Annotated in this window: 44 protein-coding genes and 5 tRNA genes (2 of these 49 cut by a window edge); 38 read left to right on the top strand and 11 right to left on the bottom strand. The window is 46.5% G+C overall.

Annotated elements, in window-relative coordinates; genetic code table 11:
- The 9 genes from JUB15_RS23500 to nusG form a co-directional block, all read left to right on the top strand.
- A protein-coding gene (locus tag JUB15_RS23500; RefSeq protein WP_207515106.1) for an HPF/RaiA family ribosome-associated protein crosses the window boundary here: on the top strand, positions 1 to 215 show its 3' portion. 85 nt of this gene lie to the left of the window's left edge; 215 of the gene's 300 nt are visible here — the last part of the coding sequence; the start codon falls outside the window, past its left edge; its stop codon occupies positions 213 to 215.
- 587 nt (positions 216 to 802) lie between these two features.
- Positions 803 to 875: transfer RNA gene (locus JUB15_RS23505), tRNA-Thr, on the top strand.
- 47 nt (positions 876 to 922) lie between these two features.
- Positions 923 to 1005 (top strand) — tRNA-Tyr (locus JUB15_RS23510).
- Between the two features lie 100 nt (positions 1006 to 1105).
- Positions 1106 to 1178: transfer RNA gene (locus tag JUB15_RS23515), tRNA-Gly, on the top strand.
- A 102-nt stretch (positions 1179 to 1280) separates the two neighbouring features.
- Positions 1281 to 1352: transfer RNA gene (locus tag JUB15_RS23520), tRNA-Thr, on the top strand.
- A 215-nt stretch (positions 1353 to 1567) separates the two neighbouring features.
- A complete protein-coding gene (gene tuf / locus JUB15_RS23525; protein ID WP_207515107.1) occupies positions 1568 to 2755 on the top strand; it encodes an elongation factor Tu in 1188 nt (395 codons plus the stop codon).
- Positions 2756 to 2928: 173 nt separating this feature from the next.
- Positions 2929 to 2999, top strand: a tRNA-Trp gene (locus JUB15_RS23530).
- Positions 3000 to 3050: 51 nt separating this feature from the next.
- Entirely contained in the window at positions 3051 to 3245 is a 195-nt protein-coding gene (secE, locus tag JUB15_RS23535) for a preprotein translocase subunit SecE (RefSeq protein WP_207515108.1), read from the top strand.
- Positions 3245 to 3811: a transcription termination/antitermination protein NusG gene (gene nusG, locus JUB15_RS23540; protein ID WP_081150214.1), complete on the top strand. Its 567-nt coding sequence runs from the start codon at positions 3245 to 3247 to the stop codon at positions 3809 to 3811. Before secE ends, nusG begins: the two co-directional genes overlap by 1 nt.
- A 134-nt stretch (positions 3812 to 3945) precedes the next feature.
- Here the strand turns inward: nusG and JUB15_RS23545 are convergent, their stop codons facing one another.
- Entirely contained in the window at positions 3946 to 4599 is a 654-nt protein-coding gene (locus JUB15_RS23545; protein ID WP_207515109.1) for a hypothetical protein, read from the bottom strand.
- 511 nt (positions 4600 to 5110) lie between these two features.
- Complete coding sequence (locus JUB15_RS23550) at positions 5111 to 5587, bottom strand: hypothetical protein (RefSeq protein ID WP_207515110.1); 477 nt, start codon at positions 5585 to 5587, stop codon at positions 5111 to 5113.
- Positions 5588 to 5809: 222 nt separating this feature from the next.
- On the opposite strand from JUB15_RS23550, the gene rplK reads away from it, so the two are divergent.
- The 14 genes from rplK (at position 5810) to JUB15_RS23620 (ending at position 29065) form a co-directional block, all read left to right on the top strand.
- Positions 5810 to 6253, top strand: coding sequence for a 50S ribosomal protein L11 (gene rplK, locus JUB15_RS23555; protein WP_014221090.1), 444 nt, complete (start codon positions 5810 to 5812; stop codon positions 6251 to 6253).
- 45 nt (positions 6254 to 6298) lie between these two features.
- The gene (gene rplA / locus JUB15_RS23560) at positions 6299 to 6994 is read left to right on the top strand and encodes a 50S ribosomal protein L1 (protein ID WP_205513316.1); all 696 of its coding nucleotides are present in this window, start codon (positions 6299 to 6301) and stop codon (positions 6992 to 6994) included.
- A 71-nt stretch (positions 6995 to 7065) separates the two neighbouring features.
- Positions 7066 to 7599 carry a 50S ribosomal protein L10 gene (rplJ, locus tag JUB15_RS23565; RefSeq protein ID WP_207515111.1) on the top strand — a complete coding sequence of 178 codons (534 nt, stop codon included), beginning with the start codon at positions 7066 to 7068 and terminating at the stop codon, positions 7597 to 7599.
- A gap of 205 nt (positions 7600 to 7804) precedes the next feature.
- The gene (rplL, locus tag JUB15_RS23570; RefSeq protein ID WP_207515112.1) at positions 7805 to 8185 is read left to right on the top strand and encodes a 50S ribosomal protein L7/L12; all 381 of its coding nucleotides are present in this window, start codon (positions 7805 to 7807) and stop codon (positions 8183 to 8185) included.
- 129 nt (positions 8186 to 8314) lie between these two features.
- On the top strand, positions 8315 to 9349 hold the full coding sequence (locus JUB15_RS23575; RefSeq protein WP_207515113.1) for a LacI family DNA-binding transcriptional regulator: 1035 nt from the start codon (positions 8315 to 8317) through the stop codon (positions 9347 to 9349).
- A gap of 651 nt (positions 9350 to 10000) precedes the next feature.
- The gene (locus JUB15_RS23580; RefSeq protein WP_242696491.1) at positions 10001 to 13150 is read left to right on the top strand and encodes a SusC/RagA family TonB-linked outer membrane protein; all 3150 of its coding nucleotides are present in this window, start codon (positions 10001 to 10003) and stop codon (positions 13148 to 13150) included.
- 24 nt (positions 13151 to 13174) lie between these two features.
- Entirely contained in the window at positions 13175 to 14731 is a 1557-nt protein-coding gene (locus JUB15_RS23585; RefSeq protein WP_207515115.1) for a RagB/SusD family nutrient uptake outer membrane protein, read from the top strand.
- 381 nt (positions 14732 to 15112) lie between these two features.
- Positions 15113 to 18916 (top strand): DNA-directed RNA polymerase subunit beta, encoded by a 3804-nt coding sequence (gene rpoB / locus JUB15_RS23590; RefSeq protein ID WP_207515116.1) that lies wholly within the window; start codon positions 15113 to 15115, stop codon positions 18914 to 18916.
- A 126-nt stretch (positions 18917 to 19042) separates the two neighbouring features.
- The gene (rpoC, locus tag JUB15_RS23595; protein WP_207515117.1) at positions 19043 to 23335 is read left to right on the top strand and encodes a DNA-directed RNA polymerase subunit beta'; all 4293 of its coding nucleotides are present in this window, start codon (positions 19043 to 19045) and stop codon (positions 23333 to 23335) included.
- Between the two features lie 135 nt (positions 23336 to 23470).
- Entirely contained in the window at positions 23471 to 24064 is a 594-nt protein-coding gene (locus tag JUB15_RS23600; RefSeq protein ID WP_207515118.1) for an OmpH/Skp family outer membrane protein, read from the top strand.
- 255 nt (positions 24065 to 24319) lie between these two features.
- Positions 24320 to 25786 carry an APC family permease gene (locus tag JUB15_RS23605; protein WP_207515119.1) on the top strand — a complete coding sequence of 489 codons (1467 nt, stop codon included), beginning with the start codon at positions 24320 to 24322 and terminating at the stop codon, positions 25784 to 25786.
- Between the two features lie 55 nt (positions 25787 to 25841).
- A complete protein-coding gene (locus tag JUB15_RS23610) occupies positions 25842 to 26837 on the top strand; it encodes a bifunctional heptose 7-phosphate kinase/heptose 1-phosphate adenyltransferase (protein ID WP_207515120.1) in 996 nt (331 codons plus the stop codon).
- 194 nt (positions 26838 to 27031) lie between these two features.
- Entirely contained in the window at positions 27032 to 27895 is an 864-nt protein-coding gene (locus JUB15_RS23615) for a fructosamine kinase family protein (RefSeq protein WP_207515121.1), read from the top strand.
- 258 nt (positions 27896 to 28153) lie between these two features.
- Complete coding sequence (locus tag JUB15_RS23620; protein ID WP_207515122.1) at positions 28154 to 29065, top strand: ribonuclease Z; 912 nt, start codon at positions 28154 to 28156, stop codon at positions 29063 to 29065.
- A gap of 356 nt (positions 29066 to 29421) precedes the next feature.
- Here JUB15_RS23620 and dapA read toward each other — a convergent pair whose 3' ends face one another.
- Together dapA and JUB15_RS23630 are read right to left on the bottom strand one after the other, a co-directional pair.
- Complete coding sequence (dapA, locus tag JUB15_RS23625) at positions 29422 to 30306, bottom strand: 4-hydroxy-tetrahydrodipicolinate synthase (protein WP_207515123.1); 885 nt, start codon at positions 30304 to 30306, stop codon at positions 29422 to 29424.
- 188 nt (positions 30307 to 30494) lie between these two features.
- Positions 30495 to 31472 carry an acetyl-CoA carboxylase carboxyltransferase subunit alpha gene (locus JUB15_RS23630; RefSeq protein WP_207515124.1) on the bottom strand — a complete coding sequence of 326 codons (978 nt, stop codon included), beginning with the start codon at positions 31470 to 31472 and terminating at the stop codon, positions 30495 to 30497.
- Positions 31473 to 32060: 588 nt separating this feature from the next.
- On the opposite strand from JUB15_RS23630, the gene JUB15_RS28660 reads away from it, so the two are divergent.
- Positions 32061 to 32183 carry a hypothetical protein gene (locus JUB15_RS28660; protein ID WP_255539669.1) on the top strand — a complete coding sequence of 41 codons (123 nt, stop codon included), beginning with the start codon at positions 32061 to 32063 and terminating at the stop codon, positions 32181 to 32183.
- Positions 32184 to 32256: 73 nt separating this feature from the next.
- Positions 32257 to 32715 (top strand): Hsp20/alpha crystallin family protein, encoded by a 459-nt coding sequence (locus JUB15_RS23635; RefSeq protein ID WP_207515125.1) that lies wholly within the window; start codon positions 32257 to 32259, stop codon positions 32713 to 32715.
- Positions 32716 to 32849: 134 nt separating this feature from the next.
- On the opposite strand, the gene JUB15_RS23640 is transcribed toward JUB15_RS23635, so the two are convergent.
- Positions 32850 to 33092, bottom strand: a complete 243-nt coding sequence (locus JUB15_RS23640; protein ID WP_207515126.1) for a hypothetical protein — start codon at positions 33090 to 33092, stop codon at positions 32850 to 32852.
- On the opposite strand from JUB15_RS23640, the gene JUB15_RS23645 reads away from it, so the two are divergent.
- The 6 genes from JUB15_RS23645 to JUB15_RS23670 all read left to right on the top strand — a co-directional run bounded on the left by JUB15_RS23645 (position 33091) and on the right by JUB15_RS23670 (position 41683).
- Positions 33091 to 33273 (top strand): T9SS type A sorting domain-containing protein, encoded by a 183-nt coding sequence (locus JUB15_RS23645; protein WP_207515246.1) that lies wholly within the window; start codon positions 33091 to 33093, stop codon positions 33271 to 33273. The genes JUB15_RS23640 and JUB15_RS23645 overlap by 2 nt on opposite strands.
- A 264-nt stretch (positions 33274 to 33537) precedes the next feature.
- Positions 33538 to 34338, top strand: a complete 801-nt coding sequence (locus tag JUB15_RS23650; protein WP_207515127.1) for an SDR family NAD(P)-dependent oxidoreductase — start codon at positions 33538 to 33540, stop codon at positions 34336 to 34338.
- Positions 34339 to 34404: 66 nt separating this feature from the next.
- On the top strand, positions 34405 to 36234 hold the full coding sequence (gene treZ / locus JUB15_RS23655; RefSeq protein ID WP_207515128.1) for a malto-oligosyltrehalose trehalohydrolase: 1830 nt from the start codon (positions 34405 to 34407) through the stop codon (positions 36232 to 36234).
- A gap of 32 nt (positions 36235 to 36266) precedes the next feature.
- Entirely contained in the window at positions 36267 to 38969 is a 2703-nt protein-coding gene (gene treY, locus JUB15_RS23660; protein ID WP_207515129.1) for a malto-oligosyltrehalose synthase, read from the top strand.
- Between the two features lie 8 nt (positions 38970 to 38977).
- A complete protein-coding gene (gene glgX / locus JUB15_RS23665) occupies positions 38978 to 41146 on the top strand; it encodes a glycogen debranching protein GlgX (RefSeq protein WP_207515130.1) in 2169 nt (722 codons plus the stop codon).
- 51 nt (positions 41147 to 41197) lie between these two features.
- The gene (locus JUB15_RS23670) at positions 41198 to 41683 is read left to right on the top strand and encodes a CinA family protein (RefSeq protein WP_207515131.1); all 486 of its coding nucleotides are present in this window, start codon (positions 41198 to 41200) and stop codon (positions 41681 to 41683) included.
- Here JUB15_RS23670 and JUB15_RS23675 read toward each other — a convergent pair whose 3' ends face one another.
- The 3 genes from JUB15_RS23675 to ligD form a co-directional block, all read right to left on the bottom strand.
- Entirely contained in the window at positions 41684 to 41929 is a 246-nt protein-coding gene (locus JUB15_RS23675; protein WP_207515132.1) for a hypothetical protein, read from the bottom strand.
- A gap of 98 nt (positions 41930 to 42027) precedes the next feature.
- Positions 42028 to 45075 carry a glycoside hydrolase family 2 protein gene (locus JUB15_RS23680; RefSeq protein WP_207515133.1) on the bottom strand — a complete coding sequence of 1016 codons (3048 nt, stop codon included), beginning with the start codon at positions 45073 to 45075 and terminating at the stop codon, positions 42028 to 42030.
- 514 nt (positions 45076 to 45589) lie between these two features.
- Complete coding sequence (gene ligD, locus JUB15_RS23685) at positions 45590 to 47647, bottom strand: DNA ligase D (RefSeq protein WP_207515134.1); 2058 nt, start codon at positions 47645 to 47647, stop codon at positions 45590 to 45592.
- 57 nt (positions 47648 to 47704) lie between these two features.
- Here ligD and JUB15_RS23690 point away from each other — a divergent pair, with 57 nt between their 5' ends.
- Positions 47705 to 47902, top strand: coding sequence for a KTSC domain-containing protein (locus tag JUB15_RS23690; RefSeq protein ID WP_207515135.1), 198 nt, complete (start codon positions 47705 to 47707; stop codon positions 47900 to 47902).
- A gap of 96 nt (positions 47903 to 47998) precedes the next feature.
- Here the strand turns inward: JUB15_RS23690 and JUB15_RS23695 are convergent, their stop codons facing one another.
- Complete coding sequence (locus JUB15_RS23695; protein WP_207515136.1) at positions 47999 to 49612, bottom strand: Na+/H+ antiporter; 1614 nt, start codon at positions 49610 to 49612, stop codon at positions 47999 to 48001.
- A 127-nt stretch (positions 49613 to 49739) separates the two neighbouring features.
- Complete coding sequence (locus JUB15_RS23700; RefSeq protein WP_207515137.1) at positions 49740 to 49910, bottom strand: hypothetical protein; 171 nt, start codon at positions 49908 to 49910, stop codon at positions 49740 to 49742.
- A gap of 359 nt (positions 49911 to 50269) precedes the next feature.
- Here JUB15_RS23700 and JUB15_RS23705 point away from each other — a divergent pair, with 359 nt between their 5' ends.
- The 3 genes from JUB15_RS23705 to JUB15_RS23715 all read left to right on the top strand — a co-directional run bounded on the left by JUB15_RS23705 (position 50270) and on the right by JUB15_RS23715 (position 54258).
- On the top strand, positions 50270 to 51028 hold the full coding sequence (locus tag JUB15_RS23705; RefSeq protein ID WP_207515138.1) for a TerC family protein: 759 nt from the start codon (positions 50270 to 50272) through the stop codon (positions 51026 to 51028).
- A 489-nt stretch (positions 51029 to 51517) separates the two neighbouring features.
- Positions 51518 to 52024 carry a hypothetical protein gene (locus JUB15_RS23710; protein ID WP_207515139.1) on the top strand — a complete coding sequence of 169 codons (507 nt, stop codon included), beginning with the start codon at positions 51518 to 51520 and terminating at the stop codon, positions 52022 to 52024.
- 14 nt (positions 52025 to 52038) lie between these two features.
- Positions 52039 to 54258, top strand: coding sequence for a monovalent cation:proton antiporter family protein (locus tag JUB15_RS23715; protein ID WP_207515140.1), 2220 nt, complete (start codon positions 52039 to 52041; stop codon positions 54256 to 54258).
- A 101-nt stretch (positions 54259 to 54359) separates the two neighbouring features.
- Here JUB15_RS23715 and JUB15_RS23720 read toward each other — a convergent pair whose 3' ends face one another.
- On the bottom strand, positions 54360 to 54827 hold the full coding sequence (locus JUB15_RS23720) for an Lrp/AsnC family transcriptional regulator (protein WP_207515141.1): 468 nt from the start codon (positions 54825 to 54827) through the stop codon (positions 54360 to 54362).
- A gap of 151 nt (positions 54828 to 54978) precedes the next feature.
- Here JUB15_RS23720 and JUB15_RS23725 point away from each other — a divergent pair, with 151 nt between their 5' ends.
- The 3 genes in view from JUB15_RS23725 to JUB15_RS23735 are tightly spaced (at most 31 nt apart) and all read left to right on the top strand, a layout consistent with a single transcriptional unit that may run on beyond the window.
- The gene (locus JUB15_RS23725) at positions 54979 to 56025 is read left to right on the top strand and encodes a PLP-dependent cysteine synthase family protein (RefSeq protein ID WP_207515142.1); all 1047 of its coding nucleotides are present in this window, start codon (positions 54979 to 54981) and stop codon (positions 56023 to 56025) included.
- A 31-nt stretch (positions 56026 to 56056) separates the two neighbouring features.
- Complete coding sequence (locus JUB15_RS23730) at positions 56057 to 56512, top strand: protein-disulfide reductase DsbD domain-containing protein (protein WP_207515143.1); 456 nt, start codon at positions 56057 to 56059, stop codon at positions 56510 to 56512.
- Between the two features lie 18 nt (positions 56513 to 56530).
- Positions 56531 to 57671, top strand: the 5' portion of a protein-coding gene (locus tag JUB15_RS23735; protein WP_207515144.1) for a protein-disulfide reductase DsbD family protein. Its footprint extends 524 nt past the window's final position; the window shows 1141 of its 1665 coding nt (coding positions 1-1141); it begins with the start codon at positions 56531 to 56533; the stop codon falls past the right edge of the window.

A 57671-nucleotide genomic window follows, 5' to 3' on the forward strand; every position in this document is an offset into this window, starting at 1 on the left:
CCTTTCACGACCGCATTATTAAGGTTGACGTCTACCTGAAATTGGATAATGTGGTACACACTATAAAGGATAAGATCGCAGAAATTAGAGTGCAGGTCCCACGCCACCAGTTCTTTGTTAAATGCAGTTCCAAATCATTTGAAGAGTCATTCGACAATGCTTTGGAGTCTCTGGTAAACCAGGTGAAAAGAAAGAAGGAAAAACAAGCTGCCTGAATTGTATAATCCTGAATTATTGTTTCAGATAAAATTATTTCACGTTATAAAACCTCCCCCTGCGGGAGGTTTTTTTTATGCAGATAAGGGAAGGGGCGGGGGTGAAGTAACAGTAAGCAAAAAAAATTTAAAAGAACTGCAGGATAGTGATTTTTGATGAAAACCGCATGGGAAGCAGGTTCGTTGGCAAAGAGATGACTGTATCGGCGAAGAGAAATTGCAAAACGTTGAAAACAAGCAAAAAAAAAACGGATCAAAATTTTTGAATTACACAAATTCATTTACCTTTGCCTTCCTCAAAAAATAGCAGGGTAAGAAAAAGAGGCGCGGGAAGTTCTTTACAGGCTTGACTTTCAATTAATTTGCTGGTACAAAAAAGGCAACAAGTGAGGATAAATTGAATAATGGTAACCGGGAAATAATTTTGCTGGAAACAGCGGTGAAGGTGAAAGCGATTGGTGGATTAACTTGTAAGTTTTTTGATATAATAAGCCACTTTAGCTCAGCTGGTAGAGCATCCCGACTTGCAGTCGGGAAGGTCGAAGGTTGAGCCGACAAGTAGATAGCTAAGTTTTTTGATATAATAAGCCACTTTAGCTCAGCTGGTAGAGCAACTGATTTGTAATCAGTAGGTCGTTGGTTCGATTCCGACAAGTGGCTCAGCAAGTTTTACATTGCGTGTGTAAATTTTACTTTCGTTTTTAAAAGGGCAGATTCCAGAGCGGCCAAATGGGGCGGACTGTAAATCCGCTGTCTTTCGACTTCAGAGGTTCGAATCCTCTTCTGCCCACTTCGCCCGCCGAACCGCCAACCGGCGGAAAATGGCGGGCACATTCGTGTTAAGTTCTTTTCATTTGAATTAGCTTTGGCTAATTGGCTTAATAAAAAATGCGGAAGTAGCTCAGTTGGTAGAGCGACAGCCTTCCAAGCTGTAGGTCGCGGGTTCGAACCTCGTCTTCCGCTCATTTTTTAAGGGACGACAGCCTTCCGGGCTCGTCTTTCGATCAATAGGTTTGAGGAATTGGGTATAATCCTTTTGGTGACCAGGAACTCACAACTCTATCAGCCGTTGTAGCTCAGTGGTAGAGCACTTCCTTGGTAGGGAAGAGGTCGTGAGTTCGATTCTCACTAACGGCTCATAAGATTTTTGAACATTCCGCTGTATCAGCTGCCGACCGGATGGTTTACCGGAAAGACAACATCAGCCTGGTATAGATCTAAAGATGAAGTGTGCGACGCAACAGAAGTTTCATAGGCTTTCTGGTGCCGGTTACATAAATCCTTTTTTCCTGAAAAGGATATAAAGGAGGCGTTTTAATAATTTGTAAAACCACAACTAAAAACAGATAACGATGTCAAAAGAGACTTTTAAGAGGGATAAACCTCACGTTAACGTTGGTACCATCGGTCACATTGACCACGGTAAAACCACTTTAACTGCCGCCATCACCACCATTTTGGCTAAATCGGGTTTGGCGCAGGCAAAAAAATATGACGAGATCGACGCAGCTCCTGAAGAAAAAGAGCGTGGTATCACAATTAACACCGCGCACGTGGAGTATCAGACTGCCAATCGTCACTATGCACACGTGGATTGCCCCGGTCACGCTGACTATGTGAAGAACATGATCACCGGTGCTGCCCAGATGGATGGTGCTATTCTGGTTGTGGCTGCTACAGATGGTCCTATGCCCCAGACAAAAGAACACATCCTGCTTGCTCGTCAGGTAGGCGTTCCCCGTATGGTGGTTTTCATGAATAAAGTTGACCTGGTTGATGACCCAGAGTTACTGGAGCTGGTTGAAATGGAAATCCGCGAGCTGTTAAGCTTCTACGGTTTCGACGGCGACAACACTCCTATCATCAAAGGTTCTGCAACCGGCGCTCTGGCTGGTGAAGAAAAATGGGTTAAATGTGTTGTTGATCTGATGGAAGCAGTAGATTCTTACATCCCGCTGCCTCCCCGTCCGGTTGATCAACCGTTCCTGATGTCTGTTGAAGACGTATTCTCAATCACTGGTCGTGGTACAGTTGCTACCGGTCGTATCGAAAGAGGCCGTATTAAAGTAGGTGAAGGTGTAGAGATCGTAGGTCTGGTTGAAAAACCATTGACTTCTACTGTAACCGGTGTTGAAATGTTCCGCAAATTATTGGATGAAGGTGAAGCTGGTGACAACGCAGGTCTGCTGTTGCGCGGTATTGAAAAGAAAGATATCCGCCGCGGTATGGTAATCGTAAAACCAGGTTCTATCACTCCTCACACTGAGTTCAAAGGCGAGGTTTACGTACTGAGCAAAGAAGAAGGTGGACGTCACACTCCATTCTTCAACAAATACCGTCCTCAGTTCTACTTCCGTACCACTGACGTAACTGGTGAAGTAGAATTACCAGCTGGTACTGAGATGGTAATGCCTGGTGATAACACCACGCTGCAAGTAAAACTGATTCAGCCTATTGCGATGGAAAAAGGTCTGAAATTCGCGATCCGCGAAGGTGGCCGTACAGTAGGTGCCGGTCAGGTTACTGAAATCCTGAAATAAGACCCCGAATTCCGCTTACTGGTGGAAGAAGGAGTTACGTATATTTGCAAAGTACTTGGGCTTTTGACGTTCAAGTACTTTGCTTTCTAAGTTCTTTTACGCCAAACGGATAAGCAAAAGCCTGGTGCTGGTTTGACAACATTAGGGCGGTGCCTTAATCGTTTTGCGTATTTACGGGCATAGTTCAATGGTAGAATAGAGGTCTCCAAAACCTTCGATCTGGGTTCGAATCCTAGTGCCCGTGCTTATACAATTAACTGATGTGACAATTAGTTAATTTGATAATTACCTTAAAATGAATAAAATATCAATATACCTCAGGGAATCATACCGTGAGCTGATTGAGAAGGTGACCTGGCCTACCTGGGTGCAGTTACAGCAGTCTACCATGATCGTACTGGTAGCTACCTTACTGATCACCGGAGTGGTTTGGGTTATGGACCTGGTTGCCCAATCGGGCCTTAATTTTATCTATTCACTATTTTCATAATGGAACAAGCTACTCAACAACAAGAAACTAAATGGTATGTGCTGCGGGTGGTGAGCGGTAAAGAGCGCAAGGTAAAAGAATACCTTGACAAGGAGATCTCCCGCGGTGGATGGGGTGAGGTGGTTAAGCAAGTGTTTCTGCCTGTGGAAAAAGTGTACAAGGTGCAGAATGGTAAAAAAGTAATGCGCGAGCGTAACTATTACCCGGGCTATGTAATGATTGAAGTGCTGGAAAATAAATTATCTGACGATTTACGCGAAGCTATTAAGAATACTACCAATGTGATCCATTTCCTGGGTAAGGAAAATCCCATTGCCCTGCGGAAAGCCGAGGTTAATAAAATGCTCGGTAAAATGGATGAAATGGCTGAAACCGGCGGCGTAAGCATGAGCGAGCCATTTATCGTTGGCGAAACGATCAAGATCATCGAAGGACCTTTCAACGACTTCAATGGTATCATTGAAGAAGTGAACGACGAGAAGAAGAAATTGAAAGTAACGGTGAAGATCTTCGGCCGTTCAACGCCGGTAGAGCTGAACTACATGCAGGTGGAGAAATTAAGTTAAGACCCCCCCTCATAAAAATACTGATAGAACATCTGCCCCCGGGCGGATGTTTTTTTTGCCGGACAGGCATAAAAAAACCTTTCCGCATCCGGAAAGGTCAAACTTTTATGTAGTAGCAAAACACCTGGAGTTGCTTACCGTTGATCTTCATCCTCGTCCTCATCTTCATCTTCATCAAAATCTTCTTCAACAGTTTCTTCGACGGCATCCTCAGTATCGGTATCATCCTCTTCATCCTCATCCTCGTCCTCGTCTTCTTCCTCGTCCTCATCTTCATCCTCATCTTCCTCTTCTTCCTCCTCGTCTGTATCAACATCTACATCGGCATCTTCGGTGTCATCGGTATCTTCAGTGTCAATATCAACATCAGTATCAACGTCAGCATCTGTATCAGCAGTATCGTCATCCATCATCGGAGGAGCAATGATCGGCTCTTGTTCCTGAACGGACTCAGCTACTGGTTTAGATACAGCTCTTTTCTTTTTGGGCGCTGATTTTTTCGCTGCTTTTTTAACCGGTGCTTTAGAAGCAACTTTCTTGGCGGCTTTCTTGGGCGCTGCTTTCTTGGCTGCTTTTTTAGGAGCCGCTTTTTTGGCCGCTTTTTGTGCTGCCTTTTTCACGGCTTTTTTTGCTGCTTTCTTAGCTGCTTTTTTAGGAGCCGCTTTTTTCGCAGCTTTCTTGGCGGCCTTCTTCACGGCTTTCTTGGCTGCTTTTTTGGCCGGTGATTTTTTCTTCGCTGCTTTCTTAGGAGCGGCTTTTTTAGCTGCTTTTTTCTTTGCTTTGGCCATAGTGTTGATGTGTTTTTTGTTGTTGGTTAATTTCTATAAGAAGAAGCGTTATTATAATTAAACGCAAAAGCTACGCATAAATATTCAAAAAATAAAAAACTACTACCATTTTGCTAACAGTGGTAACCCTTCATGAAGTATGATACCGTTGTTACAGATAGCTCTTCTTGCAAAATTCCGGCCATCATTGCTGGGTATTTATGATGTGTTTTATGCGCATCAATACCTGTTTTAAACAACGGGGACAAGGTCATTTGCAAATGTTGTTGATGCCGCTGAAACCCTTGTTGCTGCTGCGTTTCAGGCTGAGGTTATGCCGGCTGTGCTGTATATGGTTCGTTAAAACAGGCCTGCCCATACCTGCATACATGTAACCGCTGGCAGGTAACAATAGGCTCTTTGATACATAACGTTCTGTTATATTAAATTAATTAAAGCGTTTAACCGGCATTCATATATGTGCAAGATCGAAAAAGACAGGAGAGCGCATAGGTTTTATACGATGATATAATCATGCGTTCAGTGGTACAGGTATGTTAATGGGAGCTTTGTTATATAGATTTATAATGTTGGAGATGTAGTTAGGGATACTATGTAATGGACAGTGGACAGTGGGCAGTTGGCAATTGGCAGTTGGCAATCGGCAAACGTAATCGCGTAAAGTAGGGGTGATTGGCTGGTAACTGGCGACTGCGAACGGGTAGGGGAGTGAACTGTAACCGGCGCCCGGCACCCCCGGCAACTGGTAACTGGTAACCGGTAACTGGCAACTGGTAACCGACAACTGGTAACTGGTAACCGGCAACTGGTAACTGGTAACCGGCAACTGGTAACTGGTAACCGGTAACTGGTAACCGGTAACCGGCACCCGGCACCCGGGCAACTGGTAACCGGCAACTGGTAACTGGTAACCGGTAACTGGTAACTGGTAACCGGCATCCGGCACCCGGTAACTGGTAACCGGTAACCGGCAACCGGAAACAGCCATCCGGCGTATATTGCAGCTTATTTCAAGGGTATGAAAAAGTATTTGTGGTTTAAAAACTTTTGTTACCTTTGCGTCCCCAAAAGAAAGTTCTTTCATAGTCCGCCGAACATATGTGAAGGCGGAGACTGCCTCCGCTAAAGCTTCGGCAGTTGATAGAATTTGGGAGATCAAGTAGTCAGGCAGACCTGGCGAACCATCGTTTGAACCAATAAATCAGTAAAAATGGCAAAAGAAATTACCGGCTTCGTAAAGCTACAGGTGAAAGGCGGCCAGGCAAATCCGGCTCCTCCTGTAGGTCCTGCACTGGGTTCCAAGGGTATCAATATCATGGAATTCTGCAAACAATTCAACGCCCGCACGCAGGATAAAATGGGAAAAGTTCTCCCTGTGTTGATCACCGTTTATTCCGACAAATCATTCGAGTTTGTAATTAAAACGCCTCCTGCAGCCGTTCAGTTGCTGGAAGCCGCCAAATTACAAAGCGGTTCTAAAGAACCTAACCGTAATAAGGTTGGTAAAGTGAACTGGAACCAGGTAGAGGCTATTGCAAAAGACAAAATGCCCGACCTGAATTGTTTCACCCTGGAAAGCGCTATGCGCATGGTGGCTGGTACCGCCCGCAGCATGGGTCTTACCGTAGACGGTAAAGCTCCCTGGGAAAATTAATTGTTCACTGTTCCCGCAGGGCGGGACATTTAAAAACGAATGACAATGGGAAGAATTCCTAAAAAAAGAAAAGCAGTTGACGCTAAAGTCGATAAAAATAAAGTGTATTCACTGAAAGAGGCTTCCTCTATCGTGAAAACCGTAAATACTACAAAGTTCGATGCATCGGTAGATCTTCACATCCGTCTGGGTGTTGATCCTAAGAAAGCCGATCAGGCTATCCGTGGTACTGTTACCCTGCCACATGGTACCGGTAAAACCAAAAGAGTACTGGTATTATGTACACCCGATAAAGAAGCTGATGCAAAATCAGCCGGCGCCGATTTTGTTGGCCTGGATGAGTTTGTTCAAAAAATTGAAGGTGGCTGGACTGATGTAGACGTGATCATCGCTACGCCTTCTGTGATGCCTAAAATTGGTAAACTGGGTAAGATCCTGGGTCCCCGTAACCTGATGCCCAATCCTAAAACAGGTACGGTTACCAATGATGTAGCTGCAGCTGTAAACGAGGTAAAAGGCGGTAAGATCGCTTTCAAGGTGGATAAAGCTGGTATCGTTCACGCTTCTATCGGCCGTGTAAGCTTCAGCCCTGAGAAAATTGCCGAGAACAGCCACCAGCTGATCGATGCGATCATCAAGGCAAAGCCTTCTTCTGCAAAAGGCACTTACCTGAAAAGCGTATTCATGGCCAGCTCCATGAGTCCTGCTATTGCAGTTGACACAAAATCTTTAATGAACTAAACTTTAATAACGCGACGATATAGTTACGCCTCCTGCGTGATTATGAGCGAAACCAACAAAATATTAGCGTTATGACAAAACAGGAAAAAAATGAAGTAATTGAAGTATTGAAAGAGAAATTCTCTCAATACAACAATTTCTATGTTACCAATACAGAATCATTAACGGTTGAGCAGGTTGGTAATCTGCGCCGGGTATGTTTCAATAAGAAGGTTGAAATGAAAGTGGCCAAGAATACCCTCATTCGCAAAGCCCTCGAAGCTTTGGATGAAAAAAGGTATGCTGGCATGTTCGATTCTCTGCATGGCGTTACCGCTTTGATGTTCAGTGAGAATCCCAAAGAGCCTGCACTGATCATCAGCGACTTCCGTAAAGCTGGTAAAAAAGATGCTACCAAGCCCGAACTGAAAGCCGCCTTCATCGATGGCGATGTATTCATGGGCGATAATCAACTGCAGACCCTGACCACCCTGAAAAGCAAAAACGACCTTATCGGGGAGATCATTGGCTTGCTGCAATCACCTGCCAAGAATGTTATCAGCGGCCTGAACGCCGGCAATAAACTGGCAAGCCTGGTGAAAGCATTGGAAGACAGAGCTCAGTAATTAGCAATTATGCTAATTAGCTAATATGCTAAAGAGGTTGCCCGATATTCTGAGGATTCAGCATTAAGGTTTTTCATTAGCACATTATCACATTAGCAGATTAGCACATTCAAAATATTAACTCTGGCCTGAGAGTTATTCAAACACAAATTTTTTTAAACATCCGCCGGAGCACAGGCAATGAAGGCGGGAAAAATTTACAACAATGGCAGATTTAAAAGCATTTGCAGAACAGTTGGTAAACCTGACTGTAAAAGAAGTTAACGAGTTAGCTAAGATCCTGAAAGAAGAGTACGGCATTGAGCCTGCTGCTGCTGCTGTAGCTGTAGCTGCTGGTCCTGCTGCTGGTGGCGGTGCTGCTGCTGCTGAAGAGAAAACTTCTTTCGACGTTATCCTGAAAAACGGTGGCGCTAACAAACTGAACGTAGTGAAAGTGGTTAAAGAATTAACTGGTCTTGGTCTGAAAGAAGCTAAAGACTTAGTTGATGGCGCTCCAAAACCAGTTAAGGAAGGTATCAGCAAAGCTGATGCTGACGCTCTGGTTGCCAAGCTGAAAGAAGCTGGCGCTGAAGTGGAAGTTAAGTAATTAGGACTTTCAAACTAGCTATAGACCCCGGTGTTTACACCGGGGTTTTTTTATTATATAGGGAAATCAATTTTCGTAACTTTTATTTTCATAGTTTAGTAGTCTCCTTTATATAACATATAATCAAATATGAAACGGGTCTCCCTCAAAGATATCGCTCGCATAGCCGGTGTGTCGCCTTCAACCGTATCGTTTGTATTGAATGGCAAGGCGAAACAAATGCGTATCAGTGAAACGCTGGCCAGTAAGATCATGGAGGTTGCAAAAAAAGAGGGCTATCACCCCAATCCGGTGGCCGTTAGCCTGCGAACCGGTAAATCGCAGATCTTAGGTTTGATCGTAGAATCCATATCGGGTAACTTTTTTGCTTCGCTGTCGAGGATCATTGAAGAGGAGGCCGCCCGCTTTGGCTATAAAGTCGTTTATACCAGCACCGAAAACAACCGGCAAAAAGGGAAGGAGCTCATAGGAATGCTGTCCCAACGCCAGGTAGACGGCTATATCATCACGCCAACACCCGGCATGGAGCAGGACATTAAGGAGCTGATCGACGATAACAAACCGGTGGTGCTGATGGATAGCTATTTTCCCGGCATCGATGTGCCCCATGTATTGGTGAACAATTACGAAGGCGTAAAAAAAGGAATGGGCCACCTGATCGAAAAAGGCTATCGCCGCATTGGTTTTGTAACAGTTGACCTTAACCTGGTGCAAATGGAACAACGCTTGCAAGCGTACCACGACTGCATGGAGCAGGAAGCGCTATCTACGGATAACCTGGTGCTCACCCTCAAATATGAAGAAGAAAAAGAGCTCGGTATACAACAGGTGACTTCCTTCATTCAAAACACACCGGACCTGGAAGCAGTGTTCTTTGCCACAAACTATCTCGGCTTATTAGGGCTGGAAAGTATCCACCGACTGGGGTTGAAGCTGCCAGACGACCTGGCAATGATCTGTTTCGATGACCATGATGTTTTCCGCCTGTATCCGCCCGGTATTACCTGCATTCGCCAGCCGGCAGAGGACATTGCAAAAACAGCGCTGGAATTGCTGATGGATCAGCTGGGCAAAGGAAGTACCAATGGCGAAACAAAGATCCAGATCTCGCCCGGACTGGTGGTCAGAGGCACGACTGAATACGTTCAGAAAGTAAACAAATAAGATCTCAATTAAAGAAAGCCGTTTTCGGCCAGGACCTGCAAAATTTTGCGTCTTTCCTGGTACCATAATCGAACGCTTCCTATAAATCTCCAACCTGATTTTACTACACTAACGCGAACTGTAAGCTATAAGCGGCTTATGTGAAGCGATGTACTGTGTTTCCCCGGCTTGCGTTTTTATGCCTGAATAAATTTAACCCTTACTTCATTATAAATATTTTGCAAAAACGTTTTAGAATCGCTAATTTTAAGTTGAAAACGATTATTCCGAAATATGTTGCCATATGCCTATTGCTAATTCTTTTTGCAGTTGTATGCAGGCTTATCACTGTTCCCGTTTACGGCCTGGATGAATAAAGAAATATAATATAATAGTCAATTCTGCCCCTGGAAAACAGGTACATGTTAGTGCGCGCTATAGCCATTATTGTTTTCTCCCATTGCATTCATGTGCCTGCATAAGTATCCCTTCTTGACCCTTGGTATGATAGAACCGGAGTTGTTCTATGGAACACCCATAGGCGTGAACCTATGCGGGTTGATCTAAAAAAACCTTTTGTGATTTGATGTTTAATGAATTGTGATGCGAGGCATGCTCTTTGCTCTGTTGGCTAAAACGATATAGTAATTATTTTAAAACCAAAACTTGCGTATGAAAAAGCAGTTTTATTTAGTCGGACGTCTATGTCTGCTTAGTTTGCTCGCACTTTTTATTTCTCAATTGGCATTTTCGCAAAATCGCCCGGTTAGCGGAAAGGTGACCGACGCCAAAGACGGTTCGCCGCTGCCCGGGGTGTCGGTGCAGGTGAAAGGAGGTTCAACGGGTACCAGTACCGATATGAATGGTAGTTTCAGCATCAGTGCCGCCCCCGGCGCCACGCTGGTATTCTCCCATACTGGTTATGAAGGCTACCAGATGAAGTTAGGGGAGGAGACGGAGCTGAACGTTCAGATGCAGTTAACCAAAGGTTCAATGAGTGAGGTAGTGGTGATCGGTTACGGTACTGTAAAGAAGAGGGACCTTACCGGGTCGGTAGGTTCAGTTAAAGCTTCACAGCTGCAGGAGCGGCCGGCAGCTTCCGTGAACGAGGCTTTATCGGGTCGAATTGCTGGTGTTCAGGTTACGACCAACTCCGGCCGTCCGGGTGGTCAAACCAGGATCCGGATCCGCGGTTTCAGTTCCATTAATTCATCAAACAATCCGCTGTATGTAGTTGACGGGGTATACATACCCATCGGCAACCAAACGCTTAACAGTAACTCCATCGACTATATTAACCCCAATGATATAGCCTCGGTAGAAGTGCTGAAAGACGCTTCGGGAACAGCTATCTACGGCGCCCGCGGTGCAAATGGTGTAGTGCTTATTACCACTAAACGGGGTACCAGTGGCCCTACAAAAGTTACTTATGATGGCAATTTCAGTGTGCCCACTATTGGTCCGAAAAGAGTGCATATGCTGAACGCCCAGGAATATCTTGATCTCGAGAACCTGGCCTATGATAACATAAAAGTATATGACCCCGCAGGATGGGCTGCCGGTAATCATTCTTCGGTGGTTGATCCCCGTGAAAAGAGGAAGAAATTGCCCAACCTGTTCGACGCCAATGGTAATCCTTTATATAATACCGACTGGTTAAAAGAATCGCTGCAGCATAAGCTTTCTCAAAACCACCAGATAGGTGTAACCGGCGGAAACAACGGCAATTTGTATGGATTGTTCCTGGGTTATAGAGACGATAATGGCTTACTGCTTAATTCTTACCTGAAACGTTATTCGGCACGGTTCGTTCTTGATCTGAAACCGAAGGAATGGTTCCGCATCGGAGGTAGCGTAAGTTATAATAACCAGGAAGAGAACCTGGTTGACCAGGGCACCGGCGGTTTGAACTCTGTGCGCATGATCACAGAAGCATTTCCTTTCATGCCGGTAAAATTTCCTGATGGCACCTGGGGCGATAACTACCTTTATCCCGGTGCTGAAGGCGGTAGCAACCCGGTGCACATTATGACCGATAGAAAATATATCGTGAATGTGCAGAATATGCTCGGTCACGCTTATATCAATCTTTTACTAGGTAATGGTTTTGATATCAAAAGCCAGGTAGGGGTGAGCGTTGTACAAAGGCAGGAAAACCAGTTCAGCGGCCGGTCGCTCCATAATTTATCAATGGACCAGAATGGTACAGCCAGTATTTTTGACAACCGCGAAATTTACTGGTCATCTGAAACTTTCCTGAACTACAACAAAACCATTAACGATGATCATACGGTGAATGGTTTGGTGGGGCTTTCATGGCAGGGAACCAATTATGCCTCGGTTAATGCCAGCGCCCAGAATTTTTCCACCGACTTTTTCCAGTACTATAATCTGGGTGCAGGAAGTGTGCAAAATGCGTCCTCTTCGAACAGAAGCAATTTTGCATTCAATTCTTACTTTGGCCGCGTGAACTATGGGTACCAGCAAAAGTATCTGGTTACTTTCACGGGCCGTATCGATGGCAGCTCCAAATTCGGCGACAATCATAAATTCGCATTTTTCCCTTCGGCCGCCGTCGCCTGGAATGCATCGAACGAAGCATTCCTGAAGAACAACCGAACCGTATCGCATCTTAAAGTACGCGTTAGCCATGGCTTAACCGGCAACTCGGAAATTGCTCCTTATTCATCAGATCCCTTACTGGGCTCTTACACTGCCATCTTCAACAACACCAGGTTCTCAGGCGTTGGATCAAACAGGTTAGGCAATCCTGACCTGAAATGGGAAAAAACGGCGCAAACGGATGCCGGTATCGAAATAGGCTTTTTAGACAACAGGATCAGCTTTGAGGCAGACCTGTATTATCGCAAGACGACCGACATGCTGCTGGAATCGCCTTTGCCAAGGTCTACCGGTTACCCATCTATTATGAAGAACATCGGCAGCATGGAGAACAAAGGGCTTGAGCTTACTTTGCATACGGTAAACATAAAAACCCAGGACTTTTCATGGAACACCACTTTCAATATTTCCATGAACAGAAACAAAGTGCTTTCACTGGCGACACCGGCGCCTATTTTCTCCGGTAATCCCAACTTCCTGTCAAACACCGGCATCATTAAAGTAGGAGAGTCTGTCGGTTCATTCTGGGGCCTGGTACGCCAGGGCGTATGGACAGATGCCGAGCGGGCAGAGGCCGCAAAATATGCCAGCTACCGCGGCGGTAAACCCATTTTGCCCGGCGATCTGAAATACCTGGATGTAAACGGGGATTATGCTATCAATGACCTCGACAGAATGATCATAGGTAATGGTAATCCCGACGGCTGGGGTTCATTCAACAACAGCTTCAGCTACAAGAACTGGGACCTGCTCATCGAGATCGGTTATATGTATGGAAACGATGTATTGAATCAAACGAAACACTCCGGCGAAGACAGAACAGGTATTGCCAACAGTTTCAGTTCTGTGCTCGATTATTATCAACCAGGCAAGAATAACAACAATACCATGATCGCTACCATCCGTGATACGCGGGCCGGTTATGTAACGAATGTAGACAGCCGCTGGGTGGAAGATGGTTCCTTTATTCGCGGAAAAAACCTGTTACTGGGCTATAATGTTCCTGCCACGATGTTGGAAAGAATTAAGTTAAGCAGGTTGCGCGTAACCGCTTCGGTGCAAAACTTCTTCCTGAAAACAAAGTTCTCGGGCAACGATCCGGAAGTGACCACTTACAGCAATGCATTTGCACAGGGGCAAACCTTCTTTGATTATCCCAAGCCAACTACATACATGCTGGGAATAAGTGTTGGATTATAATAAAGTAACATTAAACAAGCTCGTATGAAAATCTGCAACATAAATTCGTTATATATATTACTACTATCTGCCTTCGCATTGACAGCTACCAGCTGTAAAAAATGGTTGAGAGAAGAAGACAATGATCCCTCGAACCTGTCGCCGGACATTTATTACACATTACCCGGTCATGCTGATGCCGCCATTGCCGCAGCATACGACAGGACCCGGTTCTTTGCAGGTGGCGCCGGGATCTTTGCAAACAATTTCTCAATGCTCGAAATGCCAACAGGTACTGCCAAAACAGAAACAGGGCAGAATACCGACCTGAACAACCTGCTTGGTCTTAGTTACAACGGCGACAATGTATTCGTGCTTAACTGGTGGACCGGCTTGTACCAGGTGATTGCGCAAACCAACCTGGTATTGGATAAAGTGCCTGGAATAAAAATGGATGAAGCCAAAAAGAAGCAGGTGCTGGGCGAAGCGCAGTTCCTGCGGGCCTGGTCTTATTTTTACCTGGTACGGCTTTTTGGGGATGTGCCCTTACATACTACTTCTGTATTAACGGCACTTGATCCTGCGACATATTCTTCACGCACGACCAAGGACTCAATCTATATGCAGGTGGTAAACGACCTGAAGGCGGCCGAAGCTTCCGGACTGGCCTGGACCGATGCCGGCGGGCGGGCTTCGCTGGGCGCCGTAAAGTCGTTACTGGCGGAGGTATATTTGACCATGGCCGGTCATCCGTTGAACAAGGGAAAGGAATACTATAAGCTGGCGGCCGACAAAGCAAATGAAGTGATCACCAGCGGTAAATTCAAGCTGTTCGAAAAGTACAACCAGTTGCACAACGAATCGTTGGAAAACCAACAGGAGCATATTTTCCAGATCCAGTACCTGGGCGGGGTGGCCAACAATGGCAACCAGGCTATACTGCTGCCTAACTTTAAGGATGTTTCAGCGTATGGTACTGAAGTAGGGTCTACCACGCCTACTGTGCAATTCTACAATTCCTTTGAGCCAGGTGATAAAAGAACTGTTGACCGGGAAGGATTCTTTTATACCAGTTATTATGATGGCGGCTTCCGGGGTCTGAAAGCATTGGGAGCGCCATACATCTTTAAACATTTTGATAGTGTCGCAAATGGCACATCAGGTAAAGAGGGTACCGCCATCAGCGGGTTGAACTGGATGAATATAAGATACGCACAGGTATTGCTCACCTATGCTGAAGCGCAGAATGAAGCAGCTGACGGTCCAACCCAGGGAGCCGTGGATGCCTTGAAACTGATCCGCGACCGGGCAGGTTTAGCAACGGGCGCGCTGGGCAGCTACGATCAAACCTCTTTCAGGAATGCGGTGTTGCGCGAGCGCTGGCATGAGCTGTGTTATGAGGGTATTACCTGGTTTGACATGGTTCGGCGCAAAACAGCCTACAACGAAACCACCAACAGCTTCGAGAACTTTGTGGGGCATAAACTGCCTGAAAGCGGGGCTGTACTGGCTGAAAAACATTTGCTGTTCCCTTTGCCTACCCTGGAAATGCAAAACAATCCAAACCTGAGACCGCAGAACGATGGTTATCCCGGCATATAACGTGAATAAATAAAATCAGATTTTAAGCCGCAAAGTGATCCTGCTTTGCGGCTTTGTTTTTATCTTTGACCTCTGTTCATGACGTTTTAACACCCCGCAGCTTCTGCCTGTATGACATATTTCCGGTCCGATTTTTGGTGATTAATTTCTTGTTTTATAAGGTATATTCCTTACCTTTGCCCTCCATTTTTCACAAAAGCTAATTAGCAGAGGTACGTTGCTACATGGCCAATTTAACATAACTGCCTCTTTTTTAATTCTTTGGGAATTTAACCTTGAAAGTTCAACGTGAACAAAAAGGTCTAAAATTCTCAAGGAAAATTTTTTTTGTCTATAGATGTTTTGTCGTACGAACAATTAAAAAAACCGGTTTTAAGCAATATGTCTTCAACAAAACTGTCAAACAGGGTCAACTTCGGTAAAATCAAGAATCTTGCTGAGGCGCCTGACTTACTCGAAGTACAAATTCAATCGTTCAAAGAATTTTTCCAGTTAGAAACCACACCCGACAAGCGTAACATTGAAGGGTTGTTCAAGGTGTTCAAGGAAAACTTCCCTATTACAGATACACGAAACATATTCGTGCTGGAATTCCTGGACTATTTCATTGACCCGCCCCGCTACACCATCGAAGAGTGTATGGAGCGTGGTTTAACATATGCTGTTCCGCTCAAGGCGAAACTGAGGCTGAGCTGTAATGACGAAGAGCACGTTGACTTCCAGACCATTGTTCAGGATGTGTTCCTGGGTAACATTCCTTATATGACCCCCCGCGGTACCTTCGTGATCAACGGAGCGGAGCGCGTGGTGGTATCCCAATTACACCGTTCTCCTGGTGTATTCTTTGGCCAGTCTATTCACCCCAACGGTACCAAGATCTATTCTGCCCGCGTAATTCCTTTCAAAGGGGCGTGGATGGAGTTTGCTACCGATATCAATAACGTAATGTATGCGTACATCGACCGTAAGAAGAAATTCCCGGTTACCACGCTGTTGCGTTCTATCGGCTACGAGACCGATAAAGACATCCTGGAGCTGTTCGGCATGGCCGACGAAGTGAAAGGCGATAAAAAGTCATTACAGAAATACTTAGGTAAACGCCTCGCTGCCCGCGTATTGAGAACATGGGTAGAAGATTTCGTGGACGAAGATACCGGCGAGGTAGTGTCTATCGAAAGAAACGAGGTAGTGCTGGAGCGCGATACCGTGCTCGATGAAGAAGCGGTAGATATGATCGCCGACATGGATGTGAAGAGCGTGTTCGTGCAGAAAGAGGATGTGGGCGGTGACTACGCGATCATTTACAACACCCTCAATAAAGATACTTCAAACAGCGAGCTGGAAGCCGTTCAGCACATCTACCGCCAGTTGCGCGGTGCCGATGCGCCGGATGATGAAACAGCCCGCGGTATCATTGATAAATTATTCTTCAGCGACAAGCGTTACGATCTGGGCGAAGTAGGTCGCTACAAGATCAACCGCAAGCTGATGCTGAATCAGCCGCTGGATCAAAAAACATTGACCAAGGAAGATATCATCGAGATCATCAAATACCTGGTTCGTTTGACCAATGGTAAAGCCGAGATCGACGATATCGATCACCTGAGCAACCGTCGTGTACGTACCGTGGGTGAGCAGTTATATGCTCAGTTCGGTGTTGGTCTGGCCCGTATGGCCCGTACCATCCGCGAGAGAATGAACGTGCGCGATAATGAGGTGTTCACGCCGGTTGACCTGATCAACGCCAGAACGTTGTCATCAGTGATCAACTCCTTCTTCGGTACTTCTCAGCTGTCACAATTCCTTGACCAAACCAACCCGCTGAGTGAGATCACGCACAAGCGTCGTATCTCTGCACTCGGACCCGGTGGTTTGAGCCGTGAAAGAGCCGGTTTCGAGGTGCGTGACGTACACTACAGCCACTACGGCCGTTTGTGTACCATTGAAACACCGGAAGGTCCGAACATCGGTTTGATCTCTACCTTGTGCGTACACGCCAAGATCAACGAAATGGGCTTCATTGAAACGCCTTATCATAAAGTTGAGAACGGAAAGGTTGACCTGAAAAAGCTCACCTTCCTAAGTGCGGAAGAAGAAGATAACGCCAAGATCGCCCAGGCCAGTTCGCCACTCGATGAAAAAGGCCACTTCGTAGAAGAGAAGATCACCAGCCGCCAGACCGGCGACTTCCCGATCCTCGAAAAGAACGATGTGGAGTTCATGGACGTAGCGCCGAACCAGATCGTAGGGTTGAGTGCATCACTGATCCCGTTCCTGGAGCATGATGACGCCAACCGTGCGCTGATGGGATCGAACATGCAACGCCAGGCCGTTCCGCTGATCCGTCCTGAAAACCCCATTGTAGGTACAGGTCTGGAAGCGAAAGCTGCCCGCGACGCCCGTGTACAGATCCTGTCTGAAGGCGAAGGCGTGGTAGAGTACGTTGATGGTAGTGAAATTCATGTTCGCTACGACCGTACAGAAGCTGACCGCCTGGTGAGCTTTGAAGACGACCTGAAAATATACAAACTGACCAAGTTCATAAAAACCAACCAGGAAACCTGTATCAACCACAAACCTGCTGTTAAAAAAGGACAACGCCTGAAAAAAGGCGACTTCCTTACAGAAGGTTATGCGGTACAGGGAGGTGAACTCGCGCTGGGCCGTAACCTGAAAGTGGCGTTCATGCCATGGAAAGGGTACAACTTCGAGGATGCCATCGTGATCAGCGAAAGAGTAGCCAAAGAAGACCTGTTCACTTCTATTCACATTTCTGAATATGAACTGGAAGTACGCGATACCAAACTGGGTGAGGAAGAGCTGACACCCGATATTCCAAACGTATCGGAAGAAGCTACCAAAGACCTGGATGAAAATGGTATCATCCGTTTGGGAGCCGCCATTAAAGAAGGCGATATCCTGATCGGTAAGATCACGCCTAAAGGCGAAAGTGATCCTACTCCGGAAGAAAAACTGTTACGCGCCATCTTCGGTGACAAAGCCGGTGATGCCAAAGATGCTTCTTTGAAAGCGCCGAACGGGGTAGAAGGGGTAGTGATCGGTAAAAAGCTGTTCCAACGCGCCAAAAAAGACAAGAACGCCAAGATCCGCGAGAAGGCTGCTCTGGAAAAGCTGGAAAAAGTGCATGAAAAGAATGTTGAAGATCTGAAAGAAGAGCTGTTGAATAAACTGCAGACCTTATTGAAAGATAAAGCCTCTGCCGGTGTAAACAACAACTTCGGTGAAGTGCAGATCGGTAAAGGCGCCAAGTTCAATCCGAAGAACCTGGGTTCTATCGATTACCAGAACGTAAACCCGCTGGGCTGGACTGGCGATGCACAGATCGATGATGCCATCAACACACTGTTGCACAACTACAACATCAAGTACAACGAAGAACTGGGTAGATATAAAAGAGAGAAGTTCAACATTTCGATCGGGGACGAATTGCCTGCCGGTGTGTTGAAACTGGCTAAAGTATACCTGGCTGTTAAGCGTAAGCTGAAAGTGGGTGATAAAATGGCCGGCCGCCACGGTAACAAAGGTATCGTTGCCAAGATCGTGCGTGCTGAAGACATGCCGTTCCTGGAAGACGGAACACCGGTTGACATTGTATTGAACCCGCTGGGTGTACCTTCCCGTATGAACCTGGGCCAGATCTATGAAACTGTATTAGGCTGGGCCGGTTTGAAAATGGGTGTGAAGTTCGCTACGCCGATCTTCGACGGAGCTACTACGGAAGAAATTGCCAAACACATCAACGATGCAGGCTTACCAAGCTTTGGTCATACGTACCTGTATGACGGTGAAACCGGAGACCGTTTCCACCAGAAAGCTACCGTGGGTGTGATCTATATGATCAAACTGCACCACATGGTTGACGATAAGATGCACGCCCGTAGCATTGGACCCTACAGTCTTATTACACAGCAGCCGCTGGGTGGTAAAGCACAGTTCGGTGGTCAGCGTTTCGGTGAAATGGAGGTGTGGGCACTGGAAGCTTATGGTGCTTCGAACATCCTGCAGGAATTGCTCACCATTAAATCGGATGATATTATCGGCCGTGCAAAAACCTACGAGGCGATTGTTAAAGGTGATAATATTCCAAGAGCGGGTATTCCTGAGTCGTTCAACGTATTGGTGCATGAATTAAGAGGTTTGGGTCTGGATCTCAAGTTTGAGTAAGATTTTGAGATTTATAGATTTTGGGATTTCGGGATTTAAAATCCAGAAATCTCAAAATCGCGAAATCAGAAATCGGAATTCAGCGGGATTCAAACAATTTTAAATCTGAAATAAGAAAATCAAAATATGGCTATTAAAAAAGATAATCGTCCCAGAGCCACATTTTCCAAGATAACGATCGGGCTGGCTTCACCGGATTCCATTTTGGAACGCAGCTACGGTGAGGTATTGAAACCTGAGACCATCAACTATCGTACATACAAACCCGAGCGTGATGGTTTATTCTGCGAACGTATTTTTGGACCTGTAAAGGATTATGAGTGCGCCTGCGGTAAGTATAAACGTATCCGTTACAAAGGGATCGTGTGCGACCGTTGCGGTGTTGAAGTAACTGAAAAGAAAGTACGTCGCGAGCGCATGGGCCATATTAAACTGGTGGTTCCTGTTGTTCACATCTGGTATTTCAAAAGCTTACCAAATAAGATCGGTTACCTGCTGGGGGTTAGCTCCAAAAAACTGGAGAGCATCGTTTACTACGAGCGTTTCGTGGTAATTCAGCCTGGTATCCGGGAAGATCGCGGCCTGAAATCAGGCGATCTGTTAACTGAGGAAGAATACCTGGAAATCCTGGAGAACCTTCCCAAGGAGAACCAGTACCTGCCAGATGATGATCCGCAGAAGTTCATTGCAAAGATGGGTGCCGAAGCGGTACACGATCTGCTGCAAAGAATTGAGCTCGACAGCTTATCATTCGACCTGCGTAATGCCGCCGCTACTGAAACTTCACAGCAGCGTAAAGCCGATGCGTTGAAGCGTTTGAGCGTGGTAGAAGCATTCCGTGAGGCCAATAGCCGCATCACCAACCGCCCTGAGTGGATGGTAATGCAATACATCCCGGTTATTCCGCCGGAACTGCGTCCGCTGGTTCCTCTGGATGGTGGTCGTTTCGCTTCTTCCGACCTGAACGACCTGTATCGCCGGGTGATCATCCGGAACAACCGGTTAAAAAGATTATTGGAGATCAAAGCCCCTGAGGTGATCTTACGTAACGAAAAACGTATGCTTCAGGAAGCGGTTGACTCTCTGTTCGATAACTCCCGTAAATCAAATGCGGTTAAAGCTGAAGGTGGCCGCGCCCTGAAATCACTGTCAGATGTGCTGAAAGGTAAACAGGGCCGTTTCCGTCAGAACCTGCTGGGTAAACGTGTTGACTACTCCGGCCGTTCTGTAATCGTGGTAGGTCCTGAGCTGAAACTGCATGAGTGTGGTTTGCCGAAAGATATGGCGGCTGAATTGTTCAAACCGTTCATCATTCGCAAGCTGATCGAAAGGGGTATTGTAAAAACTGTAAAATCGGCTCGTAAGCTGGTTGACAGAAAAGAAGCGGTGGTTTGGGATATCCTGGAAAATATCCTGAAAGGGCACCCGGTAATGTTAAACCGCGCCCCGACGCTCCACCGTTTGTCAATCCAGGCCTTCCAGCCTAAACTGATAGAAGGTAAAGCGATCCAGCTGCACCCGCTCGTGTGTTCTGCGTTCAACGCCGACTTCGACGGTGACCAGATGGCGGTTCACGTGCCTTTGAGCAACGCGGCCGTTCTGGAAGCCCAGCTGCTGATGCTTTCTTCACACAACATTTTGAACCCGCAGAACGGTGCGCCGATGACCCTGCCTTCACAGGACATGGTACTCGGTCTGTACTACATTACCAAGGGTAAAAAATCTACCGAAACCGAAAAGATCCGCGGCGAAGGAAAAGCCTTCTACAGCACGGAAGAAGTGATCATCGCTTACAATGAAGACCGCGTTGACCTGCATGCGCACATTAAAGTGAAAGTGGATGTACGCAACAACGAAGGTGGTCTTACCAAAAAGCTGATCGATACAACCGTTGGCCGGGTTATCTTCAACGAATTTGTTCCCAAGGAAGTTGGTTACATCAACGCCCTGTTAACAAAGAAGAGCCTGCGCGAGATCATCGGTGACATTATTACCATTACGAATGTGCCAAAAACAGCCAAGTTCCTGGATGATATCAAACAGCTTGGTTTCCGTACGGCCTTCAGAGGTGGTCTGTCGTTCAGTATCAATGACCTCATCATCCCGTCTATCAAAGGCGATGTGCTTGAACAGGCCAAAGGCGAAGTAGACGAGGTGTGGGATAACTATAACATGGGTCTTATTACCAACAACGAGCGGTATAACCAGATCGTAGACATCTGGTCAAGGGTGGATACCCGGATCACCGAAACGTTGATCCGTGAGCTGAGCAGCGACAAACAGGGCTTCAACTCTGTGTACATGATGCTTGACTCCGGAGCCCGCGGTTCCAAACAGCAGATCAAACAGCTGTGCGGTATCAGGGGTCTGATGGCGAAACCCAGAAAATCAGGTTCAACCGGAAGTGAGATCATCGAGAACCCGATCCTCTCTAACTTCAAAGGTGGTTTGAACGTATTGGATTACTTCATCTCTACGCACGGTGCCCGTAAAGGTCTGGCCGATACCGCCCTTAAAACAGCGGATGCCGGTTACCTGACCCGTCGTTTGGTTGACGTAGCCCAGGACGTGGTAATTACAGAAGAAGACTGCGGTACGCTGCGTGGTATTGCCATCAGCGCGCTGAAAGATAATGAAGAGATCGTAGAGCCGCTGTACGACCGTATCATTGGCCGTACGTCGCTCCACAACGTATACAACCCGCAGAACGATGAGCTGATCGTTGAAGCCGGACAGGAGATCAATGAAGACATCGGCAAACAAATTGAAGAAGCCGGTATTGAAACTGTTGAGATCCGTTCTGTACTTACCTGCGAAAGCAAACGCGGGGTGTGCGTAAAATGTTACGGTAAGAACCTGGCCACAGGTAACCGGGCGCAGAAAGGTGATGCAGTAGGTATCATCGCCGCCCAGTCGATCGGTGAGCCTGGTACACAGCTTACCCTGCGTACCTTCCACGTGGGTGGTGTTGCCGGTTCTGCTTCAGTAGAATCTTCACTCACTGCCAAGTTCGATGGTACCATTCAGTTCGACGGCTTGCGTACTGTACCAGCCGTTAACAATGAAGGCGATCCGATCCAGGTGGTTATCGGCCGTACCGGTGAGATCCGTAACATGGATATCAAGAACGACCGCCTGCTGAACGTGGTGAACGTTCCGTACGGTTCAACCCTGTTCGTGAAAGATGGTCAACAGGTGAAGAAAGGTGATACCATCTGTACCTGGGACCCCTTCAACAACGTGATCGTAGCCGAGATCGTTGGTCAGGTAAGATTCGACAATGTAATTGAAGGTGTAACCTTCCGCGAAGAGGCCGACGAACAAACCGGTCACCGCGAGAAAGTGGTTATTGAAACCAAAGATAAAACCAAGATACCTACGCTGATCGTAGAAGGCAAGGATGTAAAACAATACAACCTGCCTGTTGGCTCACACATTGTGGTTGATGAATCAGAAGAAGTGAGAGCCGGTCAGGTGTTGGTGAAAATACCTCGTACGCTGCGGATGCAACGCGACATCACCGGGGGTCTGCCTCGTGTAACCGAGTTGTTCGAAGCCCGTAACCCGGGTAACCCCGCTATCGTGTGCGAGATCGACGGTGTGGTAGCTTTTGGCGCCATCAAACGTGGTAACCGCGAGATCGTGGTAGAAGCGAAAGATGGTGTTATCAAGAAGTACCTGGTGCCGTTGACCCGCCAGATCCTGGTACAGGACGGTGACTTTATCAAAGCGGGTGCGCCGCTGTCTGACGGACAGGTTTCACCAAGCGATATCCTGTCAATTAAAGGTCCGTTCGCCGTACAGGAATACGTGGTGAATGAAATTCAGGAAGTTTACCGTTTACAAGGTGTGAAGATCAACGATAAACACATTGAGGTGATCGTTCGCCAGATGATGAAAAAAGTAGAGATCGTAGATCCGGGTGATACCCGCTTCCTGGAAGAAGACCTGGTGGACCGCTTCGACTTCAACGATGAGAACGACTGGATCTTTGATAAGAAGATCGTATCTGATCCGGGTGAAAGCAGCCGCCTGAAAGCCGGTCAGATCGTTAGCCTGCGTGAAATTCGCGAAGAAAACTCGCTGCTGCGTCGTACCGACAAAAAGCTGGTTGAATACCGCGATGCCAACCCGGCTACATCTCACCCCGTGCTGTTGGGTATTACCAAAGCATCACTGGGTACGCAAAGCTGGATCTCTGCCGCATCGTTCCAGGAAACGACCAAAGTACTGTCATCGGCTGCCATTCAGGGTAAGACCGACGATATGCTTGGTTTGAAAGAGAATGTGATCACAGGTCATCCGATACCAGCAGGTACTGGTTTGCGTGACTTTGAGAACATGATCGTTGGTAGCAAGGAAGAATATGAATTGCTGCAAACCACCCGCGAAGCAATGAGCTTTGACGAAGAAGAGTAATTCTATCAGAAATTTGATTTTTTATATAAAGTAGGAAGCTAACCCCTTCCTACTTTTTTTATAAGTGTATTATAATGTTAAAAGTTTTAACAATTCTATTTTAGTCATACATTCTATATTGCAAAAAAGGCGTTCATGAAAAATATCTCTACTATATTATCTATTCTCGCTCTTGTGCTCATAGGTGTGCTATTTTATTTTCAATTCTCTAAGGGGGAAACAAAGAAAAAAGTGGTGGCGCCTGCCGATAAAAATGAACCTACCCATTTCGCTATAGCCTATTTTGACATTGATTCGCTGCAGGAACATTACGAATATTTCAAGGATGTGTCGGGCGATATCAAGAAGAAAGAGAATGCCATGAACGCTGAATTGAACGATTTAACGAACAAGTACCAGCGCACCATTCGTAAATGGCAGGAAAAAGGCAATAACATTACGCAATCGGAAGGCGAGCAGGCCCAGCGCGAAGTAGGTATGCTGCAACAGCAATACCAGCAACGCAAAGGCGAACTGGAGCAGGAAATGCAAAAGCTGCAGGTTGACCGTATGACCGAACTGCGCAAACAGGTAGAAGAGTTTTTAAAAGAGTACAACAAATCGAAGAAATACTCTTACATCCTTTCTTACGAGCCAGGCTTTATTATCTATTACAAAGATTCTGCGTATAACATTACCGGTGATTTGATAGCAGGGCTGAATTCGCAGTATAAAGAGAAGAAAAAGTAATGTGATAATGTGATAATGTGATAATTCGATAATTGATCCGGAAGATACCGCAGTGTCTTCCGGATTTTTTATTTTACGGGTATTGGGCGTTAGAGGGACGTTCATGTTTGCCGTTTGCGTTTTGCCGTCTGCCGCCTGCTGTTTTCCATGGATGCTAAAATTGGTAAAATGTGTGGAAATCTGGGTTGGCCGGGATTCGGCTTAGTTTCCTTATCTTGTGTTAAAACCTGATTTTCTTACCCTTATATCACCAATATGGCAGAACACGCTTCATCATTCAAACCATCACTTAGTTTGCTCGATGCTACCATGGTGGTAGCTGGTTCTATGATCGGCTCGGGTATCTTTATCGTTAGCTCCGATATTACCCGCAACGTAGGCAGCGCCGGCTGGATGATCGCCGTATGGCTCATCACCGGCTTTATGACCATTACTGCCGCCGTAAGTTATGGTGAGCTGAGTGGTATGTTCCCAAAAGCGGGCGGACAATACGTATACCTGAAAGAAGCATTTAATCCATTGGCGGGGTTCTTATACGGCTGGAGCTTTTTTTCGGTGATACAAACTGCCACCATAGCTGCGGTGGCCGTAGCGTTCAGCCGGTTTACTGCCAAACTGATACCCTGGTTCAGCGAAAGCCATAAGCTGTGGGGAATAGAAAAAGGACTGAATGCACAGGGGATAATGGAATATTCATTTTCCATCAGTGCCGCACAGTTGCTGGCCATCGCGCTCATTGTATTTCTTACCTATACCAATACAAAAGGCATTAAGGGCGGAAAGATCATTCAAACGTCCTTCACTACCGTAAAACTGCTGTCGTTATTCGGTTTGATCATTCTGGGTTTCTTGCTGGTAAAAGAAAGCTTGTGGGCTGAGAACTGGCAAACCGGAATGAATGCCACGCAGCTGGAACAGGACGCCCAGGGTAATTTCATCCAAGGCGGTGAATGGCTGCCCATAGGCGGTACCGCCCTCATTGGTGCCATTGCAGCTGCCATGGTGGGCTCCATCTTCAGCAGCGACAGCTGGAACAACGTAACTTTCATTGCCGGTGAAATAAAGAATCCAAAAAGAAATATCGGGTTGAGCCTTTTCCTGGGCACGCTGATAGTGACCGTCATTTATGTAACAGCCAACCTGATGTACCTGAATGTACTGCCTTTAAGCCATATAGCGTATCCGGAGGGGGAGCGGGTGGCAACAGCTGCGGCTACTTCCATCTTTGGTGAAAATGGCGCTTATGTAATAGCCGTAATGATCATGATCTCCACTTTTGGTTGCAACAACGGATTGATCCTGGCGGGCGCCCGGGTATATTATACCATGGCCAAGGATGGCCTGTTCTTCAAACAAACCGGTGTATTGAATAAGAATGCGGTGCCTGAGTTTGCCCTGTGGATCCAGTGTGGTATGGCCAGCATTTTATGTTTGAGCGGCGGGTATGGCGACCTGCTGGATATGATCTCCTTTGTAGTGGTGCTGTTTTATGCGCTCACCATCCTGGGCATTTTCGTATTGCGCAAAAAACGTCCGGATGCTGAGCGGCCCTATAAGGCTTTCGGCTTCCCGGTATTGCCCATTATTTATATAATTCTGGCCCTTACATTTTGCATTTTTCTCATTAAAATGAAGCCACAATATGCCGGTATAGGGCTGGCAATTGTTTTGATAGGTGTTCCTTTATATTATATTGCAGTGCGAAAAAGCAAAGTCGCATAGTTACAGGTTACAGGGCCTTGTAACCTGCAACATGTAACCTGGAACAAATGAAATTATGAGTAAGATAGATTTTGACAAACTGTTTGACGGATTTTCGAATATTAAAGCTGGAGTGATTGGCGATGTGATGCTCGATATATACTGGTGGGGCCATGTAGAAAGGATATCACCGGAAGCGCCGGTACCTGTGGTAGCGCTTGACAAAAAAGAACATCGCATTGGCGGCGCCGGCAATGTGGCGCTGAACCTGGCCGCCCTGGGCGCACAGGTTTCTATCTTGTCAGTGATGGGCAATGATGAGAATGGCGGCACGCTGATAGATCTTTTCAACGAGCATGAGATCAATACCGCATGGATCGCCCAACAACCTTCCCGTATAACCACTGCCAAAACCCGGATCATCAGCCGCAATCAGCAAATGATGCGGCTCGATGCAGAAATAACCAAAGATTTGAGCGTTAATGATGAGAATGCCCTGATTGAAAAAGTGCGCCAGTATATCACCACTGAACAACCGCAGGTGATCATTTTTGAAGACTATAACAAAGGCGTCCTTACCGAACGGGTGATCAAAGAAGTGACGGCGTTGTGCAAACAACATGGCGTGATCACTACCGTGGATCCCAAGCGAAAAAATTTCTTTTCCTACCAGGGTGTGGATATCTTCAAACCTAATTTAAAAGAGGTAAAGGACGGCCTGAACCTGCTGATAGAAGAGGTTAACCTGGCCACGCTGAACGATATTCATAAAGAGTTACAAAAAAAATTAAGTCATTCCATTTCCTTCATCACTTTATCGGAAAAAGGGGTGTTTTACCAGGAGAACAGTACTGCCAAGATCATTCCTTCCCACTTACGAAATATAGCAGACGTTTCTGGCGCCGGTGATACGGTGATAGCCGTGGCGTCACTGATCTATGCCGCCACCCGGCGCATTGATCTTATGGCAGAAGTGGCCAATATTGCGGGTGGACTGGTGTGCGAAGAAGTGGGTACCGCTGCTGTTAATAGAGAAAGGCTGCTGAATGAATGTAAGGAGCTGCTTTCTTAAAACGCAGAACGCTTAACGCAGAACGCTTAACGCGGAACGCCATACGCAGAACCTGCCTGCCGGCCTTGTTCGCCGAAGCTTCGCGAAGGCGCAGCAGGCAGGCGCTTAACGCAAATAGCCGAATACATTCGACCAGCTCTCATAACTGGCAACTGTGAACTTTGACCTGTGAACTGTGAAACCCGAACGCAGCCATGATGACCGCAGCCTTACAATCCTTCCTAAAACAATTGTTGAAGGAAGAAACAATAGTACAGTATACCGCCTTAGGCGGCGGATCCATCAATTATACCTACCGCATTACTACCAGTAAAGAAAATTTTTTCTGTAAGATCAATAAGTATTCATCCTTTCCCGGCATGTTCGAAGCCGAACGGGCGGGACTGGAATTATTGGCCAGTAAACAGGTCATCCGTATACCGCGGGTAATAGCTGCAGGCCGTATTAACGACAACCAGGTGCTATTGTTGGAATGGATCGAACAGGGCTTACGGACCGATGCATTCTGGACAAGTTTTGGTGAACAACTGGCCGCACTGCATCATATTCAGCAAAAGCAGTTTGGACTGAACACCGATAACTATATGGGCGCATTGCCGCAAAACAATCAACCGGCTGAGAACTGGGTTGATTTTTTTATACAGAAACGGCTGCAACCCCAGCTAAAACTCGCAGTTGACCATCATTTGCTGGAACCTACGCACGTGAGCCGGTTTGAAAAATTGTATCAACAGCTGCCTGCTGTTTTTCCGGTTGAACCAGCCTCCTTATTACATGGCGATCTCTGGAGCGGGAACTTTTTATGTGATGTGCAGGAGAAGCCGGTTTTAATTGATCCGGCAGTGTATTACGGTCATCGCAGTGTAGATATGGCTATGACCACCCTGTTTGGCGGTTTTGACGGCCTCTTTTATGACAGTTACCAGTATCATTTTCCGTTACCTGCCAACTACCGGGAACAATGGGAGATCTGTAATTTATATCCGCTGTTGGTACACCTGAACTTATTCGGCAAAAGCTACCTGGCCGATATATTAGATACAATCCGGCGGTATTGATTTGCGTTATAGGCTGAAGGCTGAAGGCTGAAGGCTGAAGGCTAAAGGCTGAGGGCTAAAGGCTAAAGGCTTCAGCCTATGCTACAGCTTCGGCGGACGTAGCAAGGCGCAATTGCAAGTATTATGTAATAAGAAGCAAGTAATAGATAATACGAGATGACCACTGTTGCAAGCTATTGCTTAAATTTGTGTAACGAAATGCAGCAGAATGACTTATAGTAACGTCTTAAACAAAATGATAACATCTTAACCGATTGAATGCTGGCTGTAACGATCCTGGGAAATAATTCAGCGCTGCCGGCCTATGACCGGCATCCCACGTCGCAGGTAGTGACGTTGGATGACAATTTATTCCTGGTGGATTGTGGAGAAGGCACGCAGCAGCAATTGGCCAAATACCGCATTCGCTGGTCACGCATCAATTATATTTTCATTTCTCACCTGCACGGCGATCATTATTTTGGTTTACCCGGATTTTTGCATAGCATGGGTTTGCTGCATCGCGAGCATGACCTGCATTTGTTTGCCCCGGCGCCTTTAAAGCAGATCCTTGACCTGCAACTGGAAGCCGCCTCCAATGTATTGCCCTACACGCTGCATTTTCATCCGCTGGAAGGAGAGGGTGTGATTGTTCAGAACGATAAGTTCAAAGTAACCTGTTTTGCCACCAAACACCGCATACCCTGCTGGGGTTTCCGGTTCGACCAGGTGCGGGCGCCCCGGCGAGTGAACCCCGAGAAAGCCATTGAATATGGCGTTCCGGCTGCTTTTTACGACCGGTTAAAATGGGGAGCCGATTATACCAATAAGAACGGCGAACTCATCAGGAACGAATGGGTGACCAATCCCGGCGCCAAGCCTTTATCATACGCATACAGTGCCGATACCATTTTTGATGAATCCCTCATAGAGAAGTTCAGCGGCGTAGATCTGTTATACCACGAAACCACTTACTTAAAAGAACTGGATAAAAGAGCCGCACTGCGCTTTCATTCCACTACAACACAAGCCGCCTGCATAGCCAAACAGGCCAAAGTAGGCCGACTACTCATCGGGCATTTCAGCTCGAAATATGACAAGCTGGAAGTGTTTGAGCAGGAAGCTTGTGAAGTGTTTCCTGATACCAGTCTGGCCTTGGAAGGAGTGACTTTTAGAGCGATACAACGATGAACGCTTAACGCAAAACGCCCAACGCGGAACGCCCAACGCAAAACGCCCAACGCCGGACGCTGAACGCGGAACGCAAAACGCAAGCGCCCAACGCAAAACGTCTGAACGCTGAATGCCAAACGCGGAACGCTGAATGCCAAACGCAAAATGCGGAACGCTGAATGCCAAACGCAAAATGCGGAACGCTTACGCTAAAGCTTCGGGGGCGAAGCAACAATACCTAATTAAAAAGCCAAACAGGAAATTCAAGTAACACTCCCTGTTTGGCTTTTGTATGTATCGTGGCCTCAGCCTTTGGCCTTCAGCTTTGAGCCTTGGGCCTTAAGCCTTATGTCTTCAGCTTTGAGCCTTGTGCCTTAAGCCTTTTTCAAAAATGCTTTCACTTTTTCATGCAATCCTTCACTCAACGGCACCATCGGCAGTCGCAGGTAATTTTCGAGTAGGTTCAACTCGGTCATGAATGCTTTGACCCCGGCGGGATTGTTTTCAGCAAACATCAGATCATAGGCTTCAATCAGCACATCGTTCAACGACTTGGCTGCTTTGAAATCGCCTTTCAGGCACTGGCGCACCATGTGTGTGAACTGTTGCGGGAAGGCATTGGCAGCTACGCTGATCACGCCATCCATACCACAGGCAATTTGCGGTAATACCAGGGCATCATCGCCACTGACCACCAGGAAATTTTCAGGACGGTCGCGCAGGATCTGCATACACTGGGCCATATCGCCGCTGGCTTCTTTTATACCACCGATATTAGCCACTTCATTGGCGAGGCGCAGGGTAGTGGCTGCCGTCATATTGCGACCGGTACGGCCTGGCACATTATACAACAAAATAGGTTTCGGTGAAGCGGCAGCAAGCGCTTTATAATGCAGGAAAATACCTTCCTGGGAGGGTTTGTTATAATAAGGGCTGGCGCTTAAAACAGCAGTGGCTTTATCTAACGGAAAAGATTCCAGTTCTTTAATTACTTCAGGCGTATTGTTGCCGCCAATGCCTACTACCACCGGTACCCGGTTATTCACTTTTTCGTAGGTAAAGCGAATGATAGCGATCTTTTCTTCTTTGCTGAGACAGGGAGTTTCGCCGGTAGTGCCCAAAGTAACCACATATTCAGCGCCACCATTGATAACGAAATCTATGATCTTGCTTAAAGCATCGAGATCAACTTCTGAGTTTGATTTGAAGGGGGTGACCAGCGCCACGCCGGTGCCGTATAATGATTGACGAAGAGACATAACTTTTAGGTTGAACCCCGACTGTTATCGGAGCGTTTTAGGTTTTGGCTTTTCCGCCAGGCGGGAAGGCCGTTTAAATCTGGAAATAGCTGAGTAACGATAAGGTGTAACAAGTGAGTGCGGGGGCTACCCACCTCGGGCGGATATGCATTCAGATCCATGCGGTGGTGTACAGGTTCACCAGGCTATCAAGCCGGTAATTCATCCCAGAAGCCCATCTTGTTAAACTTATCGATTCGCTTTCGAACACGTTCTTCGGGATCCATCTGTTTCAGCTCATTGATGGTGTTAATGAGGTATGGCTTTAATAAGCTGGCAGCTTCATCATAGTCCCAGTGGGCGCCGCCAACAGGTTCGGGAATGATACCATCAATTAATCCAAATTCATACATATAATCGGCAGTGAGTTTTAATTGTTCGGCTGCTTTTTCTTTCTGGTCCCAGCTACGCCAAAGAATAGAGCTGCAGCTTTCGGGTGAAATAACAGTGTACCAGGTATTTTCAAGCATGAACACTCTATCGCCTACGCCAATGCCCATGGCACCGCCGGAAGCGCCTTCGCCAATGATCACACAAATTACCGGTACTTTCAACCGCATCATTTCGTAGATATTCCGGGCGATGGCCTCACCCTGTCCTCTTTCTTCCGCTTCGAGGCCTGGGTAGGCGCCGGGCGTATCGATGAGGGTAATAACCGGTTTATTGAACTTTTCAGCCAGCTTCATCAGGCGCAGCGCTTTGCGGTATCCTTCCGGATTGGCCATACCAAAATTACGCAACTGGCGTGCCTTGGTATTGATACCTTTCTGCTGCCCTATCATCATAACCGTTTGACCGTCAAGGGAGGCAAATCCGCCTACCATGGCTTTATCATCTTTTACATTCCGGTCTCCAAACAACTCCACGAAATCGGTAGTGAGTTTGGAGATATATTTCATGGTATAGGGACGGTCGGGGTGACGGCTCAACTGCACTTTTTGCCAGGGCGTAAGGTTTTGCGTAATGGCCTTACGGGTCTCCAGCACCCTTTCTTCCAGTTTCTTAATAGGGTCAGTCAGGTCAAGTTTGCTTTTTTCGGCCTTTTGTTTCAAGCCTTCTATATCATCAAAAAGATCTTTGATCGGTTTTTCAAAATCCAGGAACTGACGGTTTTTATCTTGCGGCATATGCAGTGATAATAAGCTGTAAAATTAAGGGATGAAGGATTTTTTATGAAAGTTTTCTATAAACACCTGTTTACATATGACCACCTGCAAAATCAGGGATTGGGCAGGAGTTTTAGTGAACAGCAGACCGTTTATACAGAACTCGTTGTAACTGAGCGGTATTAACGAATCAACCGGGGTATTTATGATACGCTTTCCTGATTTAAAGGCTGCAAATGTATGAGTATTACGGGAAATCAGCCGTATAGTGGAAAAACGATGGGAGTTGGACCAATAACTCATTGATTACAAGCCTTGTACCTGTCAATTTTTCAAAGCTGGGTAATCGCCTTTATGCATTTTTTTCACAAAAAATGACAAAATTTAAGTAACCGGCCGGCTGGCATACTGCTTGAAAAAGGGTTAATGATCGTAATCTTATTATGCTTTTGTTTATTAAACCATTCAAAAACATAATACCATGACAAACCATTTCACACACCCGCTTACCAGTTGTATCAGCTTAAAGCCTCCACCAATGCAGGCAGCAGTGTTCAGAAGCCTTGTAGAGAAAAACCTATTGAATGATCGCTTATCATGTAATTAAGTATGAGAACACGCTTAAGCCATTGGTACAACCAGTTCTGGATGCCCATTAAATATTATACGCATTATTTGTTCAGGAGCATCCGTAAAAAAGATCAGGACGATAACCCATTTATAATTTTTTAAAGAATAAGCCGGCAGTTCCAGCTGCTGGTTATATAAACAATATTTAAAAACATTATTATAAAAGGAGGAAGTTATGACAAACATCATGAAAAGAGACAGCGGTCGCCAGCCCGCCAATTTTGGAAGTGTAGTTGATCAGATCTTCCAGAATAATTTATCACGCTTCTTTGACGACTCTTTCTGGGGATTTGGCGGCGATGTAGATCGCAAGGTGCCCGTAAATTTAAAGGAAACCGATGCGAGCTATGAAATGGAACTGGTAGCCCCGGGTTTGCGGAAAGAAGACTTTCAGTTGAACATTTCGGGTGATATGCTTACCATTTCATTTGAAGACAAGAAAGAACAAAAAGAAGCCAATGAAGGATGGATACGGCAGGAATACAGAAAACGTTCGTTCAGCCGCAGCTTCCATTTGAATGACGCCATTGATACAGATAATATATCGGCCCATTATGAAAATGGAATACTGCAGGTGACGCTGCCCAAGAACGAGAAGGCGAAACAACGTTCAAAGATCATCAACGTTGAGTAATTGTATTTTAAAGCTTAATAAAAGCCCCGACGTGACCGCCGGGGTTTTTTTATTTATTAGTGTTTCGGTTCTTGCAACCGGAAGATGATACTTTTAAGTTGGCAGGTGTTCATGATCAGCAGGTAACAATCTAACTATAATACGTTAATTTCCGACAATCCCGTCCTTTCACCACTTAGTATATTTGTAACCGGTATGCTGCGTTGTCTTCGGTAAGGGCCGACGGGGAACCGGAGGTTGCTGTAGGCATTGACTGGTCGAAGTACTGCAGTCATGATGTGCCGGCTACACGTATAACCGGCAACAGCAAACTGGTTCAGCTGCAGGTATAATCCCAATCCTGCGCCGCCCCACAAGCAGGTTACACTCGATTTCATGAACAACAGTAATGAAAATACAACTATTGCTTTATTTGCCATTGATGGCGCCAGGGTCTTTGAGGCAAACACGACTGGCATGCGCTATATTATTGATCCCACCTTTTTAAAGACAGGAACCTATCTTGTAAGGGTCAAAAACGCGACAACAGATCAAACCCGGAAATTGATCGTTCAGTAAAATATATTTGTTTTTTCAATGTAAAAAAGGAACTATATGAATGGTAGTTCCTTTGTGTTTAAGCACAGGTAATTGTATAGTAAATAAGCGTCAGATGTTAAGTAAGCCATGGCATATCGTTTGCCGCAATAGGTACAGACTTTCATATACATTATTACATTACCCAGGTAATAACTGAAAGGCCCGGTAGCAGGTGGGGAATCAAAACTCTCCGCATACACCATCGTTTTTTCACCGGGTATTTATTTACTCAAAAACATTGTTATGGAAAGAAACCCGACCTACACGCTGATAACCGGCGGCACAATGGGCATTGGATATGAGCTTGCAAAAATATTTGCCAATCATGGACATAACCTGATCATCGTAGCACGCGATGAAAGCGAGTTGGCGCTAACATCCAGGGAATTGCAGGCTCTGGGTGTTGAAGTGATCACAATCCCGAAAGACCTGTTCCAAAAGGAAGCCGCCTTTGAATTATATGATGACATAAAAGAAAGGGGGTTGGTGGTCGACATCCTCGTTAATAACGCCGGGCAGGGGCAATACGGCCAGTTTGCAGAAACCGATATTTACCGGGAGCTGGACATTATACAACTGAATATCTCTTCACTGGTAGTACTTACCAAGTTGTTCCTGCAAGATATGTTACAACGTGGTGATGGAAAGATCCTGAACCTTTCTTCGATAGCCAGTAAGGCGCCTGGTCCCTGGCAGGCAGTATATCATGGCACCAAAGCATTCGTGCAGTCTTTTACCGAAGGTGTGCGTAATGAAGTAAAGGGTACGGGTGTAACGCTTACCGCCCTGTTACCAGGCGCCACGGATACCGATTTCTTCAGAAAAGCAGAAATGGAAGAATCGAAAATAGTACAGGAAGGTAAACTCGATGATCCCGTGAAAGTGGCAGAAGATGGATACGAAGCGCTCATGCGGGGCGATGATATGGTGATCTCGGGATTGAAGAACAAATTAAATGTTGCCATGAGCAATATAATGCCTGATGCCGCCGCAGCAGAGAACATGAATAAAAAACAGGAACCCGCAAACGAAAGGCGGAAATAACGAAAGGCGACAAAAACAAGTGCCAGGACTGGCATGTATTTTTAAATATTAATAGCTTAAAAAACATTGATTAACACCTATTACCCTATTGGCGCTTCATTAGATAAAAATGGTCAATGCACCTTTTCAGTCTGGGCGCCTATGTGCAGTTCGGTTAGCGTGGTTTTGGATGCATCACCTGAAGTTACATGGCCAATGGAAAAGCGTGAAGCGGGCTATTGGTGTGTAAAAGTTGACCATGTAACTCCGGGTATGCAATACCGGTATAAGTTGGATAACGAACTGTTGCGGCCCGACCCGGCCAGCCGGTGGCAGCCGGAAGGCGTGCATGGCCCCTCCGCCGTGGTGGATACTAATTTCAGCTGGACGGATTCTGCCTGGCAGGGCATTGAGCTCGCTGACATGATCATTTATGAATTGCATACGGGCACATTTACACCGGAAGGCAATTTTCAGGGGATCATCTCGAAGCTCGATTACCTGCAATCGCTCGGAATAACGGCTATTGAGATCTTGCCCATCGCCCAGTTTCCGGGGCATCATAACTGGGGGTACGACGGTGTATATCCTTTTGCGATTCAGAATACCTATGGTACTGCCGAAGACCTGAAGCGGCTGGTGAATGAAGCGCATCACCGTGGCATCGCCGTAATACTCGACGTAGTATACAACCATGCAGGTCCGGAGGGGAATTATTTACCAGATTTTGCACCTTACTTTACAGATAAATACAAATTGTATTGGGGCCAGTCGGTGAACTTCGACAGCGCCTGGTGCGACGGCGTGCGAAACTATGTTATCCAGAATGCGTTGCTGTGGCTGGATGAGTTCCATATTGACGCACTGCGGCTCGATGCCGTACATGCTATCTTCGACAGCAGTGCGCTGCATATTATGGAAGAGCTGACGCAACAGGTGCGTTTGCTGGAACAACGAACAAAAAAGCGGAAGATACTGATTGCAGAATTCGATCTGAACAATCCCCGCTATATAACGCCGGTAGAGCAGGGCGGCTTTGGCATGGATGCTCAGTGGGTAGATGAATTTCACCATGCGCTGCATGCCGTAATTACCGGAGAACAGTCCGGCTATTATGAAGATTTTGGCGGCCTTGATCTGCTGGCCAGATCCCTGCAAACATCGTACGTTTATACCGGCCAGTATTCGAAGCACCGTAAGCGACATTTTGGTAAAGAACCCCTCAATACTTTATATAACCAATGCATCGCCTTTGTACAGAACCATGACCAGGTAGGCAACCGGTTGCTGGGCGACAGGATCAGTACCTTGCTTTCGCCGGAAGCGCTGAAGCTGGCTGCTGCTGCCCTGTTGTTATCGCCGCATGTACCGCTGTTGTTCATGGGAGAAGAATATGGAGAAAAGAATCCGTTCCAGTTCTTTACCAGTCATTCAGATCCGGAATTGATCAAAAACCTGGTGGAAGGCCGCAGGAAAGAATTCGCCGCCTTTAACTGGGAAGGAGAAGTGCCCAACCCACAGGATGAAGCCGTTTTCAACCAATCGAAGTTAAGCTGGAAGCTGAATGAAGTGCCCGGGTTATTTGACTTCTACCAGCACCTGATCGCCTTCCGGAAAAAAAGACCTGCTCTGCGGAATTTCCGTCGCAACGATGCTGTGCGGAACATAACCGTTCAAAATAACATATTGCATTTCGAACGCCATGGCCATTATGATGTGCTCACCGTTTGCCTCAACTTTGGCGCAGCGCCGCAGTCAGTACAGCTGGAACAATCATGCTTAAAGATCTTTGATTCTTCCGATAAAAAGTGGGAAGGACCCGGCAGCCAGGCTCCGGAGGTTGTACAGCCCGCACAATCTTTTTCAATGAACCCGTATTCCGCCGTTGTGTTTGAACAAACAAACAGCAATCAATGATTACCTAACCTGTTAGAAAATGGAGTTGACTTATGATGATCCCCGTTTCAACATACCGGCTGCAATTGAATGCCGCATTTGCCTTTAAGCAGGTAGCCGAATTAATCTCTTATTTACAGGAGCTCGGTATTACCACTATTTATGCAAGTCCGTTTTTTGCGGCGCCGGCCGGCAGTATGCATGGTTATGATGTTTGTGATTCGCATGCCCTGAACAGTGAGATCGGCACCCTCGAGCAGTTGCAGGAGATTGTTACTGCATTGCGCGGAAATAATATGAACTGGCTGCAGGATGTGGTGCCCAACCATATGGTGTATGGCATGACCAACCAACGCCTGGCCGATGTGCTGGAGCGGGGCGTGTATTCTCCTTATTACAAATGGTTCGATATTGACTGGCAGCATCCTGATCCTTCCCTGCATGGAAAACTGATGACGCCATTTTTAGGAAAACCCTTTAACGAATGTATCGAAGCAAATGAACTTACTATTGATATATGTGATGGCGGTTTTGTGGTAAGGTATATGGACAACCGGTACCCGCTTTCTATCAGCGCCTATGAGTCTTTGCTGGCAGTAGTTCGCAGGGAACAGGCGGCTGCTGAAGCAGAGAAGCTCATTCAGGACCTCTATGGGGAAGCTAAGATGGGCTGGCCGCTGTCTTCCTGGCGGGAGATAAAGACATCGCTGATAAAACCGGTACTGGCCAATGAAAAACAGCTGGCCGCTGTTCAACAGCTGCTCGCAGTAGTTAATGCAGATACCAAACTGTTGCAGACGATCCTGCAACAACAGTATTACCAGCTCACCTGGTGGCAGGATGCCAACCAGCTGATCAATTACCGCCGCTTTTTTGCAGTGAATGAACTCATAGCGCTGAACATGTCGAATGAAGAAGTGTTCCATGAATACCATCACCTGTTGCAGAACCTGTATCAGCAAAAGCTCATTCATGGATTACGCATCGACCATATTGATGGCTTACAGGACCCCGGCGAATATTTGAACAGGTTACGCCAGTTGCTGGGCGATGACTGTTATATCATCGTTGAAAAGATCCTGGAGCAACAGGAGCAGCTGCCCGCTGCCTGGCCCATTCAGGGTACAACCGGTTACGAGTTTACCTCGCAGATAAACTGGTTACTCACGAATACACAGGGGGCAAAAGAAATGGTGGCGTATTACCGCAACCTGTTCCCTGACATGAATGATTATAAAAAGATCATTTTTGAAAAGAAACAACGGTTCCTGGAAGCTTATATGGGCGGAGAATGGTATAACCTGATATCCTTATTATATAGATTACAACTTGTACCTGATACCATACAAACAGACGCATTGAAGCAGGCGCTGGGTTTGTTCATGTGCTGCCTGCCTGTATACCGGTTGTATCCGGAGGGGCAACCGCTGGATGCCGTGTCGAAGGAAATACTCAGGGAAACGTTTGAGGACGCTGTACAGAAAGAACCCGCATTAAAAGAGGCGCTGGATTATTTACAATCGTTGTGGACAATAGCAGAAAATGATGCGGATCTCAATAAACGCCGGCTGGCTTTTCAAAAGCGATTGATGCAGTTTACCGGACCGCTTACCGCCAAAGGCGTAGAAGATACTACTTTTTACGTGTACAACGCCCTGTTAGGCCATAACGAAGTGGGTGATACGCCGGATAAAGATCATTATTCAGTGAACGACTTTCACCAATGGATCCTGCAACGGCAGCAACAACATCCCTGGTCATTGAACGCCACCTCAACGCATGATACCAAACGCGGCGAAGACGGACGCATCCGGGTGAATGTGCTCACCTGGTTTACCAGGGAATGGCAACAGCAGGTAGAACAGTGGCGGCAGCTTAATTCTAAGCATAAAATAACCAAAGACGGCCAACATCTGCCGTCTTTGCATGATGAATATTTTATTTATCAGTCCCTGATCGCCGGCTTTCCTGAAGATGAGCAGGTGACCGCTTTATATATTGAGCGGTTACAGGCGTATTTTATCAAATCGGCCCGGGAAGCCAAATTATATACCAACTGGCAGGGACCCGATGAAGCCTACGAAGAAGCGGGATGTCTTTTTATTGAAAAGATCTTATCGCCCGAACATGATTTTGTACGCAGCTTCCTGCCTTTTTATAAAACCATTGTACGTTATGCCCAACTCTTATCAATGACGCAGGTATTGGTGAAGATCACCGTACCCGGGGTACCGGATATTTACCAGGGTTGTGAATTATGGAATACAAGTTATGTAGATCCTGACAACCGGCGGCCGGTTGATTTCAATGAGCACAAAAAGCATTTACAGGCTTTAAAAGACCAGGAGAAAAAAGGCTTCAAAGAGGCGCTGGATTACGTCACCAGCAACAGGAACGGGGGTCTGGAAAAGTTATACGTTACCTGGAAAGCGCTGCAATGCCGCAGGCAAATGGCATCCCTTTTTCTGCATGGCAGTTATTTGCCTTTAAATGCTTCTGCCGAAAGCGGCATTATTGCTTATGCCCGGCAGTATGAGGATCAGTGGGCGCTGGTGATAGCACCGGTAAGTGACAGGCTGTTAGCCAATATTGGTGAAGAGCAGTTTACAGATGTCTTTTTAACCCTGCCCGCAAATGCACCAGTACAATGGACAAATGTATTTACAGGTGAAACTATTTCCGTGAAAAATAATTTACCGCTGAATGCGGTGTTTAAATCATTTCCGGTGGCATTGCTCACTGGCGAAACCAAATAACGAATTGTATGATCGCAGAAAATAAAACCATCGCACAGCCTTTAGCTGGCGGGGTGTTAACCGGCATTTATCCCGGAACCGCTTTTCCATTGGGCGCTACCTATGATGGGAATGGCGTTAATTTCTCTATTTACAGCGAACATGCCGAGCAGGTGGAGCTGTGCCTGTTCGAGAACCTGGACAGCACGACAGAGTTCCTGAAGATCAAAATGAAAGAACGGGAGCATCATCACTGGCATGTATATGTGGCTGATCTTAAACCTGGTCAGTTATATGGGTACAGGGTAAGCGGGCCGTACGATCCGGCCAATGGACAACGTTTCAATCCCAATAAATTATTACTTGATCCTTATGCAAAAGCCATCTCGGGTATCATCGACTGGCACGACAGTGTGTTTGGCTATAAGATCGGCGAAGATGACCTGAGCTTTAATGCAATTGACAGTGCGCCCTATGTACCGCGATCTGTTGTAATAGACCCGAAGTTTGACTGGGAGAACGTCCAAAAACCAAAGATCCCTTATGATCAGTCGGTCATTTATGAATTGCATGTGAAAGAGTTCACCCAATTGAATCCGGAGGTACCTGAAGAACTGCGGGGTACCTATGCAGGGCTTGCCCATCCGGCAGTGATCGATTACCTGAAGCAATTAGGGGTTACAGCTGTTGAGATCATGCCCGTGCATCATTTTGTCGCCGACAGGCACCTGGTTGAATCAGGACTGACCAATTTCTGGGGTTATAACACGATCGGTTTTTTTGCACCCGATGTGCGGTACTCTGCCAGTGGCGTAAAAGGGGAACAGGTCACGGAGTTCAAAAATATGGTGAAAGCCATGCATAAGGCGGGCATTGAAGTGATCCTCGATGTGGTATATAACCATACAGCCGAAGGCAATCATATGGGACCCACCCTGTCGTTCAAAGGCATCGACAATGAAGCCTACTACCGCCTTACCGAGGACAAAAGATATTATATGGACTATACCGGCACCGGCAATACGCTGAATGCCTATTTGCCGGGGGTGTTGCGGTTGATCATGGACAGCCTCAGGTACTGGACTGTTGAGATGCAGGTAGATGGATTCCGCTTCGATCTGGCAGCCACGTTAGCCCGCGAACTGCATGATGTGAACCGGTTAAGCGCCTTCTTTGAAATTATTTACCAGGATCCCGTCATATCGCAGGTAAAACTGATCGCCGAACCGTGGGATGTAGGCGAAGGCGGTTACCAGGTTGGTAAATTTCCGCCGGGCTGGGCAGAATGGAATGGAAAATACCGCGACTGCATGCGTGATTACTGGCGTGGCGGCGACAGTATGCTTACCGAGTTTGCAGAACGGTTCACCGGCAGTGCCGACCTGTATAAAAACGATTACCGCTTTCCTACCGCCAGTATCAATTTCATAACCGCACATGATGGCTTTACGTTACATGACCTCGTTTCATACAACGAAAAACACAATGAGGCCAACGGCGAAGGTAATAATGATGGTGAAAGCCACAACCGGTCCTGGAACTGCGGTGCGGAAGGACCAACGGACGACGAAGGCATTAATAAACTACGTGCCCAGCAAAAAAGGAATTTGCTCACCACCCTGATGTTGTCGCAGGGGGTGCCTATGTTACTGTCGGGCGATGAGATCTGCCGCACAAAAAATGGTAACAATAACACTTATTGCCAGGATAATGCTACGTCCTGGATCAATTGGGACAATGCAGATCTGAAAATGCTCGATTTCACCCGACAACTGATACACTGGCGCCGCAATCACCCGGTATTTTGCCGCCGCCGCTGGTTCAGGGGACATTTAATAAAAGAGATCAACCTGAAAGATATTGAATGGCTATTACCCGATGGCACCGAAGTAAAAGATGATGCTTATACATCGGATATGGCCCGGGCGCTTGCCGTTTATTTAAACGGGGCCGATCTTGATATGACAAGTGCTAAAGGAGAGAAGATCGTGGATGATAATTTTTATGTGATCTTTAATGGAACGCCCGATCCCATTGACTTTAAGTTACCGCCGGCGAAGTATGGCGACAGTTGGATTGAAGTGATCAATACAACCAGCGAACTGGTGACGCCTGACGGCACCAGGTATAATCCGGATGATACTATTACGGCTGCAGGACGCTCCGTTATTTTGTTACATAACCCTTCAATTTATTGATATACCAGTTGGCATGGAATTTAGACTGTACGGGCAAAGGATCAGCAGCAGATGAATGAAGATACGCTACAATTAATTGGAAACATATTGATCGAAAGGCAGCAAACCATTGCGGTGGCGGAAAGTGTTACATCGGGACATATTCAGGTGGCGTTATCTACCGCAGCGGATGCTGCCAAATTTTACCAGGGTGGTATCACCGTTTATAACCTGGGGCAAAAGAGCCGTCATTTACAAATAGAACCCATTCATGCCATGGCCTGCAATTGTGTGTCGGAGCAGGTGGCCTATGAAATGGCGCTTGCGGTGTGTAAACTGTTTACCAGTGATTGGGGAATGGCCATTACGGGTTATGCTTCCAAAGTGCCGGAATCGAATAATGAATTGTATGCATACTATGCCATTACTTATGCGGGCAATATCATGCAATCAGGAAAACTGGAAGCGCCGGATGACAAGCCGCCAAAGGTTCAATTTTATTATACCTGGGAGTTGTTAAAGTACCTGGAGAGGATCTTAAAAAAGAATGCCGTGTAATTACACGGCATAATGCTTTTCAATGGCTTTGCCTACCTGCTTTATCAATTCTTCCGGCCGGTCTTCATTGACCGTCCATGCATTGTTGTTATACGAAACATAGCCAAAGGAAATATCATTCAAAACCACATGAAAAGAAGCCGGCATGCCGGAATCAGTAAGCTTATCAGATGGATTTACCCAGCCGGTATATTTTGTTCCATCCGCTTCGAAACTGATATCAAATATTTTTTCTTCTGAAGGCATACGAGACGTGTTTATTGTATGGCTTAAATACTTATGCCAGGATATGAAGCAGCGCTTTGTGCTGTGTAATTATTTACACACAGTGCGATCGATCTATATTAGCGTTTCAATAAATTGAACAGCAGTTGCTGGCCAACTATATTAGCACTATTCTTTTGTGAATTATTGAATGTTGTCATAGAAGCGTTCTCCCCATCACCTTCCGCTTTCTTTTCCGGCTTTATATCTTTTATGCAGGAAAATATATCCAGCGCGCATAAAATGATCTTGCCCCTGCCATGTGGTACGATTTGTAACGCTGAAAAAACTTCGGGTTTGTGATCCGACACACAAGCCACTACACATTCGCCGGTGTTCAGGCGCAAACCCAGCCGGTTCTTGTTATAAGTAGCAAAACACTGGTATTCCCAGTTAAATACACTGGACTGGGGAAGTCCTGCCAGCAAGGCATGCTGTTTGGAAAAATAATTGCCACCATACCACGATCTTCCCAATTCTTTTGGGCCGCGGTAATCGAGCACTTCTTTTTTGGCCAGGTGCCCGGCCCATTGTTCTACGTTATTGACTACAATAAGCGTATGCCCATTGTTTACCCATTCCAGGATATCCGTTACCAGCGGATTGCCGGTTTGTTGTGGTTCAAAGGCGCCTACGACTAAAATGCTGCCCTGCGGCCTTCCGTTGCGGTAGTTTTCAAACCGGTTCAAGCCGGCGCTCTTAAAAAAGTTGCTCAAAACGCCACTGGTATCGGCGATCATTCCGTGTTGCGGGATGCCAGTCGTATTGAGTTGTACGGCATACAATTGATCTTCGCCAGTGGCTATGGAGGTGCGTCCATTCATTAACCGGGCAGTAATGGTAGTATAGCCCGGAGCTGCAGCCGTTAATTGGTTACCTGCTGACAATAGCTGTCCGTACACAATACCGCCTTCAACTTCCACGGGAATGGTTTTATGAAAAACTGATTTACCGGTTGCGTTACGGGCAGTGACCTCAAGATTATACTTGCCCTGGATGTTTTTTTCATTGATCAAATAAAAGTCCATCGTCGTACTATCACCTACAGCCAGCACTTTGCGATTGAGCTTTACGGCCACAAACAGAGGCTGATTGTATTTGGCAATCAGGTCAGCATCGCCTTTGAGGTTGCGGTAGTTATCTACGATGCCTGAATGGTTTTCTAGCTTCATGCTTTCCCAGCCATTCACGGCATAGCCGTCGATCGTATTGTTGATACGCACGTTTTCAATTATGCGTCCCTGATAGTAATAAGCTACATTGCCCATTTTACGGGTAAGGCTGTCTACATTGGGAAAGGCTTTGCTGAAGCCATTGTTTTTCAGGAATGCATCATACGCCTCGTACCATTTCAGGTAGCTGGCGGTTTCCCAGCCTATATCTTTTCCTCTCTTGAGAATGGCATCGCGAATGAGCTGTAAACGGGGCGGGGTGCCAATCGCTCCTTCTTCGCCATAGTAAATGACCTCGTCTTTGTGGTCGGTATATTTTGCGTAGTGGGTAGGGTCATTGTATAAATTGTCGTGATATACGCCGGGTCCGCCCGCATGGTGCTGATCGAACCAGCCATAATCATAGAAAGTGGTATCGTAAGGCAACAGGTGCAGTTTGAATTTAGGATCGGGTTCATTGAGTTTAATATTGCCGTTGCAGGAATTGTAGGTAATGATGCGGCTGTTGTCGAGCCTGTGCCCGGCCATCATTTGCTGGCGGTCTACTGTTTGCGGTAACGCACCGCGTTCATTGTGCATATTGTAGATGACCAGTGAAGGATGGCTGCGGTCGCGGCGGATCAACCGCAGGAATTTTTCGGTTCGGGCAGTGAGATAAAAGGCTGTTTGTTTTCTTTCCAGGTCGTTTTTGGGATTGAACAGGTTTTCGGGATACGAATTGCCACCGGGTTCTTCGAAATATAAAAGCCCCAGTTCATCTGCATAATCGAGCACATTGCGTTGGCCGATGGCGCGGTGAAAATTGAGCATGTTCAGCCCAAGTTTTTTAGCATTGCGGATTTGTTTTTTAGCCAGTTCATCAGAGGGAGTTAAACCGTTTTCGGGCCAGAAGCCCCAGGAAATAGCCGTGCGTAAAACAATGCGTCTATTGTTGAGGTAGAATTGCCGGTCGCCTGCAATATCTTTTACTTCGAACCAGCGGAAACCGAAACGTTGCGAACAACTGTCGGCTGAGCCGCTGCCTTCCCAACGTACGGTGGCTATATACAGGTTCGGACTATCGACATTCCATAATTTAGCAGCCGGTAATTTTACCGTAATGGTTTTGGTGGACGCGCCCGGCGCTATTTGTTGACCGGTCAGTACCTGCTGATAGACCTGTCTTTTAGCGGCTCCTGCTTCCCGAATGTCAATAAAGTATTTGCCAGTGGCTGTTGTTGCGCCGGTATTTTGTGTGCTTAGCTGAACATCTACTTCTGTGATGGCAGGTTTGTTCTTAATAAATATATCATCAATGAATACATGATCCGTAGCTACCATTTTTACTTTGCCGGTAATGCCGCCAAAACCATGGCCAGGCTGGGTGCGGTAGATACCCCACATAAAGTTCTGGCTGTCGCGCCAGTCGAAATTGCCATTGGGATCAGTAATGCGGATGGCAATTTCATTGGTGCCGCACTGTATGGCTTTGGTCATATCTACTTCGAACGGCGTGCCAGGAATAATATCATAGCCGCACAATTTTCTGTTCACAAATACCTCGGCGCGAAAGCGCACGCTTTCAAATTGTAATACGATCCTTTTGGAGCGCATGCTTTGTGGTATTGCTATATGAGTAGTAAACCACGACACACCCAGGTAATTGCCCGCCAGGCCAAAGCTGTTTCCATTACGGCCCCAGTAATATTCTTCTACCGTAGCGGGCAAATGAACAATACGGCCGTTGGCTGACTGGAGCGCTTTCCAGCCGCCGGTGGGTTCGTGAACGGGTAACCGGGTGATATCAACTGGCGGCGTATATAAGGAATCATTTTCCCAGGTGGCCGCGGTATCGAGCCATAATTTCCAGTCGTTTTTCGATAGGTCATTCTCCTGCCTGCCTTTTTGCTGTGCTATTCCTTTTGTAGTAAGCAGGATACCGATAATCCAGATTGGCAGTGCCCGTTTAATTAGCATGTATATGAGATATTTTATATTGGTAGAAGAAAATAGTATGACAGACGCTACTTTTTCACGTCAATCGTCATTGAATCGGCAATGGTTCCGCAAAACTATTTTAGATGTTTGGGAAGGGGATAAATATTTAACCTAATAGGTTTAATTTCTGGTTAATTGGATAAATTGGGACGTAAGCTTTGATGAGTTGGCAGCTGGATAGTTGATGTGGTGACTGGTGAATGGTCAATGGTGAGTGGTGAATGGTGAATGGTCAATGGTCAATGGTCAATGGTGAATGGTCAATGGTGAATGGTCAATGGTCAATGGTGAGTGGCTCGCGCAGTTTTAAACCTTCCGACTTCCGGCCTCAGACTTCCGACTTCGGACCTCCGACTTCGGACCTCCGACTTCGGACCTCCGACTTCGGCCTCAGACTTCCGACTCCGGCCTCAGACTTCCGACCTCCGACTTCGGACTTCCGACTTCCGACATCCGGCCTCCGGCTTCCGACTTCGGACCTCCGACTTCCGGCCTACCTGAACAATTTTTGTAAGGAAGTGATCGCCTTCTGCATATTGATGCCCTTGCCTAGTACCGGCTTAAAGATGTCGCCCTGTTCTTTGATGCGGGCCACGGCATTTTGAATGGTGAAGTCTTTCATTTTAAGTCCCTTCTTTACTTCATCCCAGTGCAGTGGCATGGAGACTGTGGCGCCTGGTTTGGGTCTTAATGAATAGGCGGCCGCTAATGTCGCCTGTGGACGGTTCTGTAAAAAATCAATGTAGATCTTTCCTTTTCTGTCGGCCGTAGCGCGTTCTATGCTTGTAAACCGGGGCAGCTTCTCATGAACGATGGTGGCGATCAGGCGGCCGAATTCGCGGCTTTCTTCATAGAGGTATTTCGCGCCCAGCGGGATATAGATATGGATGCCGGTGGAGCCGGATGTTTTACAATAATTGGCGATGCCGGCGCTTTCCAGCACTTCATGCGTAACCTGCGCTGTTTTGATCACCTGCTCGAAGGAATTGGTATCAGGATCCAGATCGATGATGCACCAGTCGGGATTGTCGGGTGTATGCACGGTGCTGCTCCAGGGATTGAGCTCGATGCAGCCAAGTGAAGCCATGTATAACACATCCGCTTCCCGCACAGGCACCAGGAAACTTTTTTTAATGCCCTCACTGGTATATGGAAAAGTCTGGATCCAGGACGGTACTTTGCCCAACACGTTCTTCTGATAAAAACTTTCACCTTCAATACCATTCGGATACCGGTTCAATGATTGCGGCCGGTCCTTCAGATAGGGAAGTATAACTGGCGCCACCTGGTAATAATAGTTCAGCATGTCGCGCTTGGTAAATTTCTCTTTGGGCCAGTAAATTTTATTGAGATTGGTGAATTTGAGGGTATGTCCGTCAATGTTTCGTTCCTGCTGTTTTTCCGTCGGGTTCAACAGTGTTTTGCGCTCACCCGGTTTACGACGGGTAATGATCTTTTCTTTATGCAACACGGATTCTTCCACCAGTTTTTTAGTGGACTTTGCTTTGTCGATATTAACGTCTTTTGCTTTTTTATCAATGCGCATACCTTCAAAGGAAGGGTGGCGCATAACACCATCGCTGGTCATTTCGGCAAAGGACACTTCGCAAACCAGTTCTGGTTTTAACCAGGTGGCTGTCGCTTTTGGCGGATTCGGCCTGAAACGGGATGGTTTGTTATAATCGGGCTCTACGTCGAACGGACAGCTTTTCTGCATGAGCGGCTTGAATTGCTCCATCATTTCGCGCTGTACTTTATCGGTAAAACCGGTACCTATCTTTCCTGTATAGTGCAATATGTTATTTTCAAATACTCCTACCAGCAGGGAACTGAATAATTTTGAAGTGCCTTCATTGCGGGTAAAGCCACCGATGACCACCTCCTGCCGCTGAGCGATCTTTATTTTCAACCACTCTTTGGTACGAAAGCCGGGAACATAAACGCTGTCGGTCTTTTTTGCAATGATACCCTCCAGGTTCATGTTCTTGGCTATCTGGTAAAATTCGGTGCCGGGCGCGTTGAACGTCTGGCTGAGTTGTATGGCAGGATGCTGCGGCAAAATTTCTTTCAGTATTTCCCGGCGCTGCTGCAAGGGTACATCCAACAATAAATAGCCATCCAGCCAAAGCAGGTCAAACACATAATACAACAGTTCGCCATCTGCCTCACTGCGCCAGTTCTGCAGATCGCTAAAGCTGGAGATACCATCTTTGTTGGAGATAATGATCTCTCCATCGAGCACCGCATTTAAATTGAGCTGCCCCAGGGCGGTAGTAATGGGGTAATATTTTTTGTTGAAAGATTTGTTGTTACGGGATATGAGCTCAACATCATCACCATGACAGTGAGCAATAGCCCGGTAGCCATCCCATTTTACTTCGAAGGTCCAGTTTTCGGCATCGAAAGGTTTATCTACAAGTGTGGCCAGCATGGGGGAGAAGTTGGCCGGAAAAGGCGCCTTTACACCTGCCTTTTTTGTAGTCGTTTGACGTACAGGCATTTTACGCTGCCGGGAAACAGCCTTTTTCTTACGATGAGTCATTGCTGCCATACCTTAGAAAAGTAATAATTATGCCATAGCCGGGCATAGTTTTTTTGCTTCTGCGGTATGCCTTCGTCAGTAGTAGCCCATATGGACTATTATCCGGAATCTTTAACCCTGCGGATAACTTTTACTTCAGGGAAAGTATATGATTATCTGCATGTTCCGGCCAGCATTTATGTTGCAATGAAGAAGTCGGGTTCGAAGGGCATCTTTCTGAATACGTTTATTAAAGGGCATTATCCGTTCAAAAAGCGTACGTGAGCCGTGCATCGTCAATCGGCAATCAGCAACCCGCCTCCACAGACAGGTCGTTAATTGGTAGTCGTCAACTTTAAACAATAAACAGAAGGCTTTGAACTATGAATTTTTCTCTTCAATAAGCTTCTCCCTGATCTTGTATTCTTCCATATCTATCAGTGACAGGTATTTCCTGATCAGCTCTTCATCATATTCCTCTTTATGATTCATTTTAGTGAGCATATCCCGTTGCCGTTCCAACAGATCAATATAAAAGAGTTGAAAGCTTCTTAAGGTATTTTCTGATAAATTGCCCGGCGCTTCCAGTTGCTGGGTGAGCAATTTCATGTCTATTTTCATGCGCTCATACAGGTTCTTCAAATGCTCATTGGCTTTATTTTCCCCCAGCTTTTCTTCTACGAATTGTATGGAGCATTTCGTGAGTTTCTGTTGAATAAATAACTCCTGTTCATGTTCAGGTTTGCCGGCCTGGCTGAATTGCGGCTTTATTACCCTTATCAGCCAGGGTAAGGTAAGGCCCTGGAATACCAACGTAACGAGAATGACAATGAATGTGATGAAGAGGATGAGGTTACGGTAAGGGAAAGGCTGATTGTCATTGATGAGCAGCGGAATAGAAAGTGCTGCCGCCAATGATACCACTCCCCGCATGCCGGCCCAGCCGATAATGAACGGATTGCGCCAGCCCGGACTTGCGTCGGCCACTGTTATAAAACGGCTCATAAAGCGGGTAAACACAGAAGCGCCCAATGTGCAAAGGATGCGGCAGATGATAAGGGCCAGTGAAATGATCAAACCATAGCTGATAGCGGTACCCACGCTGGTATCGCCCAGCTGTTGGGTAATGGAAGGTAACTGTAACCCGATAAGCATAAATACCAATCCATTTAATACAAACACCAGGTTCGCCCAAACATTCACCTGTTCAATACGGCTGCGATAAGTGAACATACTTTGCCGTTTGCTGCTCAAAAACAAACCGCCGCTCACAACCGCGAGCACACCAGAAAAATGAAAATGTTCCGCACTGTAATACATGCAATAGGGCGCAACCAGTGTAAGTATGATCTGGATACTGGCTGTGGTTGGCAGCCATTTGTTAACTGCATAAAAAACAAGCGCTACGGCCAATCCGATCACTGTTCCCATAACGATCACCAGGAAAAAGCTGCCGGCCGCTTCATTGAAATGGAACTGACCAGTGATCACCGCGGCGATGGCAAAGCGGAAAACGATCAGCGACGAAGCATCGTTAAGCAGGCTTTCCCCTTCGAGAATGCTCACCATGGCTTTCGGTACTTTCACCTGCCGCATAATGGTGGAGGCCGAAATAGCGTCGGGCGGTGAAACGATACCACCCAATAAAAATCCCAGCGCCAGGGTGAATCCCGGAATGCATGCCCAGGATACAAAGGCAATAACAGTAGATGTAAGAATAACGATGGGAAAGGCAAAACTCATGATCACGCGGCGCCATTTCCAGAATTCTTTCCACGATACCTGCCAGGCAGATTCATACAGCAAGGGCGGTAAAAAGATAAAGAAAACCAGTTCCGGGTCAATGGTAACATGCGAAAAGGCGTCCATAAAACTGAGCGCCAGTCCACCCAAAACGAGGACAATAGGGTACGCCAGCTTAAGCCTGTTGGCTAACATGACCAGGGCCAGAATGATCAGGATCAGATAAACGTATTGAATAAACTGTTGCTGCATGGGCGGGTGTTGGGCATAAAAATAGGAAAAGCCCGGTATGTTAAAAAATGACCGCCAGCAGATTACGATGAAACAAGGGAAATGCCGCAGTTTAAAATATGCTGCGGCATTTCTTATTTACGTTTATTTATTTCCGTTCATGGAACAGGCAGACCACCAGTAAAGGAATGGTGATCCACAAGATATAATACCATTTAGGGTGGGACACCATGCCTCTTTCCAAAGCAATGGCGCTTGCCAGTACCAATAATACAGCAAAAGACATACCCACAGAAACTCGTTCGTGATTTCTGTACATGGCTACAATTTTGCAGTGAGATAATAAATTACATCAGACAAACCTGGTTCTTAGAACATCAGGCCAGGGGATACCGAGTTATGGTATTTGTAAGTAGAGAAGTAATACAGACGGGGACAAAAAGGGACAAACTCGGGAAATGACCAGGTAACGGTATTACTAATGTCAAGTATTACATACCTGACAAAATTAGTGATGCGTTTATATAATATTATACCGGTCATTTATTCCAATTTACTAAAATAAACAGGCATAAGCAATACGCCCGAATTAATACTTCGTTAAAACTAACCGAACCTGTTCCCTGGCTTTTTTGCCTGCCGATAGTAAGTTATATTTGAAATTTTGAACCGGCATTTATGGAAGTTATAGTTGCATTATTGACCCTGATACTACTGGAAGTTGTTCTTGGAATAGACAATATCATTTTTATTTCGATTGTTACCGGGCGGCTGCCGCTGCATCAGCAAAAGAAAGGCCGGCGGCTGGGGCTGTTGCTCGCCATGGTAATGCGCTTGTTGCTGCTCACGGTCATTTCCTGGATATTGAAGCTCGAAAAAGACTTTTTCACTGTTTTTGGTGTAGGTATTTCCGGTAAAGACCTTATTTTGATCGCTGGTGGATTGTTCCTGTTATATAAAAGCGCCGCAGAGATCTATCATAAAATGGAAGGTGAATCGGGAGACACTTCAAAAGATATTAAAGTAACGGGCTTCCGCAGCGCCATTGGCCAGATCCTGGTGCTCGACCTGGTCTTCTCAATAGACAGTATCATTACGGCCGTAGGTATGGTGAAAGAACTGTGGGTAATGTACGTTGCAGTTATTGTAAGCGTGGGCATAATGTTATTTGCTGCAGAACCAATAAGCGGCTTTGTGAACAGGCACCCCGCCTTTAAAATGCTTGCGCTTAGCTTTTTATTACTCATCGGTTTTGCCCTCATTGGGGAAGGCATCGGATTGCACATCCCGAAGGGATATATTTATTTCTCTATGGCTTTTGCCTTACTCGTTGATCTGTTCCAGATGCGAATGAACCGGCCTAAAAAAACCACTACTGTGCAAACGCATGAGCACTACCTGCCCGGTGAAGCTGAAAAGGTGAAGAAGGGATTTTAACAGCAGGTTGATTAATGTCCTTTTCACTTTGTTATGCCGCTATATTGGGTTAAATTTGCGCAGTGAGATACATTTCTATTGTTTGCATATTATTTATTCTTCTCGTTAAGAGCTTTTCTGCAGAAGCAGGAAGGCCCTTGCCAGTAAATAATGTATCCACAGACAAGTCGGCCAGCTTCTCAGCAGCTGATCTTTTACACGATATATCAGGTGAAGTTGTGCGTCCCGTTCGGTATACGCGGTTCTTTTCTACAAGGGATCACCGGGTTACGGAAGGAACAATAACGGTTAATCACCTGAGCAGTTATATAGCTTTCGCATTGCGGAAACGCGTTGCAGTATTTCCTGCTGTACATTGGTCTTCATTGGTAAGGCTGCTATTATTTCCCAATCACTATTTCTGGTAAACGCTGTTTGCTGAAAACAGACTTCATCGGGTAATGATCTTCAGATCATTAACGGATTTGTATTACCTAAACTGTAACACGTATGTCAGATATAGTGATCATACTATTATTAATAGTGCCTATACTTATTGTTGTCGTTATATTAAACAGTGCCAATAAAAGGCGTAAAAAGAGAGCACAAAAAAAGATCAACAGTTTTATTGCGGAAGCTACCCGGCAAACCGGCATCTCGAATTATTTCCGTAAACAGCTGCTGCATCAAACCGTCATTATTGATGAAAGGTTGAGGAAGTTATTGATCGTTGAACACAATGGTGTTTTTTCATTCGATGTTTATCCGCTCGATGCCATCAAAAATAATGTGGTGGTGAACCAGAATATGACCTTCACCCCACAGGGAGGAGGGCAGAAGCAGGAACATGTTACCACCAGGGTAGGGCTGGAGCTTTCCTTCAAAAAGTCGGACGACCGCAAATTCCTGACTTTATATGATCATCATGAACATAATGTTTATTTGATGGCCGACCTGGAAAAGGAGGCCCATCAATTGCGGGAAACAATTGAAAAGGCCAGAAATGGTGTGCAATAATAAACTACACTACTATGGGACATTTACCGCATTTGATAACCGACCTGGCGCTGATCCTGGGCGCGGCAGCGATCAGCACCCTCATATTCAAGCGGCTTAAGCAGCCGCTGGTGTTGGGGTACATCATTGCCGGGTTCCTGGTAGGCCCCTATTTTCATTTCGTTCCAACGGTTGTAGATAAAGAAAATGTTGAAACCCTGGCGGAGATCGGCGTGATCTTTTTGCTGTTTAGCCTGGGCCTTGAATTCAGTTTCAAAAAATTGATCCGGGTAGGCGGGGCCGCTTCTATTACCGCCCTGGTAGAAATAGTTTTTATAACTGTGGCCGGTTTCTTCCTGGGCCGGTTGATGAACTGGAGTACGATGGACAGTCTTTTCCTGGGTGGCATGCTGGCCAGTTCTTCCACGACCATTATCCTGCGGGCATTTGATGAGCTGGGATTGAAAACAAAAGCCTTTGCAGGCATTGTTTTCGGCGTGTTGATCGTTGAAGATATAGTTGTCATCCTGCTGATGGTATTATTGTCTACAGTAGCAGTGACCCGCGTGTTTGAAGGATCTGAAATGTTATTGACCATCCTTAAGCTCATTTTCTTTTTAGTGTTATGGTTCATTGGCGGCATTTTTCTATTGCCCACTTTGCTGAAGAAAGCAAAGAAAATAATGACGGAAGAAATACTGTTGATCAGTTCGCTGGCGCTTTGTTTAGGCATGGTGGTACTGGCTACCGTAGTAGGTTTCTCAGCAGAGCTGGGTGCCTTTGTGATGGGATCGATCATTGCGGAAACAACTTCAGCTGAAAAAATTGAACATCTGTTAAAACCTGTAAAGGATCTTTTTGGCGCTATCTTCTTTACCTCGGTGGGCATGATGATCGATCCGGCCAATATGGTAGCGTATGCACAACCTATCTTCTATGTTACTTTACTTACATTATTCGGCAAATTGATCAGCACAACGGTGGGCGCCCTGCTATCCGGACAGCCATTAAAACAATCGGTACAGGTGGGAATGAGTATGGCCCAGATCGGTGAGTTCGCGTTTATCGTAGCTACCCTGGGTCTGTCACTGGGTGTAACTTCCGCCTTTCTATTCCCGGTAGCTGTAGGCGCTTCGGCTATTACCACGTTTACAACGCCGTATCTGATCAAGCTGTCGGGACCATTGTATCATTGGCTCGAAAGAGTATTGCCAGCGCGATTGATCACCCGGCTGAACAAATACAGTTCGGCATCGAGGAATGTGGCCCGGACCAGTGAATGGCGGCAGTTCATTCGGTCAACGGTCATTAACGGCGTGTTGTTGAGTATTATCATTATTGCCATCATCGTCTTTTCATCTCATTATATAGAACCCTGGATCAATAAGAACGGCGATTCGCTGACTTTAAAGATCGGCACCTGTTTACTGGCGCTGTTGATCTTAAGTCCGTTTTTATGGGCGCTTGCCATCCGTTCTCCTTCCGATGTTTATAAAAAGGTGATGGACGATTCCCAGTTCAGGGGCACTTTTTATGTAGTAAGGCTTATCAGACTGGCCCTTGTTGCCTTCTATGTGGGGTTTTTACTGCACAGGTTCTTTAATCTGTACACGGGTATCTTGTTTACGGCATTTACGCTGGGATTACTGCTCATTTTCTCAAAAAAGATCCAGGCTTTGTATGATAAGCTGGAACACCGGTTCGTATCTAATTTGAATGCGCGGGAAGTTGAAACATCCCGGCTGAACCGTACTGAGCTGGCGCCGTGGGACGCCCATATTGTTCCGGTGGTTGTGCCGGTACGGGCTGCCTGTGTTGGACAAACATTGAATGAATTGAAGTGGCGTGAATCGATTGGCGTAAATGTCGTAATGATAAAGCGGGAAGATTACCAGATCGCTGTGCCTGACCGCGAACAGGTGATCTATCCGAATGATACCTTACTGGTATTGGGCACCGATCACCAGATCCAAAGATTGAAGGTGCTGATCAGGGCGGAAAATGAACCTGTACAACAGGATATGGACGATGTGGCTTTGTTTAATTATTTCATTGCAGAAAATGATCCCCTGGCAGGTAAAACCATCAGGGTATCAGGCCTGCGCGATGAAGCCAGGGCCCTGGTGGTAGGTATTGAACGGAACAATGACCGGCTGTTGAACCCGGAATCTGATACCGTTCTCGAGGCCAACGACAACCTGTTTATTGTAGGCGATCCCAGGCGCATAAAAGAGTTGTTGTTACACACAAAATAAATACATGGCGCTGCACCAAGAAGGAACGCCATGTCTCTCTGTTTGTCGCTAGTGTTTTTGGAGTCTGTAGATCAAAGGGATCCGGTGCAGCGGATCCCTTTTTAAATGGGATAAGCCGTAATACTCTTCGTTTCAGATAGTACAAAAAAACTCTGCACGGTAGTGATATTGGGCAGCGTTGCCAGCTTATTGCGATAGAAGTCGTGATAGGCGTCCATGTCGCTGGTAGCAATGCGCAAAATAAAATCAAAAGTACCGGTCATCTGAAAACATTCCATCACCTCGGGAAATCGCGACACTTCTTTTTCGAAACTGGCCAGGGTTTGCGCCGTATGGTCATTCAGCAATACATGCGAGAAAGCGATAAGCCCCTTGTTTATTTTCTTCCGGTCGAGCAAAGCCACGATCTTCCTGATATAACCCTGTTCCTTGAGTTTGCGAACACGCTCATGAACCGTGGCTACTGATCTATTCAGTTCGAAAGCGATCTCCTTATTCGTAAGCGAAGCATCTTTTTGCAGCAGTCGCAGGATCTGCCAGTCAACTGCATCTAATTCGGTTGGGTGCATAATGAAAAAAATATCAGTAAAAGCTGTATACGTAACGGATTATCCGAATAAAAATAAGAAAATGATCCAGTTTTCCATAAAATTTTCGGAATTATAGCCAGGGTATTGGAAATAATAATAAACACCGCCAATTTTAGTGAAAATTAAGCACATGCCTGCAACTGGAACCAGGACCACCAATGAGAACAAATTTCGGCACTTATGGAAGCTGGTGGGCAATACGCCCATGCTCGAGTTGCAGTACAACCACAAAGGCCAGGAACATAGCATTTATGTAAAATGTGAACATTACAATTTAACCGGCAGTATTAAAGACCGCATGGCGCTGTACATTCTGCAGGAAGCTTATCAACAGGGCAGAATAATGCCTGATGATAAAATTGTAGAAGCTACCAGTGGTAATACAGGGATCGCTTTTGCCGCCATCGGCAAAGCCCTGGGACATGATGTAAAGATCATTATGCCCGACTGGTTATCGCGGGAGCGGATGGATATCATAAAAAGCCTCGGTGCAGCAATAGAGCTGGTAAGTAAAGCGCAGGGTGGTTTCCTGGGCAGTATCCGGCTCAGTGAAGAGTTGTATGCGCAGGGCGGTGTATTCTTACCCAGGCAATTTGAGAATGATCACAACGCAGCCGCACATGCGTTTACAACCGGCCGGGAAATTTGGGAACAATTAGAAAATTATGGAGTTCAACCGAATGCTTTTGTTGCCGGGGTAGGAACCGGTGGTACCGTGATGGGGGTCGGGCAGTATTTAAGAAGCCGGCAGCAGGATATTTTTGTGCATCCCCTGGAACCGGCGGAGTCACCTACCCTCACTACCGGTTATAAAGTAGGCAGTCATCGCATCCAGGGCATCTCCGATGAATTTATTCCGGCCATCGTGAAACTCGATGAACTGGATGAAGTGGTGCAGGCGCATGATGGTGATGCAATTCTGATGGCGCAAAAACTGGCCAAGGAATTGGGACTGGCCGTAGGTATATCTTCAGGCGCCAATGTAATAGGCGCTATTAAACTAAAGGAAAAATTAGGTAAGGCCGCTGTTGTGGTAACCATTTTGCCCGACAGCAATAAGAAATACCTCAGTACCGACCTGGTAAAAGAAGAACCGGTGAAGGAAGGCTATTACACCCCACAGATTAGTTTTACGGGGTATAACACGATCAGCAGGCTTTCAACGATGTCGTTATAACATTTATAATACCTGAACATAACTATTGTTTATGCGTTTCACAACGAAATTACTTTTCGCTGCGTTGCTCCTATTGTCCTTACAGCGCGTAACTGGCCAGATCCTGAAACCGGTACGCTGGAGTTATGGCGCTAAAAAGACCAGTGCTACCGAAGCTGTTGTATTCATTAAAGCCACGATCGATGAAGGCTGGCATTTATACTCACAGCATGTAGCTGAAGGTGGTCCGGTTAAAACAACCTTTACATTCCCCGCTTCAAAAGAGTATACATTGAACGGCAGTACGCAGGAACCCAAACCCATTGTACGGATGGAAAGCGCTTTCAATATGCAGGTGGCGTTCTTTGAAAAATCGGTGATCTTTCAGCAAAAGATAAAACTGAAAAAACAACAAACAACGGTAAAAGGCAGTGTTGAATATATGACCTGCAATGATGAAAAATGTTTGCCGCCCGACACGCAAGCTTTCAGCATTCCTATTAAGTAATCGTTTATTTCTGGTACTATGTCAATTCGATCCCACCTGAATACGGGGCTCAGCAGTTTGCTGTTGATCCTGTTTTTATTGACCGGCATTCAGCCAGCGTTTAGCCAGGACACCGTTTCTACAGACGATGTGGAGTTTACGCCGATAACCGATAGCGTTCCTGCTGTTTTAGATACGGCAAGCCGGACCGTCATGGATTCAGCTGTTGCTGTACGGACGGTGGTAAAAGCGGCCGATGCCGCTGCGCCGCAATCCCTGCCGGCCATATTTATTGCCGGTTTGCTGGGTGGTTTTGCTGCTGTGCTCATGCCTTGCATATTCCCGATGCTGCCGATGACCGTGAGTTTCTTTACAAAAAGCGCAACGGGAAAAGGCGCTGTGGGCAGGGCGGTGATCTATGGGCTTAGCATTATTGTTTTGTATGTATTGCTGGGATTACTGATCACGGTACTATTTGGCGCCGATGCATTGAACGATCTGTCGACGAACGGCATTTTCAACTTTTTCTTTTTTGCGCTGCTTGTCGTTTTTGCCGCTTCGTTCCTGGGCGCTTTTGAAATTGTATTGCCTTCGGGTTGGGTAAATAAAGTAAGCAGTAGGTCGGGCAGCAAAGGACTAGCGGGCATATTCTTCATGGCGGCCACGCTGGCACTTGTGTCCTTTAGTTGTACCGGTCCTATCATTGGAACATTATTAGTGCAGGCCGCTACCACCGGCGCCCTGCTGGGGCCTGCTGTAGGCATGTTCGGTTTCTCCTTTGCGCTGGCGTTGCCTTTCACCTTGTTCGCTTTATTTCCTTCCTGGTTGAATGCATTGCCCCGCTCAGGCGGCTGGCTCAACAGCGTGAAAGTGACATTGGGTTTTATTGAGCTGGCGCTGGCGCTGAAATTCCTGAGTAATGTAGACCTGGCCTATCACTGGAACTGGTTCGACCGCGAAGTGTTCCTCGTATTGTGGATCGTGATCTTTGGCTTGCTGGGTATGTACCTGCTGGGAAAACTGCGGTTCAGTCATGATAGTGCCGTAACCCATATAACCGTACCACGATTGTTCCTCTCGATCATTTGCCTTGCATTTACCATTTACCTCGTGCCGGGCTTATGGGGTGCGCCTTTGAAAAGCGTGAGCGCTTTTTTACCGCCCATGTCGAGCCAGGATT

The sequence above is a fragment of the Longitalea luteola genome (assembly GCF_017356035.1).
Lineage (GTDB): Bacteria > Bacteroidota > Bacteroidia > Chitinophagales > Chitinophagaceae > Niastella > Niastella luteola.

Bases quoted from the DNA above. Each gene is read 5' to 3' on its own strand.
- tuf (WP_207515107.1), top strand. From the start codon at position 1,568: ATGTCAAAAGAGACTTTTAAGAGGGATAAACCTCACGTTAACGTTGGT.
- secE (WP_207515108.1), top strand. From the start codon at position 3,051: ATGAATAAAATATCAATATACCTCAGGGAATCATACCGTGAGCTGATT.
- nusG (WP_081150214.1), top strand. From the start codon at position 3,245: ATGGAACAAGCTACTCAACAACAAGAAACTAAATGGTATGTGCTGCGG.
- JUB15_RS23545 (WP_207515109.1), bottom strand. From the start codon at position 4,599: ATGGCCAAAGCAAAGAAAAAAGCAGCTAAAAAAGCCGCTCCTAAGAAA.
- JUB15_RS23550 (WP_207515110.1), bottom strand. From the start codon at position 5,587: ATGGCTGTTTCCGGTTGCCGGTTACCGGTTACCAGTTACCGGGTGCCG.
- rplK (WP_014221090.1), top strand. From the start codon at position 5,810: ATGGCAAAAGAAATTACCGGCTTCGTAAAGCTACAGGTGAAAGGCGGC.
- rplA (WP_205513316.1), top strand. From the start codon at position 6,299: ATGGGAAGAATTCCTAAAAAAAGAAAAGCAGTTGACGCTAAAGTCGAT.
- rplJ (WP_207515111.1), top strand. From the start codon at position 7,066: ATGACAAAACAGGAAAAAAATGAAGTAATTGAAGTATTGAAAGAGAAA.
- rplL (WP_207515112.1), top strand. From the start codon at position 7,805: ATGGCAGATTTAAAAGCATTTGCAGAACAGTTGGTAAACCTGACTGTA.
- JUB15_RS23575 (WP_207515113.1), top strand. From the start codon at position 8,315: ATGAAACGGGTCTCCCTCAAAGATATCGCTCGCATAGCCGGTGTGTCG.
- JUB15_RS23580 (WP_242696491.1), top strand. From the start codon at position 10,001: ATGAAAAAGCAGTTTTATTTAGTCGGACGTCTATGTCTGCTTAGTTTG.
- JUB15_RS23585 (WP_207515115.1), top strand. From the start codon at position 13,175: ATGAAAATCTGCAACATAAATTCGTTATATATATTACTACTATCTGCC.
- rpoB (WP_207515116.1), top strand. From the start codon at position 15,113: ATGTCTTCAACAAAACTGTCAAACAGGGTCAACTTCGGTAAAATCAAG.
- rpoC (WP_207515117.1), top strand. From the start codon at position 19,043: ATGGCTATTAAAAAAGATAATCGTCCCAGAGCCACATTTTCCAAGATA.
- JUB15_RS23600 (WP_207515118.1), top strand. From the start codon at position 23,471: ATGAAAAATATCTCTACTATATTATCTATTCTCGCTCTTGTGCTCATA.
- JUB15_RS23605 (WP_207515119.1), top strand. From the start codon at position 24,320: ATGGCAGAACACGCTTCATCATTCAAACCATCACTTAGTTTGCTCGAT.
- JUB15_RS23610 (WP_207515120.1), top strand. From the start codon at position 25,842: ATGAGTAAGATAGATTTTGACAAACTGTTTGACGGATTTTCGAATATT.
- JUB15_RS23615 (WP_207515121.1), top strand. From the start codon at position 27,032: ATGATGACCGCAGCCTTACAATCCTTCCTAAAACAATTGTTGAAGGAA.
- JUB15_RS23620 (WP_207515122.1), top strand. From the start codon at position 28,154: ATGCTGGCTGTAACGATCCTGGGAAATAATTCAGCGCTGCCGGCCTAT.
- dapA (WP_207515123.1), bottom strand. From the start codon at position 30,306: ATGTCTCTTCGTCAATCATTATACGGCACCGGCGTGGCGCTGGTCACC.
- JUB15_RS23630 (WP_207515124.1), bottom strand. From the start codon at position 31,472: ATGCCGCAAGATAAAAACCGTCAGTTCCTGGATTTTGAAAAACCGATC.
- JUB15_RS28660 (WP_255539669.1), top strand. From the start codon at position 32,061: ATGAGAACACGCTTAAGCCATTGGTACAACCAGTTCTGGATGCCCATT.
- JUB15_RS23635 (WP_207515125.1), top strand. From the start codon at position 32,257: ATGACAAACATCATGAAAAGAGACAGCGGTCGCCAGCCCGCCAATTTT.
- JUB15_RS23645 (WP_207515246.1), top strand. From the start codon at position 33,091: ATGAACAACAGTAATGAAAATACAACTATTGCTTTATTTGCCATTGAT.
- JUB15_RS23640 (WP_207515126.1), bottom strand. From the start codon at position 33,092: ATGAAATCGAGTGTAACCTGCTTGTGGGGCGGCGCAGGATTGGGATTA.
- JUB15_RS23650 (WP_207515127.1), top strand. From the start codon at position 33,538: ATGGAAAGAAACCCGACCTACACGCTGATAACCGGCGGCACAATGGGC.
- treY (WP_207515129.1), top strand. From the start codon at position 36,267: ATGATGATCCCCGTTTCAACATACCGGCTGCAATTGAATGCCGCATTT.
- glgX (WP_207515130.1), top strand. From the start codon at position 38,978: ATGATCGCAGAAAATAAAACCATCGCACAGCCTTTAGCTGGCGGGGTG.
- JUB15_RS23670 (WP_207515131.1), top strand. From the start codon at position 41,198: ATGAATGAAGATACGCTACAATTAATTGGAAACATATTGATCGAAAGG.
- JUB15_RS23675 (WP_207515132.1), bottom strand. From the start codon at position 41,929: ATGCCTTCAGAAGAAAAAATATTTGATATCAGTTTCGAAGCGGATGGA.
- JUB15_RS23680 (WP_207515133.1), bottom strand. From the start codon at position 45,075: ATGCTAATTAAACGGGCACTGCCAATCTGGATTATCGGTATCCTGCTT.
- ligD (WP_207515134.1), bottom strand. From the start codon at position 47,647: ATGGCAGCAATGACTCATCGTAAGAAAAAGGCTGTTTCCCGGCAGCGT.
- JUB15_RS23690 (WP_207515135.1), top strand. From the start codon at position 47,705: ATGCCTTCGTCAGTAGTAGCCCATATGGACTATTATCCGGAATCTTTA.
- JUB15_RS23695 (WP_207515136.1), bottom strand. From the start codon at position 49,612: ATGCAGCAACAGTTTATTCAATACGTTTATCTGATCCTGATCATTCTG.
- JUB15_RS23700 (WP_207515137.1), bottom strand. From the start codon at position 49,910: ATGTACAGAAATCACGAACGAGTTTCTGTGGGTATGTCTTTTGCTGTA.
- JUB15_RS23705 (WP_207515138.1), top strand. From the start codon at position 50,270: ATGGAAGTTATAGTTGCATTATTGACCCTGATACTACTGGAAGTTGTT.
- JUB15_RS23710 (WP_207515139.1), top strand. From the start codon at position 51,518: ATGTCAGATATAGTGATCATACTATTATTAATAGTGCCTATACTTATT.
- JUB15_RS23715 (WP_207515140.1), top strand. From the start codon at position 52,039: ATGGGACATTTACCGCATTTGATAACCGACCTGGCGCTGATCCTGGGC.
- JUB15_RS23720 (WP_207515141.1), bottom strand. From the start codon at position 54,827: ATGCACCCAACCGAATTAGATGCAGTTGACTGGCAGATCCTGCGACTG.
- JUB15_RS23725 (WP_207515142.1), top strand. From the start codon at position 54,979: ATGCCTGCAACTGGAACCAGGACCACCAATGAGAACAAATTTCGGCAC.
- JUB15_RS23730 (WP_207515143.1), top strand. From the start codon at position 56,057: ATGCGTTTCACAACGAAATTACTTTTCGCTGCGTTGCTCCTATTGTCC.